The sequence below is a fragment of the Kitasatospora sp. NPDC059646 genome, from assembly GCF_042734615.1.
Taxonomy (GTDB): Bacteria; Actinomycetota; Actinomycetes; order Streptomycetales; family Streptomycetaceae; genus Kitasatospora.
Window position 1 is genome coordinate 101,825 of sequence record NZ_JBHWDS010000002.1, and the last position, 56,760, is coordinate 158,584.

At 73.4% G+C, this 56,760-nt stretch carries 49 protein-coding genes (2 of these 49 only partly in view); 10 read left to right on the top strand and 39 right to left on the bottom strand.

All coding sequences use genetic code 11. From position 1 onward, the window contains the following. The 5 genes from ACFV1L_RS01740 to ACFV1L_RS01760 all read right to left on the bottom strand — a co-directional run. Positions 1 to 627, bottom strand: the beginning of a protein-coding gene (locus ACFV1L_RS01740; RefSeq protein ID WP_380361973.1) for an acyltransferase family protein. It extends 633 nt beyond the left edge of the window; only the first 627 of its 1,260 coding nucleotides appear in the window; it begins with the start codon at positions 625 to 627; its stop codon lies off the left edge, out of view. Further along, positions 624 to 2,276 carry a hypothetical protein gene (locus tag ACFV1L_RS01745; RefSeq protein WP_380361975.1) on the bottom strand — a complete coding sequence of 551 codons (1,653 nt, stop codon included), beginning with the start codon at positions 2,274 to 2,276 and terminating at the stop codon, positions 624 to 626. The genes ACFV1L_RS01740 and ACFV1L_RS01745 overlap by 4 nt, the downstream gene beginning before the upstream one ends. Before the next feature lie 95 nt (positions 2,277 to 2,371). Further along, positions 2,372 to 3,700, bottom strand: coding sequence for a glycosyltransferase 87 family protein (locus tag ACFV1L_RS01750; protein WP_380361977.1), 1,329 nt, complete (start codon positions 3,698 to 3,700; stop codon positions 2,372 to 2,374). A 141-nt stretch (positions 3,701 to 3,841) separates the two neighbouring features. Further along, the gene (locus ACFV1L_RS01755; RefSeq protein ID WP_035863428.1) at positions 3,842 to 4,510 is read right to left on the bottom strand and encodes a response regulator transcription factor; all 669 of its coding nucleotides are present in this window, start codon (positions 4,508 to 4,510) and stop codon (positions 3,842 to 3,844) included. After that, on the bottom strand, positions 4,503 to 5,900 hold the full coding sequence (locus tag ACFV1L_RS01760; protein ID WP_380361979.1) for a PspC domain-containing protein: 1,398 nt from the start codon (positions 5,898 to 5,900) through the stop codon (positions 4,503 to 4,505). The genes ACFV1L_RS01755 and ACFV1L_RS01760 overlap by 8 nt, the downstream gene beginning before the upstream one ends. A 134-nt stretch (positions 5,901 to 6,034) precedes the next feature. Here ACFV1L_RS01760 and ACFV1L_RS01765 point away from each other — a divergent pair, with 134 nt between their 5' ends. Together ACFV1L_RS01765 and ACFV1L_RS01770 are read left to right on the top strand one after the other, a co-directional pair. Next, positions 6,035 to 7,579: a PspC domain-containing protein gene (locus tag ACFV1L_RS01765; protein ID WP_380361981.1), complete on the top strand. Its 1,545-nt coding sequence runs from the start codon at positions 6,035 to 6,037 to the stop codon at positions 7,577 to 7,579. After that, positions 7,579 to 7,806 carry a hypothetical protein gene (locus ACFV1L_RS01770; RefSeq protein WP_380361983.1) on the top strand — a complete coding sequence of 76 codons (228 nt, stop codon included), beginning with the start codon at positions 7,579 to 7,581 and terminating at the stop codon, positions 7,804 to 7,806. Before ACFV1L_RS01765 ends, ACFV1L_RS01770 begins: the two co-directional genes overlap by 1 nt. A 5-nt stretch (positions 7,807 to 7,811) precedes the next feature. Here the strand turns inward: ACFV1L_RS01770 and ACFV1L_RS01775 are convergent, their stop codons facing one another. The 8 genes from ACFV1L_RS01775 to ACFV1L_RS01810 form a co-directional block, all read right to left on the bottom strand. Continuing rightward, complete coding sequence (locus ACFV1L_RS01775; RefSeq protein WP_380361985.1) at positions 7,812 to 8,843, bottom strand: ubiquinol-cytochrome c reductase iron-sulfur subunit; 1,032 nt, start codon at positions 8,841 to 8,843, stop codon at positions 7,812 to 7,814. Between the two features lie 142 nt (positions 8,844 to 8,985). Further along, the gene (gene guaA / locus ACFV1L_RS01780; RefSeq protein ID WP_380361987.1) at positions 8,986 to 10,572 is read right to left on the bottom strand and encodes a glutamine-hydrolyzing GMP synthase; all 1,587 of its coding nucleotides are present in this window, start codon (positions 10,570 to 10,572) and stop codon (positions 8,986 to 8,988) included. 738 nt (positions 10,573 to 11,310) lie between these two features. Beyond that, the gene (locus ACFV1L_RS01785; RefSeq protein ID WP_380361989.1) at positions 11,311 to 12,783 is read right to left on the bottom strand and encodes a hypothetical protein; all 1,473 of its coding nucleotides are present in this window, start codon (positions 12,781 to 12,783) and stop codon (positions 11,311 to 11,313) included. A 74-nt stretch (positions 12,784 to 12,857) separates the two neighbouring features. Then, positions 12,858 to 14,609 carry a GMC oxidoreductase gene (locus tag ACFV1L_RS01790; RefSeq protein WP_380361990.1) on the bottom strand — a complete coding sequence of 584 codons (1,752 nt, stop codon included), beginning with the start codon at positions 14,607 to 14,609 and terminating at the stop codon, positions 12,858 to 12,860. 25 nt (positions 14,610 to 14,634) lie between these two features. Next, positions 14,635 to 16,242 carry a succinic semialdehyde dehydrogenase gene (locus tag ACFV1L_RS01795; RefSeq protein ID WP_380361992.1) on the bottom strand — a complete coding sequence of 536 codons (1,608 nt, stop codon included), beginning with the start codon at positions 16,240 to 16,242 and terminating at the stop codon, positions 14,635 to 14,637. A 118-nt stretch (positions 16,243 to 16,360) separates the two neighbouring features. After that, positions 16,361 to 17,989, bottom strand: a complete 1,629-nt coding sequence (locus ACFV1L_RS01800) for a protein kinase (RefSeq protein WP_380361994.1) — start codon at positions 17,987 to 17,989, stop codon at positions 16,361 to 16,363. Positions 17,990 to 18,147: 158 nt separating this feature from the next. Then, a complete protein-coding gene (locus tag ACFV1L_RS01805; RefSeq protein WP_380361996.1) occupies positions 18,148 to 19,233 on the bottom strand; it encodes a protein kinase in 1,086 nt (361 codons plus the stop codon). A gap of 122 nt (positions 19,234 to 19,355) precedes the next feature. Further along, the gene (locus tag ACFV1L_RS01810; RefSeq protein ID WP_380361998.1) at positions 19,356 to 21,026 is read right to left on the bottom strand and encodes a serine/threonine-protein kinase; all 1,671 of its coding nucleotides are present in this window, start codon (positions 21,024 to 21,026) and stop codon (positions 19,356 to 19,358) included. A 309-nt stretch (positions 21,027 to 21,335) separates the two neighbouring features. On the opposite strand from ACFV1L_RS01810, the gene ACFV1L_RS01815 reads away from it, so the two are divergent. Beyond that, positions 21,336 to 21,848 (top strand): hypothetical protein, encoded by a 513-nt coding sequence (locus ACFV1L_RS01815; RefSeq protein ID WP_380362000.1) that lies wholly within the window; start codon positions 21,336 to 21,338, stop codon positions 21,846 to 21,848. Between the two features lie 60 nt (positions 21,849 to 21,908). On the opposite strand, the gene ACFV1L_RS01820 is transcribed toward ACFV1L_RS01815, so the two are convergent. From ACFV1L_RS01820 to ACFV1L_RS01835, 4 genes are all read right to left on the bottom strand, one after another. Continuing rightward, positions 21,909 to 23,027: a GuaB3 family IMP dehydrogenase-related protein gene (locus ACFV1L_RS01820; protein WP_380362002.1), complete on the bottom strand. Its 1,119-nt coding sequence runs from the start codon at positions 23,025 to 23,027 to the stop codon at positions 21,909 to 21,911. Positions 23,028 to 23,186: 159 nt separating this feature from the next. Further along, positions 23,187 to 24,689: an IMP dehydrogenase gene (gene guaB, locus ACFV1L_RS01825; protein WP_380362004.1), complete on the bottom strand. Its 1,503-nt coding sequence runs from the start codon at positions 24,687 to 24,689 to the stop codon at positions 23,187 to 23,189. A 230-nt stretch (positions 24,690 to 24,919) separates the two neighbouring features. Next, complete coding sequence (shbA, locus tag ACFV1L_RS01830; protein WP_380362006.1) at positions 24,920 to 25,639, bottom strand: RNA polymerase sigma factor ShbA; 720 nt, start codon at positions 25,637 to 25,639, stop codon at positions 24,920 to 24,922. A 195-nt stretch (positions 25,640 to 25,834) separates the two neighbouring features. Next, positions 25,835 to 26,446 (bottom strand): response regulator transcription factor, encoded by a 612-nt coding sequence (locus ACFV1L_RS01835; RefSeq protein ID WP_014136228.1) that lies wholly within the window; start codon positions 26,444 to 26,446, stop codon positions 25,835 to 25,837. A gap of 540 nt (positions 26,447 to 26,986) precedes the next feature. Here ACFV1L_RS01835 and ACFV1L_RS01840 point away from each other — a divergent pair. Further along, on the top strand, positions 26,987 to 27,313 hold the full coding sequence (locus tag ACFV1L_RS01840; protein WP_035863455.1) for a WhiB family transcriptional regulator: 327 nt from the start codon (positions 26,987 to 26,989) through the stop codon (positions 27,311 to 27,313). Positions 27,314 to 27,497: 184 nt separating this feature from the next. On the opposite strand, the gene ACFV1L_RS01845 is transcribed toward ACFV1L_RS01840, so the two are convergent. The 3 genes from ACFV1L_RS01845 to groES all read right to left on the bottom strand — a co-directional run bounded on the left by ACFV1L_RS01845 (position 27,498) and on the right by groES (position 30,741). Then, positions 27,498 to 28,499 carry a LysR family transcriptional regulator gene (locus ACFV1L_RS01845; RefSeq protein WP_380362008.1) on the bottom strand — a complete coding sequence of 334 codons (1,002 nt, stop codon included), beginning with the start codon at positions 28,497 to 28,499 and terminating at the stop codon, positions 27,498 to 27,500. Positions 28,500 to 28,700: 201 nt separating this feature from the next. After that, positions 28,701 to 30,335 (bottom strand): chaperonin GroEL, encoded by a 1,635-nt coding sequence (groL, locus tag ACFV1L_RS01850; RefSeq protein ID WP_380362010.1) that lies wholly within the window; start codon positions 30,333 to 30,335, stop codon positions 28,701 to 28,703. 100 nt (positions 30,336 to 30,435) lie between these two features. Continuing rightward, a complete protein-coding gene (gene groES / locus ACFV1L_RS01855) occupies positions 30,436 to 30,741 on the bottom strand; it encodes a co-chaperone GroES (RefSeq protein WP_014136232.1) in 306 nt (101 codons plus the stop codon). A 305-nt stretch (positions 30,742 to 31,046) separates the two neighbouring features. Between groES and ACFV1L_RS01860 the strand changes: the two genes are divergently transcribed. Continuing rightward, positions 31,047 to 32,225 (top strand): methyltransferase domain-containing protein, encoded by a 1,179-nt coding sequence (locus ACFV1L_RS01860; protein ID WP_380362012.1) that lies wholly within the window; start codon positions 31,047 to 31,049, stop codon positions 32,223 to 32,225. Here ACFV1L_RS01860 and ACFV1L_RS01865 read toward each other — a convergent pair. The 5 genes from ACFV1L_RS01865 to tsaB all read right to left on the bottom strand — a co-directional run bounded on the left by ACFV1L_RS01865 (position 32,201) and on the right by tsaB (position 35,665). After that, a complete protein-coding gene (locus ACFV1L_RS01865; protein WP_380362014.1) occupies positions 32,201 to 33,088 on the bottom strand; it encodes a polysaccharide deacetylase family protein in 888 nt (295 codons plus the stop codon). The genes ACFV1L_RS01860 and ACFV1L_RS01865 overlap by 25 nt on opposite strands. Before the next feature lie 69 nt (positions 33,089 to 33,157). Next, the gene (locus tag ACFV1L_RS01870) at positions 33,158 to 33,418 is read right to left on the bottom strand and encodes a hypothetical protein (protein WP_380362016.1); all 261 of its coding nucleotides are present in this window, start codon (positions 33,416 to 33,418) and stop codon (positions 33,158 to 33,160) included. Next, positions 33,415 to 34,500, bottom strand: coding sequence for a tRNA (adenosine(37)-N6)-threonylcarbamoyltransferase complex transferase subunit TsaD (gene tsaD, locus ACFV1L_RS01875; protein ID WP_380362018.1), 1,086 nt, complete (start codon positions 34,498 to 34,500; stop codon positions 33,415 to 33,417). Before tsaD ends, ACFV1L_RS01870 begins: the two co-directional genes overlap by 4 nt. After that, positions 34,493 to 34,996, bottom strand: coding sequence for a ribosomal protein S18-alanine N-acetyltransferase (gene rimI / locus ACFV1L_RS01880; RefSeq protein WP_380362020.1), 504 nt, complete (start codon positions 34,994 to 34,996; stop codon positions 34,493 to 34,495). The genes tsaD and rimI overlap by 8 nt, the downstream gene beginning before the upstream one ends. Positions 34,997 to 35,017: 21 nt before the next feature. Next, complete coding sequence (gene tsaB / locus ACFV1L_RS01885) at positions 35,018 to 35,665, bottom strand: tRNA (adenosine(37)-N6)-threonylcarbamoyltransferase complex dimerization subunit type 1 TsaB (protein WP_380362022.1); 648 nt, start codon at positions 35,663 to 35,665, stop codon at positions 35,018 to 35,020. 134 nt (positions 35,666 to 35,799) lie between these two features. On the opposite strand from tsaB, the gene ACFV1L_RS01890 reads away from it, so the two are divergent. Continuing rightward, complete coding sequence (locus tag ACFV1L_RS01890) at positions 35,800 to 36,369, top strand: L,D-transpeptidase (RefSeq protein WP_380362024.1); 570 nt, start codon at positions 35,800 to 35,802, stop codon at positions 36,367 to 36,369. A 9-nt stretch (positions 36,370 to 36,378) separates the two neighbouring features. Here the strand turns inward: ACFV1L_RS01890 and ACFV1L_RS01895 are convergent, their stop codons facing one another. The 7 genes from ACFV1L_RS01895 to glmS form a co-directional block, all read right to left on the bottom strand. Next, entirely contained in the window at positions 36,379 to 36,588 is a 210-nt protein-coding gene (locus ACFV1L_RS01895; RefSeq protein WP_380362026.1) for a hypothetical protein, read from the bottom strand. A gap of 101 nt (positions 36,589 to 36,689) precedes the next feature. Beyond that, positions 36,690 to 37,199: a tRNA (adenosine(37)-N6)-threonylcarbamoyltransferase complex ATPase subunit type 1 TsaE gene (tsaE, locus tag ACFV1L_RS01900; RefSeq protein WP_380362028.1), complete on the bottom strand. Its 510-nt coding sequence runs from the start codon at positions 37,197 to 37,199 to the stop codon at positions 36,690 to 36,692. Positions 37,200 to 37,261: 62 nt separating this feature from the next. After that, on the bottom strand, positions 37,262 to 38,404 hold the full coding sequence (locus ACFV1L_RS01905) for an alpha/beta fold hydrolase (RefSeq protein WP_380362030.1): 1,143 nt from the start codon (positions 38,402 to 38,404) through the stop codon (positions 37,262 to 37,264). Between the two features lie 39 nt (positions 38,405 to 38,443). Continuing rightward, complete coding sequence (alr, locus tag ACFV1L_RS01910; protein ID WP_380362031.1) at positions 38,444 to 39,628, bottom strand: alanine racemase; 1,185 nt, start codon at positions 39,626 to 39,628, stop codon at positions 38,444 to 38,446. A 160-nt stretch (positions 39,629 to 39,788) separates the two neighbouring features. After that, positions 39,789 to 41,228, bottom strand: a complete 1,440-nt coding sequence (locus ACFV1L_RS01915; protein ID WP_380362033.1) for an NAD(P)H-hydrate dehydratase — start codon at positions 41,226 to 41,228, stop codon at positions 39,789 to 39,791. Positions 41,229 to 41,524: 296 nt separating this feature from the next. Next, positions 41,525 to 41,893, bottom strand: a complete 369-nt coding sequence (locus ACFV1L_RS01920; RefSeq protein WP_380362034.1) for a holo-ACP synthase — start codon at positions 41,891 to 41,893, stop codon at positions 41,525 to 41,527. A gap of 57 nt (positions 41,894 to 41,950) precedes the next feature. Next, the gene (gene glmS / locus ACFV1L_RS01925) at positions 41,951 to 43,807 is read right to left on the bottom strand and encodes a glutamine--fructose-6-phosphate transaminase (isomerizing) (protein WP_380362036.1); all 1,857 of its coding nucleotides are present in this window, start codon (positions 43,805 to 43,807) and stop codon (positions 41,951 to 41,953) included. Positions 43,808 to 43,906: 99 nt separating this feature from the next. On the opposite strand from glmS, the gene coaA reads away from it, so the two are divergent. Next, positions 43,907 to 44,899, top strand: coding sequence for a type I pantothenate kinase (coaA, locus tag ACFV1L_RS01930; RefSeq protein WP_380362037.1), 993 nt, complete (start codon positions 43,907 to 43,909; stop codon positions 44,897 to 44,899). Between the two features lie 43 nt (positions 44,900 to 44,942). Here coaA and ACFV1L_RS01935 read toward each other — a convergent pair whose 3' ends face one another. Together ACFV1L_RS01935 and ACFV1L_RS01940 are read right to left on the bottom strand one after the other, a co-directional pair. Next, positions 44,943 to 45,998 carry a glycoside hydrolase family 26 protein gene (locus ACFV1L_RS01935; protein WP_380362039.1) on the bottom strand — a complete coding sequence of 352 codons (1,056 nt, stop codon included), beginning with the start codon at positions 45,996 to 45,998 and terminating at the stop codon, positions 44,943 to 44,945. A 24-nt stretch (positions 45,999 to 46,022) separates the two neighbouring features. Further along, a complete protein-coding gene (locus ACFV1L_RS01940) occupies positions 46,023 to 46,853 on the bottom strand; it encodes a hypothetical protein (protein ID WP_380362041.1) in 831 nt (276 codons plus the stop codon). 459 nt (positions 46,854 to 47,312) lie between these two features. On the opposite strand from ACFV1L_RS01940, the gene ACFV1L_RS01945 reads away from it, so the two are divergent. From ACFV1L_RS01945 to ACFV1L_RS01955, 3 genes are read left to right on the top strand one after another with little or no spacing between them, the layout of a single operon-like run. Further along, a complete protein-coding gene (locus ACFV1L_RS01945) occupies positions 47,313 to 48,773 on the top strand; it encodes a glycosyltransferase family 2 protein (RefSeq protein WP_380362185.1) in 1,461 nt (486 codons plus the stop codon). Continuing rightward, entirely contained in the window at positions 48,770 to 49,780 is a 1,011-nt protein-coding gene (locus ACFV1L_RS01950; protein WP_380362043.1) for a glycoside hydrolase family 26 protein, read from the top strand. Before ACFV1L_RS01945 ends, ACFV1L_RS01950 begins: the two co-directional genes overlap by 4 nt. Beyond that, a complete protein-coding gene (locus tag ACFV1L_RS01955) occupies positions 49,780 to 51,504 on the top strand; it encodes an ArnT family glycosyltransferase (RefSeq protein WP_380362044.1) in 1,725 nt (574 codons plus the stop codon). Before ACFV1L_RS01950 ends, ACFV1L_RS01955 begins: the two co-directional genes overlap by 1 nt. Positions 51,505 to 51,575: 71 nt before the next feature. Here the strand turns inward: ACFV1L_RS01955 and glmM are convergent, their stop codons facing one another. From glmM to truA, 5 genes are all read right to left on the bottom strand, one after another. Next, positions 51,576 to 52,940: a phosphoglucosamine mutase gene (glmM, locus tag ACFV1L_RS01960; protein WP_380362046.1), complete on the bottom strand. Its 1,365-nt coding sequence runs from the start codon at positions 52,938 to 52,940 to the stop codon at positions 51,576 to 51,578. Between the two features lie 134 nt (positions 52,941 to 53,074). Next, a complete protein-coding gene (rpsI, locus tag ACFV1L_RS01965; RefSeq protein WP_380362187.1) occupies positions 53,075 to 53,566 on the bottom strand; it encodes a 30S ribosomal protein S9 in 492 nt (163 codons plus the stop codon). A 62-nt stretch (positions 53,567 to 53,628) separates the two neighbouring features. Then, positions 53,629 to 54,072, bottom strand: a complete 444-nt coding sequence (gene rplM, locus ACFV1L_RS01970; protein ID WP_035863497.1) for a 50S ribosomal protein L13 — start codon at positions 54,070 to 54,072, stop codon at positions 53,629 to 53,631. A 234-nt stretch (positions 54,073 to 54,306) separates the two neighbouring features. Continuing rightward, positions 54,307 to 55,965, bottom strand: a complete 1,659-nt coding sequence (locus tag ACFV1L_RS01975) for an ABC-F family ATP-binding cassette domain-containing protein (RefSeq protein WP_380362048.1) — start codon at positions 55,963 to 55,965, stop codon at positions 54,307 to 54,309. Between the two features lie 60 nt (positions 55,966 to 56,025). Continuing rightward, on the bottom strand, positions 56,026 to 56,760 hold the 3' portion of the coding sequence (gene truA / locus ACFV1L_RS01980; RefSeq protein WP_380362049.1) for a tRNA pseudouridine(38-40) synthase TruA. Its footprint extends 189 nt past the window's final position; the window shows 735 of its 924 coding nt (coding positions 190–924); the start codon falls outside the window, past its right edge; it ends in the stop codon at positions 56,026 to 56,028.

Below are 56,760 nucleotides of genomic sequence, written 5' to 3' on the forward strand. Positions count from 1 at the left end.
GACCACCCGGCGGTAGGTCAGGCCCATCGCGACGACGCCCGCGAAGAGCACGTAGAAGAGCATCTCGACCCACAGGGTCCAGTAGCTCGGGTCGACCGACGGCGCACCGAGCGGCGTCTGGATCATGGTCAGGTTGGCGATCACCGTGCGCGGGGTGAGGTCCTTCGCCGTGGTGAAGGTGTAGCCGGCGGTGGTGACCACCGCGGTGGTGAGCAGTACGGCCACCCAGTACGCCGGGTAGAGCCGGACCACGCGGGAGACGAAGAAGTCCTGCGGGCGCTTGCCCCAGCACGACATGCAGATGACGAAGCCGCTGATCAGGAAGAACAGCTCGACGCCGATCCAGCCGTAGATGGCCACCCCGTGCAGGGCGGGCATCAGCACGTCCGGCGCGCCGTGCCAGACCTGTTCCCACCCGGCGGGCTTGCCGACGTAGTGGAAGAGCATCACGGTCAGCGCGGCGACCAGGCGCATGCCGTCGAGCACGTACAGGCGGGGACGCTTCGCGGGGGCGGCGGACCGCCGCCCCGTCCCGGAGCGGGACGGGGCGGCGTCCGGGCCCGGAAGCACGGAGACCTGGAGCAGGGGGCTCTCGGGGGACGGGTGTCCCGGGCCTGCGTTCGTCACGGCTTCGACACCTTGATCAGGTACTCGCCCTGGGGGCTGACGGTCACGAGCTGGAACTCAGGGCCGGTGGGCACCTCGCCGTCCTGCGGGCGCAGGATGACCCAGCCGGCGTGGTAGGCCCGCAGGAGCTCCGTCTTGCGGGCGTTGGTGGTGGTCTTGGCGAAGAACTCGTCGGTGTCCTTCTTCCGCTGGTCGAGCACCTTCTGGTCGACCGCCGGGTCCGGGTAGCCGGCTTCCACGGTGTAGTAGCCGTAGGCCGGCAGCTGCACCAGCGGGCGCTCGCCGGTGGCCATCACCACGTCGCCGTACTTGAGGTACTTGCCGGCCCAGGTGTAGCCCGGCCACGGGTTCCAGGCCTGGACGTTCTCCACCACGCCCTTGGGGAAGTGGTTCTTGGGGACCAGGTAGAACATCACGCCGGACTGCACCCACATGCCGAAGACCAGGCAGAGCGCCATGATCCCGGTGAAGTAGGTGCGCAGCCACTGCCGCCACGGCACCCGGGCGGCCTCCAGGGCGGCGGCCAGCTGGAGCATGGCGATCACGCCGGGGTAGGCGCGGCCCCAGCTGTAGTGGCCGCTGAACCAGCCGTAGGCGACGGTCAGGCCGACCAGCGCGAAGGTCAGCACCACCGGGTCCAGCCGGTTGCGGCGGAACCGCGCCACCATGGCGGGCAGGCCGAGCAGCAGCGCGAAGCCGAACCAGTTCAGCGGGTGGTTGTACAGGCCCCGGTGCATGTCGTCGAGGGCGGCCGACTGCTTGAGCTCCAGCACGCTCCAGTACGGCCACGCCAGCACGCCGACCGTGACCACCGCGGCGGACAGCGCCCACAGCAGCCAGTCGCGCAGCACGATGGCCCGCAGCGAGCCGATCATGATGCCCGCCATGCCCATGCACAGCACGATGCCGGTGAACGGGTGCGAGAGCAGCACCGAGAACAGCGCGGCGCCGAGCACCAGGTGCAGCGGTATCCGCACCAGCAGCGAGTTCGACAGCGGCGCCCGGTCCGGGACCCGGCCGAGCAGCCGCAGGGTGAGCGCCCAGATCCAGAACATCACGCCGGCGCCGAAGGCACTCGGGTAGGACAGGCCCAGCGAGAACGACAGGAACGACTCGTAGCCGCTCCACACGGAGACGTCGACGCCCCACAGGAAGAAGTAGGAGAACAGCGCGACGACCGGCGCCCAGCGGTTCGGCGTCAGCGCGCGGACGAACGCCCCGAGCCCGGTGATCACCAGGACGATGTTCATCACCGCGAGCAGGTGCAGCGTCTTCAGCGGCACGAGGCCGGTGGCCAGCGAGACCAGCGCGCCGAACAGCTGGTACGGGGAGAAGTACGGGCTGCCGTCACCGGGCAGGTCGATCATCGGGCTGGTCGGGTGCGCGAGGTTCTCGCGCAGGCGCCAGATGGTGGACGCGTGCTGGCCGATGTCGCCGGACCACGGGAGCCGGGCGGCCATCGGCACCAGGAACAGCAGGAACAGCAGTCCGGTGACCCGGTACGGGGTGATCCTGAACAACCCGCGCAGGCCCCGGGCCGACTGCGGGGAGCCGTCCTCCGACCCCAGGGGGGAACTGCCCGAACCCTGCCGGACCGGATCCGGGGAGGTCTCGGGCGTCGGAAGACTCGAAGCGGCGGTCTCGGTCACGGTGCTCCACGATAGGCGAGGCGGGGCCCGGTTCAGCGGGCCCGGGTCGGCTCCGGAACGTCCGTCCGGAGATGGGCGGGATGCGGCGCGGACGCTCAGCCGTCCGTCCCGGGCGCGGTGCCGGCCGGGACGCGGGACGCGCCGCGAGCGGCCTCCCCGCGCGGCACGGTGGAGCGCCACAGCTGGACACAGGACATTACCGTCGCCACCACCAGCACCAGGTTGCGCAGCAGCAGCACGGCGGTGAACCCGGCGTGCCCTTGGAGGATTTTCTCGTAGAAGAAGGGGAACTCGACGGTGGTCAGCGCGGTGGCGACCACCAGCAGGCCCACCACCACCCGCTGCGAGGACCGACGGAAGGTCACGCAGACCGCGCCGAGGCCGGCCAGCCAGATGAAGTACTGCGGGCTGATGACCCGGCTGGTCGTGACGAACACCAGCACCGCGGCCAGCGCGGCGTCGGCCGGGGTGGCGGTCGAGAACACCCGGGCCCGGACCCGCCACAGCAGCAGCCAGCAGAAGCCCGCCACGCTCAGCCCGACCAGGACCTTCCCGATCACGCCGACGTACGGGCCGACGACCTCGTTCGAGCCGTACTGGTAGACGACGGTCCCGTCCCAGCCGAAGTGCCTGGCCGCCAGCAGCGCGCTGCCGCCGAGCGACTCGAACTCGACGCCGCGCCCGCTCTGCTCCTCCAGGAAGCCGAAGCCGTTGCTGAACAGCAGCGACATGATGCCGATCAGCCCGACCGCGGAGGCCACGAAGCCGATCACCGCGTTCCGCAGGCCGCGCCCCCACGGCATGCCGAAGATCGCGAACGCCGGCCACACCTTGACCGCCGCGCCGATCGCGGCCAGCGCCCCGCCGATCGCCCGGTGGCGCGGCAGCAGCACCAGGGCCAGCACCGCGAACAGCGTCACGATGATGTCGTAGCGCGCGTACGGGATGTACTGCATCAGCGGCAGCATCAGCACCCACACCCAGGCGCCGGCCAGGCTGCGGCCGGGCCGGGAGCCGGCCCGCAGCAGCGCGCCCAGGATCACCGCGTCGGCCACGAAGGTCACCAGGATGAACGCCTGGACGTAGTTCACTCCCGGCACCAGGGTGGGCGCGAGGATCACCGCGCCCGCGCCGGGCGGGTACTGCCAGGTCGAGTCACCGACCGGGAAGGAGCCGTCCTGCAGCTGGTGGGCCCACTTGCGGTAGAGCAGGTGCACCTCGCCGTGGGCGTTCTCCCCGGTGGTGAACACCATCATCATGATCAGCAGCCGGGTGCAGGCCCAGTAGCCGACGGGCGCCAGCAGGCGCTGGTTCCAGGTGGTGACGCGCCACGGGGAGAACGTCCGGGTGCCCTCCACCGCCAGGTCACCGCCGTGCTGCCGGGAGCCGGTGCTCGACTCTTGGCCGGTCTGGGTGGTGGGCATGCTGCTCCATCGGGCGGGGCGGGCGCGGACAACGGGCGGCGGCCGGATGGACGGGCCAGCGAACGACCCGGCTCTGCCAACGCAATTGCGTGCATCCTAGCCGCACGCCGCCCCCCGGCCCGCCCCGGCCCGTTCCTTGGTTCAGACCAGGCGGCGGGCGGTGGCCCAGCGGGTCAGCTCGTGCCGGTTGGACAGCTGGAGCTTGCGCAGCACCGCGGAGACGTGGCTCTCCACCGTCTTCACCGAGATGAACAGCTGCTTCGCGATCTCCTTGTAGGCGTAGCCGCGGGCGATCAGCCGCAGCACCTCGCGCTCGCGCTGGGTGAGGCGGTCGAGGTCCTCGTCGACCGGCGGGGTGTCGGTGGCGGCGAACGCGTCCAGCACGAAGCCGGCCAGCCGCGGCGAGAACACCGCGTCGCCGTCGGAGATCCGGAAGATCGCGTTGACCAGGTCGGCGCCGGTGATGGTCTTGGTGACGTAGCCGCGGGCGCCGCCGCGGATCACGCCGATGACGTCCTCGGCGGCGTCGGAGACCGACAGCGCGAGGAACCGCACCCCCTCCACGCCCGCCGACCGGCGCAGCACCTCGACGCCGCCGCCGCCGGGCAGGTGGACGTCCAGCAGCACCACGTCGGGCCGGGTCTCGGCGACCACCCGGACCGCGGACTCGACGTCGTCGGCCTCGCCGACCACGTCGATGCCGGTCTCGTCGGTGCGCCCGATCTCGGCGCGCACGCCGGTGCGGAACATCCGGTGGTCGTCCACCAGGACCACCCGGGCACGCCTCTCGGGTGCCGCTGCGTCAGTCATCTGCCGCCCTCTCCATCTCCAGCTCGACCTCGGTCCCGCCGTCCGGCGCGGGCCGCACCCGTGCGGTGCCCCCGTTGCGCCGCATCCGGCCGATGATCGATTCGCGTACGCCCATGCGGTCCTCGGGGAGGTCGTCGGGGTCGAAGCCGGGGCCGTGGTCGCGGACGAACACCGACACCGTCCTCCCCTCCACCTCCGCGTAGACCTGGACCGGTCCCCCGCCACCGTACTTGGCGGCGTTCACCATGGCTTCCCTGGCCGCCTGCATCTGCGAGGCGATCTTCTCGTCCATCGGGCAGTCGCCGACGCAGACCAGTTCCAGGTGGACGCCGTGCCGGTCCTCGACCTCGGCGACGATCGCCCGCAGGTGCTCGGCGAGGGTGTCCGGGGCGGCCTCGGCGGCGGCCTCCGGGCGGTACAGCCACAGGCGCAGTTCGCGTTCCTGGGCGCGGGCCAGGCGCAGCACCTCCTTGGGGTCCTCCGCGCGCCGCTGGATCAGGGTCAGGGTGTGCAGCACCGAGTCGTGGACGTGCGCGGCGATCTCGGCGCGCTCCTGGGCGCGGATGCGGGCGGTGCGCTCGGCGCCGAGGTCCTGCCACATCCGCACCATGGACGGGCCGCCGAGCACCAGCACGCCCGCCACGACGGCCAGCGAGGACTCGACGACCAGCGCGATCGGCGAGGCGACGCCCTGCATCAGGAAGTAGCCGATGATGCCGGCCACCACCAGCAGCACGCCGGCGGCGACCCGCAGGTAGGCGCCCTTGCGGCTGCCCGGCTGCAGGCCGAACCAGTTCTGCCAGCGCGAGTCGTCGGCCTGCCGCCACACCAGGGCGACGCCGACGCCGACCGCGAGCAGCGGCCACACGTACGGCTTGGCGGTCTGGATGCCGAGCGCGGACAGCAGCGCCATCACGCCGATGACCAGGCCGATCAGCGCGAACAGCTGGCCGAGGCTGCCGCCGCGCTGGCCGGCCGCGGACCCGGCGGCGGGGCGGGCGTCGGCACCGGCATCGGCGGGCAGGGCGCCGGGGGCGCCGTCCTCGCCGTGGAAGGTGCGCTCCAGCAGGTCGCGCCGCCGGCCGCGCCGGCCGGGTGCGGCGGCGGGCGGGGCGGGGCGGGCGGCGCCGGGGGCGGCCTCGCCGATGCCGAGCGGCACCACGACCCAGAACGCGGCGTACAGCAGGGTGCCGATGCCCTCGGAGAAGAACAGCACGATGAACGCCAGCCGCACCCACGTGACGGGCACGCCGAGGTGCACCGACAGGCCCTGGCAGACGCCGCCGAGGATCCGGCCGTGCGGGCTGCGGTAGAGCTTCCGGTAGGGCGGCGCCCCGGCCGGCGGGTCGGTCGGGGCGGTCTCGGTGCTTCGGGTCTCGGGAACGGCCACGGCACCGATGGTCGCAGGTGGCCGGTCGGCGGCGCATCAGGGTGGGGCCCGGAGCCCGCCTCAGGGACAGTTCAGGGTCGCTCCGGGGCTCCGGGCGGTTGGGCGGGGCCCCGCCGCCCGGAAGGATGGGGGACATGACGGACGACCAGATCCCCGGGGACGCACCGGACGCCCCCGCCGAGCCCCGCCCGGCGCTCACCCGCTCCTCCCGGCACCGGGTGGTGGCGGGGGTGTGCGGCGGGCTCGGCCGCTACCTGGACATCGACCCGGTGGTGTTCCGGGTGGTCATCGCGGTGCTCGGCCTGACCGGCGGGCTCGGGTTGTTCCTCTACGGCCTGGCCTGGCTGGTCGTCCCGCGCGAGGCCGCGGACGGCGAGGGCGGCCGCACCGAGCTGCAGCGGGTGCTGACCGGCCGGGTCGACGGCCAGTCCGTCGGCGCGGTGCTGCTGACCGTGATCGGCACCGGGGTGTTCTTCTCCTCGATGGGCGACGGCGACCAGCTGTTCCCGCTGCTGCTGCTCGCCGCGCTGGTGTTCCTGGCGCTGCGCTACGACCCGGAGCGCCGGCGCCGGTTCGGCGACGACGGCGGGGCCGGGGCGAAGCGGACCGGCGGCCCGTACGACCGGCTGGACCCGACCGGCGCGTTCGCGGACTGGAAGACCTGGGGCGAGGCGATGAGCCGCGACCTGCGCGGCGAGTGGAAGGCCCGCACCGCCGACCTGCACGAGCGGATCGCGTCCCTGCACGAGGACCGCGCGACCGGCGCCGCCGGCGGCGACACGCCCCCGCCCGGGCCGTCCGGCTACCTGTGGGACCCTCGGCACCCGGAGCGCAACCCTTACGGCGCGACGCCGCCGCCCGGCGCGCCCGCCCAGCCGTGGTGGCAGCGCACCGACCTGCCGGAGGGCGACCCGCTGCGCAAGGATCCCGCGCCGGAGGGCCACCAGGCCCGGATGGAACGGAGCATGGCGCAGTACCGGGAGCGCGCCGAGCAGCGCCACCGGGCGCAGCGCGAGGCGATGGAGCGGCACCGCGAGAGCATGCAGCGCCACCGCGAGTGGAAGGCCCGGCGCAAGGAGCTGCGGGGCCGGTCCGGGCTGGGCGCCTGGGCGGTGCTGGTGGCGATCGGCGCGTCCTGGGCGGTGGCGGCCGCCGACCACGGCGGCCACCGCTGGTCGACGGTGCTGGCGGTGGCGCTGCTGCCGCTGGGCCTGGCGATGGCGGTCAGCGCCCGCTGGGGCCGCACCCGCGGGCTGACCTTCCTGTCGCTGCTGGTGACGGCGGGTCTGGTGGTGACCGGCGGCACGTCGGTGACGGTCGCGGACACGGCCGGCGACCGGCAGTGGACGGCCGCCCAGGACAGCCTGCACGCGCGGTACACGGCGGGCGTCGGCGACGCCCGGCTCGACCTGTCGGCGCTGGACCCGCACGGCGGCACCCTCGCCACCGAGCTCCGGGTCGGCATCGGCAACGCGGTGGTGCGGGTGCCGGACGGGGTGGAGCTGCGGCTGAAGCTGCGCGACGGGGTGGGCTCGGTGAGCCTGCCGGACGGTCAGGAGTACAGCGGTCCGGTCACCGACGACGACGTGGTGATCGAGGTTCCGGAGGGCCGGCCGTCGAAGGGCGTGCTGGAGCTGAAGGTGACGACGGGCATCGGGGACATCAGGGTGGAGCGGTGATGAGGAAGCATCAGTTCGATCTGTACGCGCTGGTCGCGGGCGGCCTGTTCACGGCGCTGGCGGTGCTGTACCTGGTGGCGTCGCTGAACGACCGGGAGGTGAACAGCCGCTTCGTGCTGCCGCTGGCGTTCATCGTGCTCGGCGCGGGCGGCCTCGGCGGCGCGCTGGTGGCGGTCTCCAGGCGCGGCCGGGGCGGGGCCCGCGACGACGACAACACGCTCGGCTAGCGGCCTCAGGCCTGCTGCGGGCCGAGCTCCAGCTGCTCGCCGTTCTTGGTGACGGCGTACCGGGGCAGCGGCTTCACGGCGGGGCCGTTGATCACGGCGCCGGTCGCGGCGTCGAACCTGGAGCCGTGGCAGGGGCAGTACAGCTGCCCGTCCTTGGGCGGGTTGACGGCGCAGCCGGAGTGGGTGCAGACCGAGGACAGGCCGGTGTACTTCCCGGCGGACGGCTGGACGATGTACACGGCGTCGCCGCTGGCCGGGTCCTTGACGGTGGCGGAGCCGCCGACCGGGACCTGCGCGGCGGGGACGGCCGCCGCGGCGGCGGGCTGCGGGACGGGGCTGGTGGCGCCGGGGGCGGTGGCGCCGGGGGTGCCGGCCGCGGCGGCGGTCGCGTCGTCGTCGCGGCCGAAGCTGGCGGTGAGCGAGCCGGACAGCAGGCCGGCGCCGCCGAGCGCGACCGCCGCGATGCCGCCGTCGAGCAGCGCGCGGCGGCGCACCGCGTCCTCGGCGAGGCCGCGGGCCCGGTCGCGGGCGGCCCGGGAGGCGAGGTAGCCGTCCACCGACAGGTGGGGAGTGCCGGCCAGCAGCAGCGGCGTCCAGGCCATCAGGTAGGCCAGGTCGTTGCCCAGGTAGTACGGGGCGGTGTGGAAGCTGACGGTGAGCCAGAGGGTGGCGCTGAGCGCCGCGCCGCCGAGGGCGGCGATCCGGCCCCAGAGCCCGAACAGGGTGCCGAGGCCGACGGCGAGCTCGCCGAAGGCGATCAGCAGGCCGAAGAAGGTGGGCGCGTCGAGGGCCGGGCCGAGGGCCCAGCCGATCGGGCTGCCGGCCCTGGCGGCGGCGGTCTGCGCGGAGAACGACGCGGCGTCGCCGGCGCCGGCCAGGTAGTGCGCGTCGGAGAGCTTGTCGAAGGCGGCGTAGACGAAGGTCGCGCCGAGGAACAGCCGCAGCGGGAGCAGGGCGAGCCGGGAGGCCGCCGCCTTCCACTGGCCGATCCGTGCCGTCGTGCCGTGGCCGTCGTGCAGGCCCGTCCCCGTCGCCATCGCTGCCGCCTCTCCTTCGCACCGCCCCGCCGACCGCCGACGGGACCGGGTCCGATTGTGCCGGGTGCCGGGCGCACATGGACGCGCCGCCACTCCCCTACTGGCGGGGAGCGGCGGCGCGGTCACACGGTTGCCGGTGGGATCACTCCCACTCGATGGTGCCCGGCGGCTTGGAGGTGCAGTCCAGGACGACCCGGTTCACGTCCTTGACCTCGTTGGTGATCCGGGTGGAGATCTTGGCCAGCACCTCGTAGGGCAGGCGCGACCAGTCGGCGGTCATGGCGTCCTCGGAGGAGACCGGGCGCAGCACGATCGGGTGGCCGTAGGTGCGGCCGTCGCCCTGCACGCCGACCGAGCGGACGTCGGCCAGCAGCACCACGGGGCACTGCCAGATCTCGGCGTCCAGGCCGGCCAGGGTCAGCTCCTCGCGGGCGATGGCGTCGGCCTCGCGGAGCAGGTCCAGGCGCTCCTTGGTGACCTCGCCGACGATCCGGATGCCCAGGCCGGGGCCGGGGAAGGGCTGGCGCTGGACGATCTCGGCGGGCAGGCCGAGCTCCTGGCCGACCATCCGGACCTCGTCCTTGAACAGCTTGCGCAGCGGCTCGACGAGCTGGAACTCGAGGTCCTCGGGCAGGCCGCCGACGTTGTGGTGGGACTTGATGTTGGCAGTGCCGGTGCCGCCGCCGGACTCCACCACGTCCGGGTACAGGGTGCCCTGGACCAGGAACTCCACGGCCGGGCCCTCGTCGGCGATGATGTCGGCCTGGGCCTGCTCGAAGACCCGGATGAACTCGCGGCCGATGATCTTGCGCTTCTGCTCGGGGTCGGAGACGCCCTTCAGCGCGGTCAGGAAGCGCTCCTCGGCGTCGACCACGACCAGCTTGACGCCGGTGGCCGCGACGAAGTCCTTCTCGACCTGCTCGGTCTCGCCCTTGCGCATCAGGCCGTGGTCGACGTACACGCAGGTCAGCCGGTCGCCGATGGCGCGCTGCACCAGGGCGGCGGCGACCGCGGAGTCCACGCCGCCGGACAGGCCGCAGATGGCGCGCTTGTCGCCGACCTGCTCGCGGATCAGCGCGACCTGCTCGTCGACCACGTTGGTGGTGGTCCAGGTCGGGGCGATGCCGGCGCCGCGGTACAGGAAGTGCTCCAGCACCTGCTGGCCGTGCTCGGAGTGCATCACCTCGGGGTGGTACTGCACGCCGTACAGCTTGCGCTCGTCGTTCTCGAAGGCGGCGACCGGCACCACGTCGGTGGAGGCGGTGACGGTGAAGCCCTCGGGGGCGGCCGAGCAGGCGTCGCCGTGCGACATCCACACCGAGTGCTTGTCCGGGACGCCCTCGAACAGGGTGGAGCCGGAGCGGGTGACGGTCAGCGGGGTGCGGCCGTACTCGCGGGCGCCGCTGTTGTCGACGGTGCCGCCGAGGGCGGTGGCCATCAGCTGGAAGCCGTAGCACATGCCGAACACCGGCACCCCGGCCTCGAAGATCGCGCGGTCGAGCTGCGGGGCGCCTTCCTCGTACACCGACGACGGACCGCCGGAGAGGATGATCGCCCTGGGGTTCTTGGCGAGCATCTCGGCGACCGGCATGGAGCTCGGCACGATCTCGCTGTAGACCCGCGCCTCACGCACCCGACGGGCGATGAGCTGGGCGTACTGGGCGCCGAAGTCGACGACCAGGACGGTGTCGTTCTCGGGCGGGGACTGGACGGGGGGTACAGAGGACACGGACGGCCTTCCGGCGGCGGTACAAAAGGGGTGTCGCCCCCGAGTCTACCGGGAGCGTTTCACCCGACTGCCCGCCGTACTGCCCGTGACCGCGCCGGGCGGCGGCTCGTTGCACCGGGAGACCGTACGAGACGCCGGCGCCCTCCAGGTGCGGGCGGTCCCGTGCGGTGGACCACGCGTGGATCTTCTCCGGTCCACCGGGTGCGCGTGGCGGGCACGGGCCCGCCGTGGGACCGCGCCCCGGTGCTGCGGTCGGGTCAGCAGGGGACAGCGACCCCGTCCGCGACCGGGCGGACCCGGGGTGTGGCGGCCGGTACCGGTGCCGGCCGCCACACATCGGCCGGCCGCCCGCTCCGGCGTACGCCCCGGTACGCCCCGCAAGCCACTACTACGGACAGTGACAACATCCGGCGGTCGGATCCGGCGCTCCCCGGCGCCGTGTCCTCTTCCGGCCCCGCCGAATTTGCGTCGAATCGGTTGCACGGCAAGGCCCTCGTCCAGGACGATGACTGCACGACGGGGGCTGGTCGCACCCTCCCGGCCCGCACCCGGGCCGTCGATGCGAACGGTTCCCTCTCACGCTCCGTGAGGCCCACCGGCCTCGGCGTGCCCCTGGACCATCTCCCGCGACGGCGCTCCTCCCCCGGCGCCGTCACCCCAGCACCGGCGCGGCCCTGACGCCGAGTGCTGCCGACAAAGGGCCCCGTTCCCCCGCGGGGCCCTTTGCCCTGTCCGGGCTCAGCCGGCGTCCGGTCGGCGGTAGGGGGCGTGCGAGTCCAGCACGTCGGCGTGCCCGGCCGCCGGCCGCGCCTCCTCGACGACGAGTTCGACCGTCCCGAACGCTCCCTCCGGCCCGGCCGCCGCCTGCGCGGGCAGCGGCACGGACAGCGCCACCGGGGTGCGGCGCACCGCGTCGAGCAGGGCCGGCACCAGCAGCGCGCCGAACACCGCCCAGGCCGCGGCGGCGACCAGCACCGAGGCCACCGACCAGCCGACCAGGTCGATCCGGCTCTCGTGCACCTCGCCCTTGATCGTGCTGCGCTCGCTGAACCAGATCGAGCTGCCCAGCACCAGCGCCGCGGTGGCCGCCGCGTACAGCGCGGCCAGCCGGCACCGGTCCAGGTGGGTCAGCCGCCCGCGGTGCGCGGACCAGCCGAGCGCCAGCGCCGCCAGCAGCACCGGCACCACCGCCGGCCACCACTGGGCGCCGTGCCCGCCGAGGTCGTACAGCGCGAACGAGTCCGCACCCGTCCCCGCCCGGGCGCCGCTGCCGATGCCGAACAGGTACACGCCGCCGTTGAGCGTCAGCGCCCGGAACGTGGACTGCGGGAACGGCCGGTCGACCAGCACCTGCATGGCCACCGCGACCACCGCGAGCAGCGCCAGCAGCCCCCCGACCACCCGGGACGCGTGCTGCCAGGCCAGCAGCCAGCCGCCCAGCCACCGCCGCCGGACGGCCTCGATGCGCAGCGCGCCCTGCCCGTCCACGGCCAGCACCACGACGGCCGCGGCGAGGAACGCGGACACCCCGAGCGGCACCATGGCCGGCCCGGTGGAGACCTGCATGCTGAGCTTCATCGACGCCTCGTCGACGTGCGAGCTGCCGGTGGAGAGCCGGCCGAGCGCGAGCGCCGCGGCCGCCGAGAGCGCGCCGGTGCGCAGCGCCTGCGCTCCGGCGGCGCGCGCGGTCGGCTCGGCGGCGCCGGCCGCGGCGCGGGCCCGGGCGGCGAGGCGCTGGCCGAGCCAGAGCAGCGCCAGCCAGGACAGCGTGACGGCGTACGGCACGACGTGGATGCCGGCGGCGGAGGTGCCGAAGCTGCTGGTGTTGGTGTTCTTCCAGTAGGTGCCGAACGCGGTGAGGGTCAGCTGCAGCCACATCTGGAAGGTGTGGGCGGTCCCGCGCACCGCCGGGTCGTCGTCCACGCCGATGCCGCGGCCGCCGACGGCGCTGCCGAGCGCGGCGAGCACCACCAGCAGCGCGGTCGGGGCGAGCAGCACCCGGCCGGCGGTCAGCCAGCCCCGGGACGGCGTCGGCCAGGCCCGGTCGGGGTGGACCCGCCCGCTGCCCCACGGGGAGGAGCCGGGCGCGGCGGTGTCGTCCGCCACCACCTCGCCGATCGCGGGCGGCGGCGGCCCGGGCGGCTGTCCGCAGTTCGCGCAGCTCGCCGGGGCGCCGGCGACGGCCGCTCCGCAGGTCGGGCAGATGGGCATGGCGGTCCCCCCGGGGATGGCGCGTGGTCGGGTGCCCGTTTATCCCATCGGCCGTCCGGCCATGTCAATCGGCTTCAGTCGGCCTTCCGGGGCACCTTGGGTACGGCCAGCAGCGGCAGCCGGAGCTCTCCGAACGCCCCTTCGGGGACGGCGGGCTGACGCGGCGTCACCGGCTGGACGGGCCGGTAGGCGGAGCCCTGCTCGGGGCGCGGGTCGGCCTCGCCGCGGTTGGGCCACATCGACATGGCGCGCTCGGCCTGCGCGGTGATCGTCAGCGACGGGTTGACGCCGAGGTTGGCGGAGATCGCGGAGCCGTCGACGACGCTGATCCCCGGGTAGCCGTACAGCCGGTGGTACGGGTCGACCACGCCGGTCTCGGCGCTGTCGCCGATCGGGCAGCCGCCGAGGAAGTGCGCGGTCAGCGGAATGTCGAAGATCTCGCCGACGGTGGAGCCGGGGAACCCGTTGATGGACGCGGCCAGGGCCCGCGCGCCCTCCTCCGCCGCCGGGATCCAGGTCGGGTTGGGCGCGCCGTGGCCCTGGCGGGAGGTCAGCTTCCCGTTCTTCAGCGACACCGTCAGCGAGTTGTCCAGCGACTGCATGACCAGGCCGATGATGGTCTTCTCCGACCAGCGGTGCTGGTTCATCGACTGCGCGAAGATCCACGGGTGCCGGGCCGCCGCGCCGAGGTAGCGCAGCCAGCGCGGTCCGCGCCCGGCGCCGCTGACCTGCTGGATGGAGAGCGCGCCCATCGCGTTCGAGCCCCGGCCGTAGCGGACCGGCTCGATGTGGGTGTTCTCGTCGGGGTGCACCGAGGACGTGATGGCGACGCCGCGGGTGAAGTCGGGCCGCTCGCCGTAGCGCCGCTCGGAGGTCTGCGCGCCCACCAGCGCCTCGGAGTTGGTGCGGGTGAGGTGGCCCAGGCGGGCGGAGATCCGGGGCAGCAGGCCGCCCTCGCGCATCCGGTGCAGCAGCGTCTGGGTGCCGTAGGTGCCGGCCGCGACCACCACCCGCTCGGCGGTGATGGTGCGCGCCCCGGCCCGCTTGGCCCGGCCGGTGCGGGCGCCGGTGGGCAGCACGTCGACCGCGTAGCCGTCGCCGTGCGGGCGCAGCCGCTTCACGGTGGTCAGCGGCAGGATCTCGGCGCCGGCCCGCTCCGCCAGGTACAGGTAGTTCTCGGTGAGCATGTTCTTCGCGCCGTGCCGGCAGCCGGTCATGCACTCGCCGCACTCGGTGCAGGCCCTGCGCTTCGGGCCGGCCCCGCCGAAGTACGGGTCGTCGACCTCGGTGCCGGGCGCGGCCTTGGCCTCGCCGGTGCCGTCCTGCCCGTCGCCGAAGAACACCCCGACGGGGGCGAGGTGGAAGGTGTCGCCGCAGCCCATCGCCTCGGCGGCGGCCTTCAGGTGCACGTCGGACGGCGTCATCGTCGGGTTGAGGCGGACCCCGAGCATCCGCTGCGCCTGGTCGTAGAACGGGGCGAGTTCGGCCTGCCAGTCGGTGATGTGCCGCCACTGCCGGTCCTCGAAGAACGGCTTCGGCGGCACGTACAGCGTGTTGGCGTAGTTCAACGAGCCGCCGCCGACGCCCGCCCCGGCCAGGATCAGCACGTTGCGCAGCAGGTGGATGCGCTGGATGCCGTACAGGCCGAGGGCGGGCGCCCACAGGTAGTCGCGGGTGTCCCAGGACGTGGTGGGCAGTTCGTCGCGGCGGAACCGGCGCCCGGCCTCCAGGACGGCGACCCGGTAGCCCTTCTCGGTCAGCCGCAGCGCGGCGACCGAGCCGCCGAAGCCCGAACCGACCACCACGACGTCGTAGTCGTACGACACTGCTCCTCCTCGATCAGCGGCCCTGCTACTTCAGGCGGAACGCCTTCATGACCTTCAGGCCGGTGGTGAACAGCTCGGCGAACCGGCGGTCGTCCAGGCCCATCGACGGGCCGATCGGCAGCAGCCGCTGGACGGCGATGGTCTGCGCCTCGGTGTAGCGCAGGATGCCCTCCGCGCCGTGCCGCCGGCCGAGCCCGGAGTCGCCCATGCCGCCCATCGGCGACGCCACCGACCCGTAGGCGGCGGCGTACGCCTCGTTCACGTTGACGGTGCCGGTGCGCAGCCGGGCGGCGACCTTGCGGCCGCGGCCGGTGTCCCTGGTCCACACGCTGGAGTTCAGGCCGTACGGGGTGGCGTTGGCGGCGGCGACCGCCTCGTCCTCGGTGTCGAAGCGGTAGACCGACACCACCGGGCCGAAGGTCTCCTCCGTGCACACCGCCATGTCGGGGGTGACGCCGTCGAGGATGGTCGGCTCGAAGAACAGCGGCCCGAGGTCCGGCCGGGCCTGCCCGCCGGCGACCACCGTCGCGCCGGCCTTCACCGCCTCCTCGACGTGCCGGGTGACGGTCTCCAGCTGACGGCCCGACACCAGCGAGCCCATGTCCGCGCCGTAGGCCAGGCCGCCGCCCAGGCGCAGTGCGGAGGTCCGCTCGGCGAACTTCGCCAGGAACGCGTCCGCCACCGACCGGTGCACGTACAGCCGCTCGATCGAGATGCACAGCTGGCCGGCGGAGGAGAAGCACGCCCGCACCGCGCCCGCCGCCGCCCTGTCCAGGTCGGCGTCGGACAGCACCAGCATGGCGTTCTTGCCGCCGAGTTCCAGCGACGCCCCGACCAGGCGCTCGGCGGCCCGCCGGGCCACGTCCCGCCCGGTGCGGGTGGAGCCGGTGAACGCCACGTAGTCGGCGCGCTCCACCACCTGCGGGCCGACCACCGGGCCGTCGCCCAGCACGATCTGCCACACCTGCGGCGGCAGCCCCGCCTCGACGAACAGCTCGCGCGCCCACAGCGCGGTCAGCGCCGTCTGGGTGTCCGGCTTGTTCACCACGGCGTTGCCCGCGACCAGCGCCGGCAGCGCGTCGCCGACCGACAGCTCCAGCGGGTAGTTCCACGGGGAGATCTGCCCGACCACGCCCTTGGGGCGGCGCGCCTCCACGGCGCTGGTCAGCCCCGGCACGGCGCCGCCGCGCCGGCGGTCCTTCAGGTAGGAGGAGGCCGTGCGGCCGTAGTGGCGGGCGGCCGAGGCGACCGCCATGACCTCCTCGAAGGCGTGCAGCCGGGCCTTGCCGGTCTCCGCCTGGATGAGGTCCAGCACCTCGTCCTGCCGCTTCAGCAGCAGGTCGTGGAAGCGCAGCAGCACGCCCGCCCGGTGCCGGACCGACAGCGCCGCCCACGCGGGCTGCGCCCGGCGCGCCTCGGTGAACGCCCGCTCCACGTCGCCGGTCCCGGAGACCGGCAGCGCCGCCAGCACCTCCCCGGTCAACGGGGCGACGGTCTCCGCGACGTCCTCCCCGGACGCCGTGACGCCCTTCGCCAACCGCGCGACCAGCGCCGCCGGCACCGCCGACGCGACCGTGCGCGCCGCACCCTTCGCCGCAGGATTGCGCCGAACCTGGCTCGTGCTCTCCGTCATGCGGGCAGCCTAGGGCCTCGACGCCCGCTTGTGTACCCGCCGGTAACACATTCGCCCGGGGAGGGTTCCGGGCCCTCCGGCGGGCGCGGGGATCCTTCCCCCGCCCGCCGGGCGAGCGCTACTTCGTCGGCACGAAGTTGTTCAGCACCGTGGTGAACCGCCGCAGCATCTGCGTCCAGTCCTTCTCCGGCCCGGACACGTACACCATGAACGAGGTGCCGTCACTGCGCCGGAACTCGACCTCCTTCGCGTGCCGCCGCCCGCCCGCCCCGGTGTAGCTGAACTCCCACACCGCGCCTTCCTGGTCGTTGATCTTCGCGGCGGCCAGGCTGGTGGTCTGGAAGTCCTTGAGGCTCTTGCTGAGCGAGGCCTCCATCTGCAGCAGGTGCTCCTGCGGCGCGAGCGGCTGACCGACCGTCACCGCGAACTGCAGGTAGTGGTCGCGCTCGTCGGGCGAGTAGTAGATCTGCGTGCCGCTCTCGCTGCGCACCCACTTGCCGTCGGTGGGCAGCAGGAAGCGGAACCCGGCCGGGTCCTCCTGCCAGGTGTAGCCCGCGGGCGCGGGCGCCAGCCCGGGGTCGGTGACGCCGCTCGGCTGCGGGCCGACCGGCGGGTCGACGGCCCGCTGGTGGCCGGGCCGGTGCGTGAGGTAGTACGCGGTGCCGCCGCCGGCCGCGGCCAGCACGGCGAGGGCGACCAGGACGCCGAGCACCCGCCGGCCGCGCCCGGCCCGCGCCGGGGCGGCGGACGCCGGCGCCTGCGTCGGCGCGTCCTCGGGCCGCCCCTGCGCCGGAACCTGAGGGACCGTCACCGGACCGGCGGGCGCCCCGTCCGCGTCGACCCGGTCGACGACCGGCACCACCTGGGTGGGCAGCCGGGCCCCGGCGGCCTGCTCGGGCACGCGCATGCTGACGGTGTGTCCGGCGGCGACCTCGCGGAGCATCCGCTCGGCCTCGTCCGCGCTCGGCCGGTCCGCCGGGTCCTTGGCCATCAGCGCGGCCAGCACCGGCCCGAGGCCGGCGGCCCGGCGGGACTCCGGCAGCGGCTCGTCGACGACGGCGGCGAGGGTGCCGAGCGGGCTGTCGCGGCGGAACGGCGACTGGCCCTCGACGGCGTGGAACAGCGTCGCGCCGAGCGCCCACAGGTCGGAGGCCGGTCCGGGCCGCTGGCCCTGGGCCCGCTCGGGGGCCAGGTAGTCGGGCGAGCCGACCAGGTCGCCGGGGCGGGTGATGTCCATCGCGCCCTCGAACTTGGCGATGCCGAAGTCGAGCAGCACGACCCGCCCGCTGCCGTGTTCGAGCAGCACGTTGGCGGGCTTGACGTCCCGGTGCAGCACGCCGAGCTGGTGGCCGCGGTGCAGGGCGGCCAGCACCTGTAGGCCGACGTCGGCGGCCTCACGGGGCGTCAGGGTGCCGTCCTGGCTGATCACGTCGGACAGCGCGCGGCCGTCGACGAGCTCCATCACGATCCACGGCCGGCCGTCCTGTTCGAGCACGTCGTGGATGGTGATGACACCCGGGTGCTTGATCCGGGCGGCGGCCCGGGCCTCGCGCTTCATCCGGGACTGGAGGATCTCCAGGTCCTCCTCCGAGAGGTGGCTGACCGTCAATTCCTTGACGGCGACCTCCCGGTCCAGCATCTCGTCCCTGGCCCGCCAGACGGTCCCCATCCCGCCGCGTCCCAGGCGCTCGCCGAGCGCGTACCGCCCGGCCAGCAGACGGCCTGTCGACTGGTCCTGTGCGCCCATGACCGTCCCCCCCTTCAATGACCCCCCACCGCCGGTCGGACGAGGTCGTGGCACCTCGTGTGCCTGCTCGCACCGACGGTTCGAAGGCAAGCCTAGGCTGCGCGGGCCCGTGCGGGAATCGCACCCCGGGTGGCGAATCGGACGGTGACCGGCTGCTTTCAGCCTGCGACCAGAACCACCCCGGCGACCGCCGCCGCCATCAGCGCCAGCACGGCCAGCAGCACCAGCGGACCGAGCAGCCGCGGCGGGATCCGGGGCGGCCGCGCGGCGGGCCGGGCGTCCTGACGGTCCGTCGGCGGGCGGCGCCGCTGCCGCTCGCCGCGGGGCCGCCGGGCGGGCGGTCCGGCGACCGGGCGGGGCACCGGCAGCAGCGGGGCGGGCGGCCCGTCCGGGTAGGGCTCGGGGGCGAACACCAGCAGGTCGCGCAACTCCCGCTGGACGGCGGCCGCGTCGGGCCGGCGGGCGGCGTCCGGGTCCAGCAGCCGCTCCACCAGCGGGCGCAGCGGGCCGCAGCCCTCGGCGGGGTGGTGGCGGCCGTCGCGGACGGCGGCCAGCAGGGTCGGCAGGTCGTGCTCGGGGTACGGGCCGTGGCCGGTGAGCAGGCGGTACAGCAGGACGCCGAGGGCCCAGGTGTCGGCGGGCGCGCCCGCGTCGATCGCCCACCGCTCGGCGAGCGGCCCGAGCATGAGCGCGCGCGTCTCGTACACCCGGCGCGGCACCTCGCCGCCGAGCGCCGCGCACAGCTCCTCCTCGGCGGCGCCCAGCAGCAGGCCGCCGAGCATCGCCGCGCCGTCCTCGCAGACCAGCACGGTGCGGGTGGTGACGTTGCCGTGGGTGAGCCCGGCCTCGTGCACGGCCCGCAGCGCGCCGGCCAGGTCGGCGCCGATCTCGGCGACCCGGTACGGCGACAGCGGCCCGTTGCCGACCAGCCGCTCCAGCGGCACCGCGGACACCGACTCCTCGGCGACCCACAGCAGTTCGCCCTCGGGGCCGGCGGCGAGTCCGCGCAGCAGCCGCGGGTGGGTCGGCGCGGCCGCCGCCACCTGGGCGACCCGGGCGGTCAGCCGGGCCCCGTACCCGGGCGCGGCGCCGCCGGCGGGGTCGAGCAGTTCGGGCAGTTCCAGGCCGAACAGCCGTACCCGGGCGCCGCTCTGCGCGTCGACCGCGGGCACGCCGACGTCGTCGTCCGGACGGTCCGTCACCCGGTACCGCCCGGCCACCACCTGTCCCGGGGCCGTTCGCATGCCTGTTCCTCACGCCGTAGTGCCGCCAGCCTACGGCCCCGGACCGCACCCGCCACCTTCCGGTGCGGCCTTTCAACTGCCTTTCCGCCGACCGCCGGAGGCGCCCGGCGCGCGGGGCGCGGCTACGGCGCGGGTTGGAAGCTCTCGAAGGAGATCCGGCGCGCCAGCGAGCCGTCCGGCGCGGACCACACGGACTCCGGCATGGTCCAGTAGATCGCGTAGCCGTACTTGCCGTTGCCGGTGACGAAGCCGCGGTTCAGCGAGTGCAGCACGGTGCCGGACTTGCCGGTGTACGTCCACTCCCAGTCGGCGGCGTTGGTCCAGCCCCGGTAGGCGACCGACTCGACCCGGATCCGGCGGTAGTCGGTCATCGACGCGGACCGGTCGGCGGCCTGCCAGTCCTTCAGCGCGCTGTCGCCGGCGGGCGACTGCCAGTCGACGACCAGCCGCAGCCCGTTGCCCTCGAAGAGGCGGCTGGTGGAGCGGTAGTCCGCGCCCCGGTCGGCCATCCAGTTCGGCAGCGTGATGCTGAAACCCGACGGGTCGCGGAACACCCGATAGCCCTCCGGGACCTGACCGGGCGTCAGGGCGGGCGCGGGCGGCTCGCCGGTCTCCGCCGGCGCGCTGGGACTGGGGCTCGGGCTCGCACCGCTGCTCGCGGACGGCGGGGCGCTCGGGACCGCCGACGGCTGCACGGGCGCGGCGGTGCCGCCGCCGTCCGCGGCGCTCGCCCCGGAGCCCTTGTCGCCGGGCCACCACACCACCAGGGCGGCGACCAGCGCCAGCACCGCGACGACCGCGGCGACGATCAGCGGCGTCCGCCGCCGGGGGGCGCCGCCGCGCGGCACCGCCGCGGTCTCCGCCGCGGCGGCGGGCTCGGCGGGCAGCGCCCGGGTGGCGGTCTCGGTGGCGACCGGCTCGGCCGGGGCGGCCGCGGCGGCGCGCTTCGGCTCGGGCAGCGCCCGGCCGGCGACGATCCGCTGCAGCAGGTCGCGGGCCGCGTCGGCGTCCATCCGCTTCGCGGGGTCCTTCTCCAGCAGCCCTTCGATGACCGGCCGCAGCGGCCCGGCGTTGGCGGGCGGCGGGAGCTCCTCGGTCATCACGGCGGTCAGCGTGGCCAGCGCGGAGCCCCGGTCGTACGGCGGGACGCCCTCGACCATCGCGTACAGCGTGCCGCCCAGCGACCACAGGTCGGACGGCGGGCCGGGCCGCTGGCCGCGGGCCCGCTCGGGCGCGATGTACGAGGGGGCGCCGACCAGCATGCCGGTGGAGGTGATCGAGGTGTCGCCCTCGACGCTGGCGATGCCGAAGTCGGTGAGCACGGTCCGGCCGTCCTCGCCGATCAGCACGTTGGACGGCTTCACGTCGCGGTGCAGCACGCCCTGGCTGTGCGCGGCGCCGAGCACGCCGAGCAGGTCCAGGCCGATCGCGGCGGCCCGCTCGGGCGTGAGCACGCCGTCCTCGCGGACCACGTCGGCCAGCGAGCGGCCGTCGACGAGCTCCATCACGATCCACGGCCGCCCGTCCTCCTCGACCACGTCGAAGACGGTGACGGCGGCGGTGTGCCGGATCCGGGCGGTGGCCTTGGCCTCGCGCAGGGTGCGGACGATCAGCCGGTGCTTCTCGGCCTCGTCGACGGCCCCGGTCATCCGGAGCTCCTTCACCGCGACGATCCGGCCGAGCATCTCGTCCTCGGCCCGCCACACGGTGCCCATGCCGCCACGGCCGAGCACCTCGCCCAGCCGGTAGCGGTCCGCCAGCAGTCGGCCGGTCGGTTCCTGCGGCTGCGTCATCGGTGCGCTCTCCCCATGGTGTTGCGGCCCTCGCCGGGCAGCCCGGCCGGGACCTGACGGCGTGTCGGGCCGCCGCGGGCGGCGGTCGCACGCCGGGGCACCATCATCCCCTGTCGCCACCCCGCCGGGCCACCCGCCCCCACCCGGCCCGCGCCCCGTGCGCCCCTCGCGTCCCTTCCGCACCGCACCGGCGACCGAAAACGACCGCTCCCGACCGTCCGGCCTCGCCGCGGAAACCGCCTGTCCAACCGTCCTCGCGCGCTGCTGGCCTCTGCCCGCTCTTCACATCGCCGTCACGGGGGACCCTTCATGACCACGCCCGATCCCGCCGATCCGTTCGCCCCGCCGCCCGGGCCGCCGGCCGCGCCCGCCTCGCCGCCGGCCGCCGGCGTCCCACTGGCCGGCGCCCACGCCGGGCCCAAGAACCTGCCGGTCGCGGTGCTCGCCGGCCTCGGTGTCGCGCTGGCCGCCGGCTTGCTGGACGGCTTCATCGTGAAGGCCGTCGACCGTGAGTTCTCCTGGCTGGCGATCGGCATCGCCGCCGCCGTCGGCGCCACCGTCGGCAAGCTCGGCGGCAAGCACCCGGCCCTGCCGCCGCTCGGCGCCCTGCTCGCCGTGGCCGGCCAGGTCTTCGGCAAGCTGTTCGGCCTCTCCCTGATCGCCCACGAGCTGACCGGCGAGTCGGTGCCGGCCCTCTTCACCGACGGCTTCTCGTTCCTCCTCGACATGTGGCGGGGGACGTTCGACGTCTTCTCCGCGGTCTTCCTCCTGATCGGCGCGGCCGTGGGCTTCAGCCTGACCCGGACGTTCGGCGACTCCTGACGGGGCGCCACGGAAAGGGCCCCTGCCGCGGCTGCGGCAGGGGCCCTTCCTGATGCGGTGTCAGCGAGCGGGGTTGACCGTGACCTCGACCCGCTGGAACTCCTTGAGCTCGGTGTAGCCGGTGGTGGCCATCGCCCGGCGCAGCGCGCCGAACAGGTTCATGGTGCCGTCGGGGGTGTGCGACGGGCCGGTCAGGATCTGCTCGGTGGAGCCGACGGTGCCGAGGTGCACGCGCTTGCCGCGCGGCAGCTCCTCGTGGACGGCCTCCATGCCCCAGTGGTAGCCCTGGCCGGGCGCGTCGGTGGCGCGGGCCAGCGCGGCGCCGATCATCACCGCGTCCGCGCCGCAGGCGACGGCCTTCGGGATGTCGCCGCTGTAGCCGACGCCGCCGTCCGCGATCACGTGCACGTAGCGGCCGCCGGACTCGTCCATGTAGTCCCGGCGGGCCGCCGCGACGTCCGCCACCGCGGTCGCCATCGGCACCTGGATGCCCAGCACGTTGCGGGTGGTGTGCGCGGCGCCGCCGCCGAAGCCGACCAGCACGCCGGCCGCGCCGGTGCGCATCAGGTGCAGCGCGGCGGTGTACGTGGCGCAGCCGCCGACGATCACCGGGACGTCCAGCTCGTAGATGAACTGCTTCAGGTTGAGCGGCTCGGCCGCGCCCGACACGTGCTCGGCGGACACCGTGGTGCCGCGGATCACGAACACGTCGACGCCGGCGTCCACGACGGCCTTGGAGAACTCGGCGGTGCGCTGCGGCGAGAGCGCCGCGGCGGTGACCACACCCGAGTCACGGACCTCCTTGATCCGCTCCTTGATCAGCTCGGCCTTGATCGGCGCGGAGTACACCTCCTGCAGGCGGCGGGTCGCCTCCGCCTCGTCGCCGATCGACGCGATCTCCTCCAGCAGCGGCTGCGGGTCCTCGTACCGCGTCCACAGGCCTTCCAGGTTCAGCACGCCCAGGCCGCCGAGCTGGCCGATCGCGATCGCCTGCTGCGGGGACACCACGCTGTCCATCGGCGCCGCCAGGAACGGCAGTTCGAACCGGTAGGCGTCGATCTGCCAAGCGATCGAGACCTCCTTCGGGTCACGCGTACGGCGGCTGGGGACGACGGCGATGTCGTCGAAGGAGTACGCCCGGCGGCCGCGCTTGCCTCGCCCGATCTCGATCTCAGTCACTTCGAGCCCTTCTGCTGCTTTCCATCTCCCGACCGGGTCACCCCGGCCGCACCCAAGTATCCCGTACGACCCCTTTGCGCCCCGACAGGGGCGCACCGAACGGCGGGAGCCGCCCGGGCCGCAGCTGGACTGCGGCCCGGACGGCTCCGGTGGTTCGGGTCAGCGCGCGTTGTAGTTCGGCGCCTCGACCGTCATCTGGATGTCGTGCGGGTGGCTCTCCTTGAGGCCCGCCGAGGTGATCCGGACGAACCGGCCCTTGGTCTGCATCTCCTCGACCGAGCCCGCGCCCACGTAGCCCATGGTCTGCCGCAGGCCGCCGACCAGCTGGAACAGCACCGCGGACAGCGGGCCGCGGTACGGCACCTGACCCTCGATGCCCTCGGCGATCAGCTTCTCGTCCGAGGAGACCTCAGCCTGGAAGTAGCGGTCCTTGGAGAAGGACTTCGCCTGGCCGCGGGTCTGCATCGCGCCCAGCGAACCCATGCCGCGGTACGACTTGAACTGCTTGCCGTTGATGAACAGCAGCTCGCCCGGCGACTCCTCGCAGCCGGCCAGCAGCGAGCCCAGCATCACGGTGTCGGCACCGGCGCACAGCGCCTTGCCGATGTCGCCGGAGTACTGCAGGCCGCCGTCGCCGATGATCGGGACGCCCGCGTCCTGACAGGCCTGCGCGGCCTCCCAGATCGCCGTCACCTGCGGCACGCCGACGCCGGCGACCACGCGGGTGGTGCAGATCGAGCCGGGGCCGACGCCGACCTTCACGCCGTCCACGCCGGCGTCGATCAGCGCCTGGGCGCCGTCACGGGTGGCGATGTTGCCGCCGACCACGTCGACCGGCACGGCGGACTTGATCTTCGAGATCCAGGCCAGCGCGTTGTGCGAGTGCCCGTGCGAGGTGTCCACGACCAGGAAGTCCACGCCCGCGCCGACCAGCGCCTGGGCCCGGTCGAACGCCTCGGCCGAGGCGCCGACGGCGGCGCCGACCAGCAGACGGCCCTCGGCGTCCTTGGCGGCGTTCGGGTACTTCTCCGCCTTGACGAAGTCCTTGACGGTGATCAGGCCCTTGATCCGGCCCTCGTCGTCGACCAGCGGCAGCTTCTCGATCTTGTGGCGGCGGAGCAGCGCGATGGCGTCCTCGCCGGAGATGCCGACCTTGCCGGTGATCAGCGGCATCGGCGTCATGATCTCGGCGACCTTGCGGCTGCGGTCGGTCTCGAAGGCCATGTCGCGGTTGGTGACGATGCCCAGCAGCTTGCCGTCCGGGTTGGCGACCGGCACGCCGGAGATCCGGAACCGGGCGCACAGCGCGTCGGCCTCGGCCAGCGTGGCCTCCGGACCGACCGTGATCGGGTCGGTCACCATGCCGGACTCGGAGCGCTTCACCAGGTCGACCTGGTTGACCTGGTCCTCGATCGACAGGTTGCGGTGCAGGACGCCGACGCCGCCCTGCCGGGCCATCGCGATCGCCATCCGCGACTCGGTGACCTTGTCCATCGCCGCCGACAGCAGGGGGATGTTGACCCGCACGTTCCGCGAGATCCGCGAGGAGGTGTCGACCTGGTTGGGCAGCACCTCGGACGCCCCGGGCAGCAGCAGGACGTCGTCGTACGTGAGTCCGAGCATCGCGAACTTCTCGGGTACGCCGGCGGCGTTGTAAGACATGGGGAACCTTCCGTGGCGGGCCGTCGTTCTGCGCACGGGCGCCCGGGGTCTCTCGGCCGCCAAGAACGCCCGGCGTTCGGACGATCCTCCAACCGAGGACCGCGCACACCGGAGAAGCTTTGGCGACCCGACCAGGCGCCGATACCCCATGGTACTGGTGACGCGGGGCATCTCGTCGCGCCCTCTTGACAACGCGCGCGCCGCCGCGCTTCTTCCGCCCTGACGGGCGGTCAGCCGGACTCCTCCGCCAGCGCCCGCAGCCGCGACAGCGCCCGGTGCTGGGCCACCCGCACCGCGCCCGGCGACATGCCGAGCACCTCGCCGGTCTCCTCCGCCGACAGCCCGTCCGCCACCCGCAGCAGCACCAGCTCGCGCTGCCGGGCCGGCAGGTTGGACAGCAGCTCCTTGATCCACGCCGCGTCGCTGGACAGCAGCGCCCGCTCCTCCGGGCCGAGCGAGTCGTCCGGCGTCTCCGGCAGGTCGTCCGGCGGGATCACCGTCGAGCCGGGCCCGCGCATCGCGGCCCGCTGCAGATCGGCGATCTTGTGCGCGGCGATCCCGTACACGAAGGCCTCGAACGGGCGGCCGGTGTCCCGGTAGCGGGGCAGCGCGCACAGCACCGCGACGCACACCTCCTGCGCCACGTCGTCCACGTGGTGCCGGGCTCCGCCGGGCAGCCGGACCAGCCGGCCGCGGCAGTACCGCAGCGCCAGCGGGAGCACGTAGCCGAGCAGCGCCTCGATCGCCGGGCCGTCGCCGCGCACCGCGGCCGCGACCAGCTCCGCCACCTGGGGCGACGCCGCGCCCGGAACCTGCGGGCGGCCGCCCGCACCCGACGCACCGTCGGATTCCGCCGGCCCGCCCTCCGGAGCCGACGACGGATCGGCAGCCGCACCCCCGGGGGTGGGCTGCGCCGGACCGGCCCCGGCGGCCTCCTCGTCGTCATGCATCGGTCCATGGTGCCTGGTCGGACCGGAAAACGCGGCACCGCGTCCGGACTTGTGCATCGGAACGTTATGCGTCGCCGGGTGCACCGTGCCGCCTCCCCTGCCTGTCCGCTGGTCCCCGAGGTGCTCCACTACTCCATGGTGCAGCCTCGGGACCACAACGTCACACGTCCGAGCGAGCGCAGTTGCCGCACCCGCTCAGCGGACCAGGCCCCAACGGAAGCCCAGCGCCACCGCGTGCGCGCGGTCCGAGGCGCCCAACTTCTTGAACAGCCGCCGGGCGTGCGTCTTCACGGTGTCCTCGGACAGGAAGAGCTCACGGCCGATCTCCGCGTTGCTGCGGCCGTGGCTCATGCCCTCCAGCACCTGGATCTCACGGGCCGTCAGGGTCGGCGCGGCGCCCATGTCCGGGCTGCGCAGCCGGCGCGGCGCCAGGCGCCAGGTCGGGTCGGCCAGCGCCTGGGTGACGGTGGCCCGCAGCTCGGCGCGCGAGGCGTCCTTGTGCAGGTAGCCGCGGGCCCCGGCGGCGACCGCGAGGGCCACGCCGTCCAGGTCCTCGGCCACGGTGAGCATGATGATCCGGGCGCCCGGATCGGCCGAGAGCAGCCGGCGGACCGTCTCCACCCCGCCGAGCCCGGGCATCCGGACGTCCATCAGAACGAGATCGGAACGGTCGGCCACCCAGCGGCGGAGGACCTCCTCACCGTTCGTCGCAGTGGTCACCCGGTCGACGCCGGGCACGGTCGCCACCGCACGGCGCAGCGCCTCCCGGGCGAGCGGGGAATCGTCGCAGACGAGTACGGATGTCATGACCGTCGTCCTCCGCAGCTGATCCGCGTCACGTTGAGCCTCCTGGCTGGTACGAACCTCTCCGACACGGCCGCCGGGACGGACCCCGATCCGGTCGCCTCGTTCCGCGACCGATCCCGATGCCCTGCGCCTGCTGACCGCCTCCGTACATCCAACGACCGTCACTCGAATGAGTTACGGCTTCCGGTCCATCTCCACCACTGTACGTGGCCAACCCATCACAGAAGAGCCACCTCGCGGTGCACACGCCGCACTTTTGTGCAGCTCGCGCGCGGTGCCCGCGCCGCGCACGCCTTCCGGCCGCGGTCCGCGCCCCGCCGAACACCCGAGCGGGACGCGATTCGCCTTAAACCCTATTGCACCGTTTGTCCGTTTTTATAGCTTCCGTCAGGTCATTGACTGTTGTGTCGGACTGTGGGTGACTTGTCCATGTAGTTGGGTGTAAGTCATATTTCCAGGTGTCCGTACCGGTCCCGTGCAGCCTCGCCGCAGCAGCCGCAGCCGAGCCGCCAGGTCCCGCGTCATTGAAGGGAATGAGCCATGGCAGATTTCTCCCGCCTCCCCGGCCCCAACGCAGACCTCTGGGACTGGCAGCTCTCCGCCGCCTGCCGCGGCGTCGACAGCTCGCTGTTCTTCCACCCCGAGGGCGAGCGCGGCGCCGCCCGGACCTCGCGCGAGGCGAGCGCCAAGGAGGTCTGCATGCGCTGCCCGGTACGCGCCCAGTGCGCGGCCCACGCCCTGGCCGTCCGCGAGCCCTACGGGGTGTGGGGCGGCATGACGGAGGACGAGCGCGAGGAGCTGCTCGGCCGCTCCCGCAACCGCCTGGTCGAGGTCCCGCTGGCGATGCCGCAGACCGTCCGCCACTGAGCATCCGGTGAGCAGCCGCACCCGCGTCCCGCCGCGGTGCCGGCCCCCGGCCACATGAAGAAACGTTTCGCCACTCGCGCAGCGCCGCCCCGTCCCGGGCCGGCGCCGCGCCCGTCTACGGGGCCGGGCCGTCTCGGGGCCGTGGCTGTTCGGACGGCGCGCCCCGCTCGGGGGCCGGTGGGCGTCAGCGGGCGGCGGCCGCCGCCGCGAGCTGCTCCAGCATCAGCTCCACCGCCGGAACGCCCGCCAGGTCCGGGAGGGTCAGCGCCACCACCTCGCGCCGGGCCGGCTCCCCCGACGCCACCCGCACCGGCACCGTCGCCACCCCCGGGTGCCGCACCGACTCCAGCGCCAGCCCCGGCAGCACCGCCACCCCCAGACCCGCGCCCACCAGGCCCACCACCGCCGGGTAGTCGTCCGTCGCGAACTCGATCGCCGGCGCGAAGCCCGCGTCCGCGCACAGCTCCACCAGGTGCCCCCGGCACTGCGGGCAGCCCGCGATCCACTGCTCCTGCGCCAGCTCCGCGAGGTCCACCGGCTCGCCCTCGCCCCGGCCCGCCAGCGGGTGCCCCGCCGGCACCAGGCCCACCAGCGGGTCGTCCAGCAGCGGCCGCACCACCAGCTCCGACCAGTCGTTCGCCGCGGCGGTCGCCGCCGCCTCCAGCGTCGCCTCGGCCCGCGCCTCGCGCAGCGTCGCGTGCGGCGACGGCAGGCTCAGGCCGCCCTGCGAGTCCGGGTACCGGAACGCGAGCGCCACCTCGCACTCCCCGCCGCGCAGCATCGCCAGCGCCTGCGGGGGCTCCGCCTCCACCAGCGAGACCCGCACCCCCGGGTGCGCCGCCCGCACCTGCGCCACCGACCGCGGCACCAGCGTGGAACTGGCGGTCGGGAACGAGACCAGCCGCACCCGGCCCGCCCGCAGCCCCGCGATCGCCGCGACCTCCTCCTCGGCGGCGGACAGCCCGGCGAGGATCCCGTTCGCGTGCTTCAGCAGCACCCGCCCGGCCTCGCTCAACTGCATCTCCCGCCCCGAACGCACCACCAGGGGGGTGTCCACCGCCTTCTCCAGCGCCTTCATCTGCTGGCTCACCGCGGGCTGCGTGCACCCCAGCTCCCGCGCCGCGGCGGAGAAGGACCCGGTCCGGGCGACGGCGTGCAGAACGCGGAGATGACGGGCTTCGATCACGCCCTCAACGATAGGGGGTGCGAAAACGCGGGCGCGGAGAACTGCGCGACCGGCCGGGCCACCACCGTCACGCCCCCGCCCACGCGCCCCCGCCCGCGCGAAAGGGCGCGAGGCCCTGTCCGCCCGCCGCGCACCGCGAAAGTGCAGGGGACCGGACGTACAGGGCCTCGCGCCCTCAGTGCCTGGCTGTCAGGCGGCCGCTCAGTGGCTGTGGCCGTGGCCGCCGTGCGAGTGGCCGTGGCCCGCGGCCTCCTCCTCTTCCTTCTTCTCGACCACGAGGGTCTCGGTGGTGAGGAGCAGGGAGGCGATGGACGCGGCGTTCTCCAGGGCGGAGCGGGTGACCTTGACCGGGTCGATGACGCCGGCCTTGACCAGGTCGCCGTACTCGCCGGTGGCGGCGTTGTAGCCCTGGCCGGCCTCCAGCTCGGAGACCTTGGAGGTGATGACGTAGCCCTCGAGGCCGGCGTTCTGGGCGATCCAGCGCAGCGGCTCGACCAGCGCGCGGCGGACCACGGCGACACCGGTGGCCTCGTCGCCGGACAGGCCGAGGCCGCCGTCGAGGACCTTCGCGGCGTGCACCAGGGAGGCGCCGCCACCGGCGACGATGCCCTCCTCGACCGCGGCGCGGGTCGCCGAGATGGCGTCCTCCAGGCGGTGCTTGCGCTCCTTCAGCTCGACCTCGGTGGCCGCGCCGACCTTGATCACGCAGACGCCGCCGGCCAGCTTGGCGAGGCGCTCCTGGAGCTTCTCGCGGTCCCAGTCGGAGTCGGTGTTGGCGATCTCGGCCTTGATCTGGGCGACCCGGCCGGCGACCGCGTCGGACGCGCCGGCGCCGTCGACGACGATGGTCTCGTCCTTGGTGACGGTGATGCGGCGGGCGCTGCCCAGCACGTCCAGGCCGACCTGGTCGAGCTTGAGGCCGACCTCCTCGGAGATGACCTGGCCGCCGGTGAGGGTGGCGATGTCGCCGAGGATGGCCTTGCGGCGGTCGCCGAAGCCGGGGGCCTTGACCGCGACCGCGTTGAAGGTACCGCGGATCTTGTTGACCACCAGGGTGGACAGGGCCTCGCCGTCGACGTCCTCGGCGATGATCAGCAGCGGGCGGGAGCCGCCGGCCTGCAGGACCTTCTCCAGCAGCGGCAGGAGCTCCTGGATGCTGGAGATCTTGCCCTGGTTGATCAGGATGTACGGGTCCTCCAGGACGGCTTCCTGGCGCTCCGCGTCGGTGACGAAGTACGGCGACAGGTAGCCCTTGTCGAACTGCATGCCCTCGGTGAACTCGAGCTCGACGCCGAAGGTGTTGGACTCCTCGACGGTGATCACACCGTCCTTGCCGACCTTGTCGATCGCCTCGGCGATCAGCTCGCCGACCTGGGCGTCCTGGGCGGACAGCGAGGCGACGGCGGCGATGTCGTCCTTGCCCTCGATCTCGCGGGCGACCGACAGCAGGTGCTCGGAGACGGCGGCGACGGCCTTGTCGATGCCCTTCTTCAGGGCGGCCGGGCCGGCGCCGGCGGCGACGTTGCGCAGACCCTCGTTGACCAGGGCCTGGGCCAGCACGGTGGCGGTGGTGGTGCCGTCGCCCGCGACGTCGTTGGTCTTGGTGGCGACCTCCTTGACCAGCTGCGCGCCGAGGTTCTCGTACGGGTCGTCGAGCTCGACCTCGCGGGCGATGGTCACACCGTCGTTGGTGATGGTGGGGGCGCCGAACTTCTTGTCGATGACGACGTTGCGGCCCTTGGGGCCGATGGTCACCTTGACGGTGTCGGCCAGCTTGTTGACACCGCGCTCCAGCGAGCGGCGGGCGTCCTCGTCGAACTGCAGGGTCTTCGCCATGATCCCGTTTCCTCAGGGTGTGGACTGCGTACGTGGAGCAACAACCGCGCCCCGGGCCCCTGTCAGTGCTGACACGGATCCGGGGCGGGCTGGGGACGTCTTACTTCTCGATGATGGCGAGAACGTCGCGAGCCGAGAGGACGAGGTACTCCTCGCCCTGGTACTTCACCTCGGTGCCGCCGTACTTCGAGTACAGGACGATGTCACCGACGGCGACGTCGAGCGGCAGACGCTGGCCGTCCTCGAAGCGGCCCGGGCCGACGGCCAGGACGACGCCCTCCTGGGGCTTCTCCTTGGCGGTGTCCGGGATCACCAGGCCGGAGGCGGTGGTGGTCTCGGCGTCGAGCGGCTGGACCACGATGCGGTCCTCGAGCGGCTTGATGGCAACCTTGCTGCTGGTGGTCACGTCCGAGCTCCCCTTCGGAGATTACGGGGTTGTCTAACAGGTAGGTGGGCGAGGGTGCGCGGCTGCCGTCGCGGGGGTCAGGCACGCATCTCCGCGTTAGCACTCCCCCTGGGGGGAGTGCCAGGAACGACCTTAGGACGCCGTTAGCACTCAGTCAACCAGAGTGCCAACGTCGTCGTGTCGGAGTTCGGCCCGGGCGGTCTCCGGCCCCCCGCTCGAACGCCCGTTCCCGTCGCGGGCCGGCGCCCGGGCGGCGGTCGCCTTCCCGGTGACCGGCCGGTGGGCGGGGCGGGGACAATGGGCCGGTGGAGATCGAGTCGTTCCGGGCGCTGCTGACCGAGCAGGGGCAGGCGCTGCTGGCCGAGTTGCGGGGTTTCACCGCGGACCAGGAGCTCGCGCTGGCGACCCGGCTGCGGCGGGACTACCCGGCCGAGCTGGTGCGCGCGGCGTTCGAGCAGGCGCGGCTGCGGCAGCGCGCCGAGGCGAAGTTCGGGGCGGACGCCGCCTCGATGTACTTCACCCAGCACGGCGTGGAGCAGGCGACCCGGCGCAGCGTGGCCGAGTGGCGGGCGGGGCGGTTCGCGGCGCTCGGGGTGGAGCGGCTGGCGGACCTGTGCTGCGGGATCGGCGGCGACGCGGTCGCGCTGGCCCGGGCCGGGATCTCGGTGCTGGCGGTGGACCGGGACGAGCTGACCTGCGAGGTCGCGCGGGCGAACGCGGCGGCGCTGGGCGTGTCGGAGCTGGTGGAGGTGCGCTGCGCCGACGTCGCGGACGTCGACACGGACGGTTTCGACGCGGTGTTCACCGATCCGGCGCGGCGCACCTCGCGGGGCCGGGTGTTCGATCCGGAGGCGTACTCGCCGCCGCTGTCCTGGGCGGTGGAGGCGGCCCGGCGGACGCCGTTCGGGGCGTTGAAGGTGGCGCCGGGGATCCCGCACGAGCTGGTGCCGGAGGGCGCCGAGGCGGAGTGGGTGTCCGACCGGGGCGAGGTGAAGGAGGCGGTGCTGTGGTTCGGCACCGCGGCCGCCGAGCCGTACCGGGCGACCCTGCTGCCGGGCCCGCACTCGCTGGCCGGCGGGGCGCTGCCGGACCCGCCGGTGGGTCCGGTGGGCCGGTACCTGTACGAGCCGGACGGCGCGGTGATCCGGGGCCGGATGGTCGCCGAGGTGGTGGCGTCGGTGAACGGCCGGCTGATCGACCCGATGATCGCGTACGTCACCTCGGACGACCTGCGCCCGACGCCGTACGCGCAGGCGTACGAGCTGTCGGACGTGCTGCCGTTCCACGTCAAGAAGCTGAAGGCGCTGGTGAAGGAGCGCCGGATCGGCACCGTGGTGATCAAGAAGCGCGGGGCGTCGGTGGTCCCGGAGGAGCTGCGCCGGCAGCTGAAGCCGTCCGGGCCGAACGCGGTGACGGTGATCGTGGCCCGTACGGCGGCCGGCCCGGTGATGATGCTGGGTCAGCCGGTGGGCTTGGCGATGTAGTCGTCGAGGCGGGCGACCGCGAAGCCCTGCTCCTGGATGCGGGCGAGCAGCTCGCCGAACATCTGGGTCATGGTCTCGCCCTTGAGGTCGGACGGGCCGCGGAAGTGGGCGAGGATGATGTCGCCGTTCTTCAGCTTCTTGTCGGCGGCCTGGTACTGCATGTCGTGGATCTGCATGGATTCGCGCCACAGCACGATGGCCCGGGGCCCGCACTCCTGCACGGAGGTGTTCAGGGTCGGGGTGTTCGCGCCGTCGCCGTAGGGCGGGCGGAACAGGTAGGGGGCGGTGCCGTACTGCTCGGTGAGGGCGGCCTGGTCGTCGCAGATCTGGGTCTTCTGCTGGGCGGCCGAGAGCTTGCTCATCACCGGGTGGTTGACGGTGTGGTTCTGGACGGTGTTGCCGAGCGCCTGCAGTTCCTTGAAGTAGCCGTAGTTGTTCTTGACGATGTCCTTGGTCAGGAACATCGTGATCGGCACCTTCAGGTCGGTGAGCATCTGGACGAACTTGGGGTCCTTCTCGGCCCCGTCGTCGATGGTGATGAACACGACCTTGTCCTGGGTGGGGACTTCGCTGAACACCGGCACGGCACCGGACCTGGTCAGCTTGATCGGCTTGTCGGCGGGCGGCGCGGGCGCCTTGGCCATCGGCTGGAGTCCCCACTTCGCCCAGGCGGCGGTGCCGACCGTGTCCTGCGCGGGGGCGGACGCGGCGGCGGAGCCGGACGACCCGGCGCCGGAGGACGCGGCGGCGGGCTGCGCGGGGGCGGGCGACTTCGCGGCGGGCGCGGAGCTGCCGCACCCGCTCACGGCCAGCAGCACGGCGAGCGCTCCCGCGCCGTACCCGATCCGGGCCCTGTTCGTCACCGGTCTCCCCCGCTCTTCCTCTACACGCGTGTCGATGTACTGGACGAACGCTACCGGCTCCGCGGTTGCCTACCCGACATCCGTTCGGGTGAAGGTCCACCGGTGCACCGGCCGGGCCAGCAGTCCGGCCGGGGGCTCCGGCACCGGCTGCGGCTCGCCGTTCCACAGCGCGATCAGCAGCACCCGGTCGCCGGGCGCGGTGAACAGCTCGACCCGCTCCAGGCCGGCCGCGCCGCGTACCGCGGGCAGCGCGAACTCCCGCGCCCAGGCGTGCAGTTCGCTGCCCCGCCGGTCGGCCGCCCGGGCCTCCCACATGGCCGCCAGGGTCACTTCAGCGCCTCGTGCGCGTGCGCGTGGACGTCTCCGTGCTCGCCCGGCACGTGGGTCTCGGTGACCGGCAGCGAGGAGTCCGCGGACAGGTCGAACGAGGAGGGGGTGCGGTTGCGCCACACCATCTCGGCACCGAGCGCGGCCACCATCGCGCCGTTGTCGGTGCACAGGCCCGGGCGCGGCACCCGCAGCACGATGCCGGCCTTGTCGCAGCGCTGCTGCGCCATCTCGCGCAGCCGGGAGTTCGCGGCGACGCCGCCGCCGATCATCAGGTGGTCGACGCCGTTGTCCTTGCACGCCCGGACGGCCTTGCGGGTGAGCACGTCGGTGACCGCCTCCTGGAAGGACGCGGCGACGTCCGCCACCGGCACGGTCTCGCCGGCCCGGCGCTTGGCCTCGACCCAGCGGGCCACGGCGGTCTTCAGGCCGGAGAACGAGAAGTCGTACGCCGGGTCGCTCGCGCTGCTCAGGCCGCGCGGGAAGGCGATCGCCCTCCCGTCGCCCTCGCGGGCCATCCGGTCGACCACCGGTCCGCCGGGGAAGCCCAGGCCGAGGACGCGGGCGACCTTGTCGAAGGCCTCGCCGGCCGCGTCGTCGATGGTCGCGCCGAGCGGCCGCACGTCGGTGGTGATGTCACCGCTGAGCAGCAGCGAGGAGTGGCCGCCGGAGACCAGCAGCGCCATGGTCGGCTCGGGCAGCCGGCCGTGCTCCAGCTGGTCGACGCAGATGTGCGAGGCGAGGTGGTTCACGCCGTACAGCGGCTTGTCCAGCGCCCAGGCGTACGCCTTGGCGGCGCTGACGCCGACCAGCAGCGCGCCGGCCAGGCCGGGGCCGGCGGTGACGGCGATGCCGTCGAGGTCGCCGGCCTTGACGCCGGCGGTGTCCAGCGCGCGCCGGATGGTGGGGACCATCGCCTCCAGGTGCGCGCGGCTGGCGATCTCGGGGACGACGCCGCCGAACCGGGCGTGGTCGTTGACCGAGGACGCGACCGCGTCGGCGAGCAGCGTGGTGCCGCGGACGATGCCGACGCCGGTCTCGTCGCAGGAGGTCTCGATACCGAGGACGAGCGGTTCGTCAGCCATTGTGATGATCCTTCAGATCGCTTGCATCGCTTGCCAGGTGGTCCAGACGCATCACCAGTGCGTCCACGTTGGCGGGCTGGTAGTAGCCCCGCCGGATGCCGACCGGCTCGAACCCGAACCGCTCGTACAGCCGCTGCGCGCGCAGGTTGTCCACCCGCACCTCCAGCAGCAGCTCGGCGCAGCCGCGCCGGACCGACTCCTCGATCAGCTCGGTCAGCAGCATCGCCCCGAGGCCCGCGCCCTGGTGCCCGGACTCCACGGCGATGGTCTGCACGTCGCCGTCCGGCCCGACCGCCATCAGCCCGGCGTACCCGACCACCGCGCCGTCCTCGTCCACCGCCACCACGTAGTGCCGGCTGCCGCCGGGGTGGGCCTCCGCCAGCTCCGACCAGTACATGCCGCGCGACCAGGCGTCGTCGGGGAACAGCCGGTGCTCCAGCACCATGACGGGCTCGATGTCCCACCACCGCATGGGACGCAGCGAGAACCTAGCCACGGCCGGACAGTCCCGCGCCCGTCACGCCGGAAGCACCGCCTTGTAGCCGGCGGGCACCTGCGCGTCCGGCCGCCGCAGGTACAGCGGGGCGTTCGGCAGCAGTGCGCGGCCGGCGGCCAGCTCGCGGACGGCGAAGTCGGCCAGCGCGCCCGCCGAGACGTGCTCGGGGCCGCTCGCCGCCGGCAGGCCGTACAGCAGCGCGCCCGCGCCGACCGTCCGCCCGCCGGGCTCGATCTCCGCCGGGCGGTCCACCGAGGGGCCGGAGACCCGGGCGCCGGACGCGTCGTAGGAGGCCCAGTAGACCTCCTTGCGGCGCGCGTCGGTGGCCACCGCGAACGGGCCGTCCAGGCCCTCGGTGCGGGCCTGGTGGGCGATCGCGTCGAGGGTGCAGACGCCGTGCACGGGCAGGCCGAGCGCGTCGCCGAGCGCGGCGGCCGTCACCAGGCCGACCCGCAGGCCGGTGTACGGGCCGGGGCCGACGCCGACCGCCAGGTCGGTGAGCTGCCGCTTGTCCACGCCCGCGCTGCGCAGCACGGCGGCGACGGTCGGCAGCAGCAGTTCGCCGTGCCGGCGGGCGTCGACCTCGTAGGACTCGGCGAGCACGCGCTCGCCGTCGTGGACGGCGGCCGTGACGGCGGGGGTGGCGGTGTCGAAGGCGAGGAGGAGCACGGGTTCAAGGTTAGAGGGTCCGGCGCGGGTGCCCGCACCGGCCGGGAACACACGATCGGAAGAGGCCGATGCGGCGCGGCGGACCTGGCACGATGGGCCTTCGGACGTGAGACGCGGAGCGTTGAGGAGCAGACGTGGCGAAGCTGGGTCCTGGTGCGGTGGTCGGCGGGCTGACCCTGGGGGCCATGGCGGTGATCGGGCTGTTGGCGTTCCAGGCCAACGGCGCCGCGTCCCGGGCGGTGGCGGCCGCCCCGGCGGCCCCGGCGAGCGCCCCGGCGGCTGCCGCCCCGGCGAGCGAGAAGCCGACCGCTCCCCCGCTGCCCGCCGACTCGGGGACGGGCCTGCGGGTGGTGTTCTCGCTGAAGGACCGCCAGGTGTGGCTGGTCGACCCGAAGAAGCCGGAGCCGGTGCTCGCCTCGTTCAAGGTGACGCCGGGCAGCGCGCTGCCGAACCCCGGCGCGTACACGGTCTACAGCCGCACCGCCGCGGGCACCGGCACCGACGGCCGGAAGATCGAGCACGTGGTGCGGTTCGCCCAGCAGCAGGGCACGGTGTTCGGCTTCAGCGCGCTGGTGGACGAGGGCGCGGCCGCGCCCTCGGTCGACCCGAAGACCAGGACCGGCGGCATCCGGGCGTCCCGGCCGGACGGCCAGGCGCTGTGGGACTTCGCGCCGAACGGCACCCGGGTCGTCGTGGTCGCCTGAGCCCGGCCGCTACGCGGCGTGCCGCTCCGGCGGGGTGGAGACCGCCTCGGCGGCCCGGCAGGACGCCAGGAGGACGCGCATCGGGACCGGCGGCGCGGCGGCGTCGGCACTCGGCTCGCGGGCGTCCGGACGCGCGGCCCCGTCGGGGGCGTCGGCCGGTTCGGGACGGTTCTCGGCCGGTTCGGGACGGGTGTCGGTCCGGGGGGTGGTGCTCGCCATGGGGCGCCTCCCTAGTTAGGCACACCTAACCTGCTGCCGCCATCCCATCACGCCCACCGGCCGGGCCGCAACAGTTTCCCGACGCGCTGTCGGAAACCGGCTCAGTTGTCACCCAATACGGTGAGGTCCACGTCGTCCCAGCGACCGCCCAGGCCGGTGACGGTGACCCGGCGCCCGTCCGCCTCGTCCACCACGTCCGCCTCCGCGCCGCCCAGGGTCCGCTCGATCCGGACCTCCAGCCGGTCCTCGGAGAGCTGCTCGACCTTGCCCTCGCCCCACTCGACGACGATCACCGACTCGGGCAGCGAGACGTCCAGGTCGAGGTCCTCCATCTCGTCCAGGCCGCCGCCCAGCCGGTACGCGTCCACGTGCACCAGCGCGGGGCCGCCGGTCAGCGACGGGTGCACCCGGGCGATCACGAACGTCGGCGAGGTGACCGCGCCGCGCACGCCCAGGCCCTCGCCGAGCCCGCGGGTCAGCGTGGTCTTGCCCGCGCCGAGCTCCCCCGACAGCAGCACCAGGTCGCCGGGGCGCAGCAGGGCGGCGAGCCGCCGGCCGAGGCCGGTCATCCGCTCCGCGGTGGCGACGGTCAGAGTGGTCTGCGAACCCATGGCGTCCTTCTTCGATACGTTGCGGCCACCCCTACGGTGCCACACCGCGGCCGGACGCCCGTTCAGCCCTCCGGCCGCCCGTCCTCGACCGCGCGCAGCTCCTCCGGCAGCGGGCCGGTGCCGGCCCGGCCGGCGGCCCGTTCCAGCAGGCCCACCAGCTCCGCGTCGACGATCGCGGGGCGCTCCAGCATCAGCAGGTGGCCGGCGTTCTCCACCAGCACCAGCCGGGCGCCGGGCAGGGCGGCGGCGATCGCCTCGGAGTACTCGGGCGGGGTGAGCAGGTCCTTGCTGCCGGCCATCACCAGCGTGGGGACGCCGTCCAGCGCGGCCAGCGCGGCCTGCTTGTCGTGCAGCGAGAACGCCGGGTAGAACTCGGCGACCACGTCGATCGGGGTGGCGTCGAGGAGCTGCTCGGCGAACCGCACCACGCCCGGGTCGACGTCCTTGGTGCCGAACGAGAACCGTCGGTAGAACACCGAGGCCAGCTCGGAGCCCCAGCGGCGGGTCGCCTCCACCAGCTCGACCTGCCGGCCCAGCATCCGCACCACGCCGGGCGCGACCCGCTTCAGCACCTTCGCCCCGGCCGCGGGCAGGCCCAGCGTCACCGAGTCCCAGCCGCCTGCCAGCGTGCCGATCAGCGCCACTCCGGCGACCCGGCCGTCCGGGCCGAACAGGTCGGGGTGCTGGGCGGCCAGCGCCAGCACCGTCATCCCGCCCATCGAGTGCCCGACCAGCACGACCGGCCCGTCCGGCACGACGGCGTCCAGCACCGCGCGCAGGTCGCCGCCGAGCTGGTCGATCGAGGCGGGCTCGCCCTTCAGGTAGGACCGGGAACGCTCGGAGCGGCCGTGGCTGCGGTGGTCCCAGAAGACCGTGCGCAGGGCGCCGCGCAGGGCGGCGCGCTGGAAGTGCCAGCTGTCCTGGTTCAGGCAGTAGCCGTGGCAGAACACCACGGTCGGCCCGGGGCCCTCGCCGGCGTCCACCTCCACGTACAGCTCGGTGCCGTCGTCGGCCCGCACCCGCCGGGGCGCGCCGCGCAGCGAGCCGAACGGCGCCGCCGCGTCCAGTTCCTCCCGGGCCCGTCGGCGCATCGCCCGCCCGACGGTCAGCCGCTCCACCGCCACCCCGGCCGCGGCCCCGGCGGCGAGCACGCCGAGCGATATCCCGATCAGCCCGGCCTTCGACACCCCGGACGACTCAGCCATGGGCGGCCCGGGGACGCGGGCGTGCTCCGGCGGAGACGGTCACTGCGACAGCCCCCCGACGTACCGCCGGGGCACCCGGCCGCCGATCCGGGTGATGATCTCGTACGAGATGGTGCCGCAGGCCCGCGCCCAGTCCTCCGCCGTCGGTTCGCCCCGGTCGCCCGGGCCGAACAGCAGGGCCTCTTCGCCGACCTCGAACGTCTCCCCGCCGAGGTCGACGACGAACTGGTCCATCGCGACCCGCCCGGCCACCCGGTAGCGTCCGGAGCCGATCTGCACCGGCCCGGTGTTGCTCGCGTGGCGGGGGATCCCGTCCGCGTAGCCCAGCGGGATCAGGCCGAGGGTGGTGGGCCCGGGGGTGACGTAGTGGTGGCCGTAGGAGACGCCGTGCCCGCCGGGGACGTGCTTGACCAGCGCGAGCCGGGCGGTCAGCGACATGACCGGCCGCAGGCCGTAGTCGGCGGGCGTGCCGACCTCGGGCACCGGCGAGAGGCCGTACATCGCGAGGCCCGGCCGGACCAGGTCGTAGTGGGACTGCGGGAGCAGCAGGGTGGCCGGGGAGTTGGCCAGGTGCCGCACCTCGGGGTCGACGCCGGACCGCTCGGCGAACGCGAGGGCCTGCGCGAACGAGTCCAGCTGCACCTGGATGGACGGGTGGCCGGGCTCGTCGGCGGCCGCGAAGTGCGACCAGACGCCGACCACCCGCAGCAGGCCGTCGGCCTGCGCCTTCAGCGCGTTGTCGACCAGGTCGGGCCAGTCGCGCGGCTGGCAGCCGTTGCGGCCGAGGCCGGTGTCGGCCTTGAGGTGGACCCTGGCGGGGACGCCGGTGGCGCGGACGGCGTCGAGAAGTTCGTCCAGCGCCCACTGGCCGCTGATCGAGATGTCGACGGATTCGCGCAGCGCCTGCGCCCAGGGGCCGCCCGGGGTCCACAGCCAGCACAGGATGCGGGCCCGGTCGGGGCGGATGCCGCCGGCGCGCAGCGCGAGCGCCTCCTGCGGGGTGGCGGTGCCGAGCCAGCCGGCGCCGGCGGCGACCGCCTCCCGGGCGCACTGCAGCGCGCCGTGGCCGTAGGCGTCGGCCTTGACCACGGCCATCAGCTCGGGGCCGTCGGTGCGGGCGCGCAGGGCTGCCAGGTTGTCGCGCAGGGCGGCCAGGTCGACGGTCGCCTCGGCGCGGACCCCCTCGGTCAGTGCGGGTGTGCCGGTGGTGTTCGCAGTCGTCATCGCGTATCAGTCTCCCAGACCCCCGCCGATCCCCCCGTCAGGGGCGCGGCCGACCGGGACCCTGTCACCCGTCCACCCGTACGCCCTACCCTTCCGGTCCTTCCACGCGGTGGGGCGCGTTCCGGTTCCGTCCGGGCCCCGGACCGGGCCCCCGGCGGCGTCACTCGGTCAGCGACCGCCAGACCGGGTGCAGCGCCTCGGCGACGTCCAGGGCGGTGACCGGCGCCCCCGTCCCGGCGGCGCGGCGGCCGGCCAGTCCGTGCAGGTAGGCCGCGACGGAGGCGGCGTCCAGCGGGGCGAGGCCGGTGGCGAGGAGCGAGCCCGCCAGGCCGGACAGCACGTCGCCGCTGCCGGCGGTGCCGAGCCAGCCGGTGCCGGTCGGGTTGGTGCGGGCCCGGCCGTCGGGGTCGGCGACGACCGTGGTGGAGCCCTTGAGCAGCACGGTCGCGCCGTAGCGGGCGGCGAGCAGCCGGGCGGACCGGAGGCGGCGGGCGGCGACGGTGTCGGCGTCGGTGTGCTCGCCGAGGCCGGCGAGCAGCCGGGCGGCCTCGCCGGCGTGCGGGGTGAGCAGGGTGGGCGCGGTCCGGCCGGCGAGCAGGCCGGGGCCGAGGCGGCCGAGTTCGGTGAGCGCGTCGGCGTCGGCGAGGACCGGCGCATCGGTGTCGAGGGCTTCGCGCAGCGCCTGTTCGGCGCCGTCGCCGCCGCCGGGCCCGACCACCCAGGCCTGGACGCGTCCGGCGCGGGCCGGGCCGGCCTCGGTGACCAGCGTCTCGGGGTGTCGGCGGACCACCTCCTCGGCGGCGTGCCCGGTGTAGCGCACCGCCCCGGCGCCGCCGCGCAGCGCCCCCGCGACGGCGAGCAGCGCCGCGCCCGGGTAGCGGGCGGAGCCGGCGGCGACGCCGACCACGCCGCGCCGGTACTTGTCGCTCTCCGCGCCGGGGGCGGGCAGCAGCGCGGCCACGTCGGCGTGCTGCAGGGCCTCGACGGGGGCGGGCGGCAGGTCGAGCCCGATCTCCACCAGGTGGACCACGCCCGCGTACCGGGCGCCGGGGTCGATCAGCAGGCCGGGCTTGTGGGTGCCGAAGCAGACCGTGACGTCGGCGCGCAGCGCGGGACCGGTCACCTCGCCGGTGTCCGGATCGACGCCGGACGGCACGTCGACGGCGACCACCGGGCCGCGGCGGTCCATCGTGGCGAACGGCGCGGCGGCGGGACGCAGCGGGCCGCGGCCGCCGATGCCGACGATGCCGTCCAGCACCAGGTCGGCCCGGCCGAACGCGCCGGCGTCGTCGGTGACCCGGCCGCCGGCGGCGCGCAGCGCGGCCAGGCCTTCGGCGTGCGCCTTCGCCGGATCCAGCAGCAGCGCCTCCGCGCGGGCCCCGCGGCGGGCCAGCCGGGCGGCCGCGAACAGGGCGTCGCCGCCGTTGTCGCCGGAGCCGGCCAGCACCAGGACGCGACTGCCGTAGACGCGGGGCAGCAGCCCGGCGCAGGTTGCGGCGAGACCGGCGGCGGCGCGCTGCATCAGGGTGCCTTCGGGCAGATCCGCCATCAGGGCGGCTTCGGCGGCGCGGACCTGGGCGACGGTGTGGGCGTGGCGCAACGGGATCTCCTTCGGGAGGCGCGGGCACGTTACGGGCCATTCTCCGCGCCGCGATTCGCTGACGCGTGTCTTCCGGGCCGGCCCGGCGGGGGGCGCGAGCACGTGCGGGTCACTGTCTGCGGCGCGATCTCGCTGACGCGCGTCTCGCGGGCCCGCCCGGCGGAGGGCGCGAGCACGTGCGGGTCACTGTCCGCGGCGCGATCTCTCCGACGGGCGCCTTCCGCTTCGCGCAGTTCCTCGCGCCCCTGGGTTCGCACCCATCCGCGCCCGAGGGTTCGCCCCCGTCCGCTGCCCTGCTAGCCCTCGGCGATCACGACTGCTGAGGCGACGCCCGCGTCGTGACTGAGCGACACGTGCCAGGAGGTCACTCCGAGGGCGGCGGCGCGGGCCTGGACGGTGCCGGTGACGTGGAGGACGGGGCGGCCGGAGTCCTCGACGCGGACTTCGGCGTCCTCCCAGCGGAGGCCGGCGGGTGCGCCGAGGGCCTTGGCGAGGGCCTCCTTGGCGGCGAACCGGGCGGCCAGTGAGGCGGTGCCGCGGCGCTGGCCGGACGGGAGGGTCAACTCGGCTGCGGTGAAGAGGCGTTCGGCGAGGCCGGGGGTGCGTTCGAGGGATTCCCCGAACCGTCCGATGTCCGCCACGTCGATGCCGACCCCGATGATCACGCCTGGCCCTCCGTCCATGCCTGCGCGACGCTCGCGCAGGCATGGACGATACGCGCGCTACTCGACGGTGACGGACTTGGCGAGGTTGCGCGGCTGGTCGACCTCGTGGCCCTTGGCGGTGGCCAGCTCGCAGGCGAAGACCTGGAGCGGGACGGTGGACACCAGCGGCTGGAGCAGGGTCGGGGTGGCCGGGATGCGGATCAGGTGGTCGGCGTAGGGGACGACGGCCTCGTCGCCCTCCTCCGCGATCACGATGGTCTTCGCGCCGCGGGCCCGGATCTCCTGGATGTTGGAGACGATCTTGTCGTGGAGGATGGAGCGGCCGCGCGGCGAGGGCACCACCACGACCACCGGCAGGCCCTCCTCGATGAGGGCGATCGGGCCGTGCTTGAGCTCGCCGGCGGCGAAGCCCTCGGCGTGCATGTAGGCGAGTTCCTTGAGCTTGAGCGCGCCTTCCAGGGCCACCGGGTGGCCGACGTGCCGGCCGAGGAAGAGCACCGCGGGGGCGTCGGCCAGCGAGCGGGCGAGCGCGCGGACCGGCTCCATGGTGCCGAGGACCTGCTCGACCTGCCGGGGGGCGTCGCCGAGTTCGCGGATCACCGAGGTGATCTCGTCGCCCCACTTGGTGCCGCGGACCTGCCCGAGGTAGAGGGCGACCAGGTAGCAGGCCACCAGCTGGGTCAGGAACGCCTTGGTGGAGGCGACCGCGACCTCGGGGCCGGCGTGGGTGTAGAGCACCGCGTCGGACTCGCGCGGGATGGTCGAGCCGTTGGTGTTGCAGATCGCCAGCACCTTGGCGCCCTGCTCGCGGGCGTGCCGCAGCGCCATCAGGGTGTCCATGGTCTCGCCGGACTGCGAGATGGCGATGACGAGGGTGCGGTCGTCCATGATCGGGTCGCGGTAGCGGAACTCGCTGGCGACCTCGACCTCGCACGGGATCCGGGTCCAGTGCTCGATCGCGTACTTGGCGATCATGCCGGCGTGGAAGGCGGTGCCGCAGGCGACCACGACGACCTTGTCGACCTCGCGCAGCACCTGGTCGGGGATGCGCAGTTCGTCGAGGGTGAGCCGGCCGTCGGTGCCGATCCGGCCGAGGAGGGTGTCGGCGACGGCCTTGGGCTGCTCGGCGATCTCCTTGAGCATGAAGTAGTCGTAGCCGCCCTTCTCGGCGGCGGAGGCGTCCCAGTCGACGTGGTACTCGCGGACCTCGGCGGGGGTGCCGTCGAAGTTCGTCACGGTGACGCCGTCGCGGCGCAGTTCGACGACCTGGTCCTGGCCGAGTTCGACGGCCCGGCGGGTGTGGGCGATGAACGCCGCGACGTCCGAGGCGAGGAAGTTCTCGCCGTCGCCGACGCCGACCACCAGCGGCGAGTTGCGGCGGGCGCCGACCACCACGTCCGGGGCGTCGGCGTGCACCGCGACCAGGGTGAACGCGCCGTCGAGCTGGCGGCAGACGGTGCGCATGGCGTCCGCCAGGTCGCCGTCGAAGGCCTCGGACAGCAGGTGGGCGACCACCTCGGTGTCGGTCTCCGAGCGCAGCGTGTGGCCGCGGTCGGCGAGGTCGGCGCGCAGCCGGGCGAAGTTCTCGATGATGCCGTTGTGGACGACCGCGACCTTGCGGTGGTCGTCGAGGTGGGGGTGGGCGTTGGCGTCGTTGGGGGCGCCGTGGGTGGCCCACCGGGTGTGTCCGATGCCCGTGGTGCCGGCCGGAAGCGGGGTTTCGGCCAGCGACTTCTCCAGGTTGACGAGCTTTCCGGCCCGCTTGTCGGTCGCCAGGAGCCGCTGCCCGTCGGCTCCTTCGGTCTGCACGGCGACGCCGGCGGAGTCGTATCCGCGGTATTCCAGCCGTCGCAGACCTGCGATCACTACGTCGAGGGCCTGCTGTGGGCCCGTATATCCAACAATTCCGCACATATGCGCCAGCATAGGTGCCGGTGTTCGAGGCCCGTTGAGTCGGATGACCACACCGGGTGACCGACACCACAGCACCCCGCGGCCCGGAGACGGCCCACAATGGATGCTGTGCTGACCGAACTCTGTACGAGGGGCGCGCCCGCCGCGCCCACCCCCTCCCCGTACGTGGATCTGGACCGCGCGGAGTGGAGCGCGCTGCGCGAACGCACCCCTCTGCCGCTCACCGCCGACGAGGTCGAGCGGCTGCGCGGTCTCGGCACCGCGCTGGACCTGGACGAGGTCCGCGACGTCTACCTGCCGCTGTCGCGCCTGCTGAACCTGTACGTCCACGCCACGCACGAGCTGCGCGGCGCGGTGGGATCGTTCCTGGACACGCCGGACACCGAGCGGGTGCGCACCCCGTTCATCATCGGCGTGGCGGGGTCGGTCGCGGTCGGAAAGTCCACCACCGCCCGGCTGCTGCAGGCCCTGCTGGCCCGCTGGCCCGAGCACCCGCGGGTCGAGCTGGTCACCACGGACGGCTTCCTGCTGCCCAACGCGGAGCTGCGCCGGCGCGGCCTGATGGCCCGCAAGGGCTTCCCCGAGTCGTACGACCGGCGGGCGCTGATGCGGTTCGTCGCGGACGTGAAGGCCGGCAAGGAGCGGGTCACCGCCCCCGTGTACTCGCACCTTGTGTACGACATCGTGCCGGACGAGCGGCTGGTGGTGGAGCGCCCGGACATCCTGATCGTCGAGGGCCTGAACGTGCTCCAGCCGGCCCTGCCCGGCACCGACGGGCGGACCAGGATGGCGGTCGCGGACTACTTCGACTTCTCGATCTACGTCGACGCCCGCACCGACGACATCGAGGCCTGGTACCTGGACCGGTTCCGCAAGCTCCGCGAGACCGCCTTCCAGGACCCGAACTCCTACTTCCGGCGCTTCACCGAGGTGCCCGAGGAGGAGGCGATGGACTACGGCCGGCAGGTCTGGCGGACCATCAACAAGCCGAACCTGCTGGAGAACGTCCTGCCCACCCGCGGCCGGGCCACCCTGATCCTGCAGAAGGGCGCGGACCACAAGGTCCGCCGCGCGCTGCTGCGCAAGCTCTGACGGCCCGCCAGGGCTCCGTCCGCGCCGGTCGGCGGACGGGGCGTCAGGACGTCGGCGCCACCGGCCAGGAGCGCAGCGAGAGGGTCCCCAGGCCGTCCGCGAACGCCTTCCGGGTGGCCGGGTCGGTGGCGAACCGGTAGTCGTAGCGGCCGCCCTCCTCGACGCTGTGCTCGAACCAGACGAAGCCGGGCACCTTCGGGTGCTCGGATATCCACTCGAACATGTCGGTGATCCAGGCGGCCTTCCTCGGATCCGGCATCGCGCCGGTCTCCGAGATGAACACCGGCTTGTCGGCGACCTCGCGCAGCCGGATGTAGGTCGGGTCGAGGATCTCGGAGGCGGTGCCCTCGCCGAAGCCGTAGGCGTCCATGCCCAGCCAGTCGACGTACGCGTCGCCCGGGTAGAGCTTCTGCAGGTCGCCGGAGGCCCCGCGGATCACGTTCGGGCTCCACAGCCAGACGACGTTGTCGGCGTGCTCGGCCGAGAAGATGTCGTGCACGTGGCGCCAGGCCGCCGCGTAGTCGCCCGGCTTGTTGCCGTTGGCGTTCGCCGACCACGGGTACCAGTCGCCGTTCATCTCGTGCGCGAACCGCAGCACCACCGGCCAGCGCTGGTCGCGCACCGCGCGGGCGAAGCGGGTGATGTACGGGTCGAACGCGCCGTCGGCGATCCTGCGGGTCGCGTACGACGGCTGGTCGGCGGCGTACGGGGCGTCGCCGGGCTCCCAGGTGAGCATCGGCACCGCGCCCTGCCGGTAGATCTCCCGGACCGTCGCCGGGTCGAACTCCTTGCGCCAGTCCAGGAAGTACTGCAGCATCGTCGGCCGCTTGCCGGCCGCCGCGGCGACCGCGTCGGTCTCGGCCGCGGACGGGGTCTGATAGGTGCTCACCCCGAAGAACACGCCGGGGGCCGCCATCAGTTCGGCTTTGGTCGGCGGCCCGGCCGGGGCCGACGCCGCGGGGGAGGGCGAACCGCCGTCCGGCTGCGCGCCGAACAGCGCACCGGCCGGACCGGTGCCCTCGGACGCGCCCGAACACGACACGCCGGCCGCCATCAGTACCAACGCGGCGGCGCCGCGGCACCACGACCGGCGGTTCATCCGTTCATCCCCCTCGATCGGGCGTCAGGCCCCCTTGGTGAGCAACTGGTCGAAGTAGCCGTCGAGTTCCTTGCCGGAACTCTGCGCCAGCGGGTCCTGGTCGCCGGCGCCGCCACTGATCGGGCCCGCCACCGTGAACACCACGTACCGGCCCTCGACCCGGCTGGTCAGCGCACAGGCCACGTTGCGGCAGAACTCTCCCACATTGTCCTTGCCGAACAGCGGCTGGATCTGCCCCTTCATGCCGCTGCCGACCTTCTTGGCGTCCGTCTCGCTCTTGAACACCGCGACGCCGACCGTCACGGCCGTGTTGCCGCTGAAGTAGGTGCCGCGCATCAGCTGGCTGCAGTTCGCGTTGGTGAGGACGTCGCCGAGGCCGGCCCCGGTTGCCTTCCAGCACGGATTGTCCGTGGTGGTGGACTTGCGGACGTAGTTGTGGCCGCCGATGTTGAGCGACTGGTCGGCGAACAGGGCCTCGGCGGTGATGGCCGGCGGCAGCTGCTTGGTCGGCGAACCGCTCCCGGACGGCTTGGCGCCGCCGGTGGGCGAGGCCGGGGCGGACGCCGACGGGGAGGCCACCGGCTTGTTGTCGGGGGTGTCCTTCTGGCTCAGCACGGCGACCGCGGCCGCGCCCGCGCCGAGCACCACCACGCCCACGCCGATGCCCAGACCCGTCATCAGGCGCTTTCGGCGCACCTGCGCCTCGCGCTGGTCGGCCAGCTGCTGCCAGTCCGGCTCGAACGACTGCTGGACCGGCGGAGGCCCCGGATAGGGGTACTGTGTCTGCTGCTGCTGCCACGGCTGAGGCTGTTGCGGGAACTGCGGAGCACCCTGGGCCGGCGGCTGACCAGGCATCTGCTGGGGCCCGCCGAAAGGCTGTTGCGGCTGCCCACCCGGAGTGTTCGGACTCTGCGGTACACCCATCCCATCGCTCATGTGCGTGAATGCTAGGGCATCTGCGGCCATTCGGTGATGCCGCCTCCACAGCCAACCGATATGTCCCGCTTTCCCCGGGTGCCGACGCCGCACCGTGATGGAACCGTCATGCTTCGCCCCCAAGACGGCAAGACCCGTCCGATAAACTCCTTCGGCCGCCGGTCGCGCCTTACACCGCACAGGTAGGCCGAGTACGAATCCTGAAACACGGCCACGGGACCCCACTTGTCCAGCAATACCGAGTCGACTCGTCGCACCCAGCGGCGCAGCCCAGTCCCTGCGCAGCGCCGCCGGAAGCCCGCAGCGGCGCCGCCGGAGCTCGGGCTGCTTCCCAAGCCCCCGAACGACAGCGAGAAGTTCGCCTACGCCAAGCGCCACCTGTGGGTGCTGACGGTCAGTTCGCTGATCAGTTTCGGCTGCCTGGCGTTCAGTCAGATCACCCTGGTGACCAAGGCTCCGTGGCTGTGGGTCTACTCGCCGTTCCTGGCGTTCACGGTGATCTACTACCTGATCTCGCTGCGGGTCACCGGACTCAACGGCGACTTCGACGTCAAGGGCCACCGCCAGCTGGTGCGCTCCTGGCGGCCGGCGGAGTACCCGACCGTCGACGTCTTCCTGCCGGTGTGCGGCGAGCCGATCGAGATCCTGCACAACACCTGGAAGCACGTCCGGGAGATGGCCGACAACTACCCCGGCCTGTGCATGCCGTACGTGCTCGACGACTCGGCCAGCCCCGAACTCGAGGCGATGGCCCACGACTTCGGCTTCCGCTACGGCACCCGGCCGAACCGCGGCTGGTACAAGAAGGCCGGCAACCTGCACTTCGGCTTCGGCAACTCCGACGGCGAGTTCATCCTCATCCTGGACGCCGACTTCACGCCGCGCGCCGACCTGCTGTCCGAGCTGCTGCCGCACATGGACGCCGACCCGAAGCTCGGCATCGTCCAGTCCCCGCAGTACTTCCGGGTGCTGGACTCGCAGAGCTGGGTGGAGCGCGGCGCCGGTGCCGTGCAGGAGCTGTTCTACCGCTCGGTGCAGGTCTCCCGGCAGGCCCGCGACGGCGCGATCTGCGTCGGCAGCTGCGCCGTCTACCGGCGCGCCGCGCTGGAGGAGAACGGCGGCACCACGCTGATCGAGCACTCCGAGGACGTGCACACCGGCTTCGACCTGCGACGCCTCGGCTGGGGCCTGAAGTACGTGCCGCTGGCGCTGGCCACCGGCGTCTGCCCGGACACCGCGGGCGCGTTCTACAACCAGCAGTACCGCTGGTGCTCCGGCTCGATGAGCCTGCTCGGCAGCCGCAAGTTCTGGGACACCAAGCTCCGTTGGAGCAGCCGGCTCTGCTACATGTCCGGCTTCTTCTACTACATCCACACCGCGATCTTCATCTTCCTGTCGCCGGTGATCCCGCTGGCGCTGCTGATCTGGCACCCGGAGATGTTCCTGGTCGAGCGGCTCTGGCTGGTGCTGCCCAGCCTGGTCTACACCACCGTGATATTCCCGCTGTGGCACCGCGTCCCGTACCGCCTGGAAGCCTGGTCCTGCCGCATGATGTACGGCTGGGCGCACTTCTTCGCGATCTGGGACATCCTGCGCCGCAAGCGGATGGCCTGGCAGCCGACCGGTTCCAGCACCGCCAAGAAGAACCGCACCCGCCGACTGTGGATCGGCCTGTCCGTGTGGGGCGGCGGCACCGCGCTCGCCTGGGTCGGCATCGCCGTGTGGCGCATCCTCACCGGCTACCCGCCGGACTACGCCCTGGTGCTCGCCTCCGGGCTGTTCTACGCCCTGGTCGTCGGCCGCACCCTCCTCCAGCCCCGAAGCGAGAAGGCCGCGTGAAACCGACCTACCGTGCCAGAGCCGCCGCCTGCCTGCTGATGGCGGGCCTGCTCACCCTGCTGCCCGGCTGCACCCGCTCCGGGCCGTCCGCCGGCCACGACGCGTTCGGCCCCGGCGACACCCAGGTGGCCGCCGCCGACCCCACCCAGGCGCCGGCCGACACCACCCCGCTGCTGCAGCCCGCGAAGAAGTACATCGGCGTCGCGCTGGACGGCGCCCCGGCGTCCATGGAGCCGGTGCAGAAGTACACCGAACTGGTCGGCAAGCAGCCCAACATCATCGAGAACTACGCCGGCTGGGGCGACCAGTTCGACTCCACCGGCGTCCGGCTGACCTGGCAGAACGGCGCCCTGCCGTACATCGCCTGGGAGCCGCACAAGACCCCGCTGGCCGACATCGCCAAGGGCGACTCGGACGCCTACATCAAGGCCTTCGCCTCCGCCGTCCAGAAGACCAACGTCCCGGTGGCGATCAGCTTCGCCCACGAGATGAACGGCCACTGGTACGACTGGGGCACCAAGACCAACAGCCCCGAGGACTTCGTCGCGGCCTGGCGCCGGATCCACGACATCTTCCAGGACCGCGGCGCGTCCAACGTCATCTGGGTGTGGAGCCCGAACATCATCAACCCGGTCAAGAGCGTCGCCCTCCAGCCGTACTTCCCCGGCGACGGCTACATCGACTGGGTCGGCATGGTCGGCTACTGGACCGAGTGCTGCGACAAGAACTTCGACCAGGTCTACGGCGGGACCATGGACCAGGTCCGCGCCTTCACCGGCAAGCCGTTCATCATCAGCGAGACCGCCGCCGAACCCGGCAAGAAGGCGTCCTCCTTCGTCGAAGAGCTCTTCAACGGCGTGGAGAAGCACCCCGACGTCCTGGGCTTCATCTGGTTCAACATCAGCAAGCGCGCCGACTGGCGGCTGGAGAAGACCCCCAGCTCGCTGGCCGCCTTCAAGCAGCACGCTGCCGACCCGCAGTACGGCTTCGATCCGAGAAAACCCTGATGACGCAGCAGCGCGACGACGCATTCACCCCCCACGCCTCCGACGACCACGAAGAGCACTACCGCGAGGACCGCTACCGCCAGGAGCGGAACTTCGGCTGGTTCGTCGAAGAACCCCCGGCCGAACCGCAGGAGCAGCCGGCCCGCGAACCCGGCTACACCCTGCCCGACGTCCCCGACGTCGGCTGGGACCCGCTGCCCAGCAGCCGCCGCACCTGGGTCAGCCGCCTGGTCCTGTTCGGCATCCTGCTCGCCCAGGCCCTGCTGACGCTCCGTCTGAGCAACAGCGCCTTCGAGGACGAGGCGCTGTACCTGTACGCCGGCCACCTCCAGCTGGACCACCTGAACGGCGGCCCCGCGCTGCCGGACTCCTTCGCCTCGTACTTCTCCGGCTCCCCGCTGCTGTACCCGCCGCTGGCCGCCGCGTTCGACGCCTGGTTCGGCCTGGCCGGCGCCCGCGGCCTGTCGCTGGGCTTCATGCTGGGCACCACCGCCCTGCTGTACATGATGACCCGCCGGCTGTTCAACGAGCGGGTCGGCCTGGTCGCGGCGGCCTGCTTCGCCGTCACCCAGTCCACCCTGTTCATGGGCGCGCTGGCCACCTACGACGCGGCCGCGCTGTTCCTGATCGCGGTCGGCGCCTGGCTCGCGGTGCGCACCGCCCGCCGCGGCTGGTGGCTGAGCACCCTGACCGTCCCCCCGGTCCTGGTGCTGGCCGTCGCCGTCAAGTACGCCTCGCTGATGTACGCCCCGATCGTGGTGGCGCTGGCCTGCCTGGCCGCCGTGCCGTACCACGCCTGGCGGTCCCTGCTGCGGGCGGTCCTGATCCCGGCCGTCGCGGTCGGCGGCGCGTACGCCGCGCTGCGCCTCACCGGCTCGGACATGCTCAAGGGCCTGCAGTCCACCACCACCGCCCGCGCCGCCGGCCACGGCGTCCGGCTGGACATGCTCCGCGACTGCGTCGAGTGGGGCGGCCTGCTGTTCGCCCTGGCGCTGCTCGGCACCGTGCTGTACGCCCTCAAGGGCCGCATGAACGAGGCCCCGACCATGCACGCCGTCCGGGTGCCGCGACGCCTGTGGCGCATCCTGATGGGCCTGCTGCTGACCGGCACCGCGGTCCTCGCGCCGGCGTACCAGATCTGGATCCACGAGAGCGTCTCGCTGCACAAGCACATCGGCTACGGCCTGTTCTTCGCCGCACCGATGGCCGCCCTCGGCATCACCCGCGTGGTCGGCTCGCACTTCCGCCACCCGCAGCTGGGCATCCTCGCCTGGGTCACCCTGCTGGTCCTCGGCATGGTGCAGTCCGACAGCCTCTACCACGCCTGGCCGAACTCCAAGCAGCTGATCGCCACCCTCGACCGGCAGCTGGTGCCGAACGGGCACTACCTGGTCGAGGCGAACTCCGTCCCGCGCTACTACCTGCGCGAGAAGGTCGAGTTCGGGCAGTGGACGTCGACGTACACCATCACGTACCAGACCAAGGACAAGAAGCTGCTCTCCGGTGAGCAGGGCTTCAAGGCCGCCCTCACCGACGGGTACTTCGACGTCGTGGTGTTCGACCGGACGGTCACCGGCGCGCTCGACGAGAAGCTCACCAAGCAGCTGCGCACCGAGGGCAAGTACCGACTGCTCGTCAGCATCCCGTACCAGAACACCTACGGTAAGGGCTTCTACCAGGTGTGGGTCCCGGTGAAGAAGAACCAGCCCGCCGCGCAGCAGTAGCCGCGGGAGGGAACGCGTCGGGGGCCGGTCCGGTGGACCGGCCCCCGACGCCGCGTCGGCCCGACGCGGCGTCAGCCCAGGTGCAGCCGAACCGATTCGGCAAGGCGCTCGCAGACCGACAGGGCCTGCTCGTGGCCGACCGCCTCCACCATCACGCGCACCAGCGGCTCGGTGCCGGACTTGCGCAGCAGGACCCGTCCGGTGGAGCCCAGCTCGGTCTCCGCCGCGGTCACGGCCGCCTGCAGTTCGAGGCAGGACTCGACCCGGTCCTTGTCGACGTCCTTGACGTTGATCAGCACCTGCGGCAGCCGCGTCATCACGGTGGCCAGGTCGGCCAGCGGCTGCTTGGTGGCGGCCAGCCGGGCGGCCAGCATCAGGCCGGTCAGGGTGCCGTCGCCGGTGGTGGCGTGGTCGAGCAGGATCACGTGGCCGGACTGCTCGCCGCCGAGCGCGAAGCCGTGCTGCTTCATCTCCTCCAGCACGTACCGGTCGCCGACCGCGGTCTGCACCAGCTCGATGCCCTCCCGCTCCATCGCCAGCTTGAAGCCCAGGTTGGACATCACGGTGGCGACCGCGGTGTTGCGGCGCAGCGTGCCCGCCTCCTTCATGGCCACCGCGAGGATCGCCAGGATCTGGTCGCCGTCGACCTCGTTGCCCTCCGCGTCGGCGGCCAGGCAGCGGTCCGCGTCGCCGTCCAGGGCGATGCCCAGGTCGGCCTTGTGCTCCTTCATCGCGGCGCGCAGCTTGTCCAGGTGGGTGGAGCCGACGCCGTCGTTGATGTTCAGGCCGGTCGGCTCGGTGCCCAGGGTGTACACCACCTCGGCGCCGGCCCGGGCGAACGCCTCCGGGGCGACCCTGGCGGCCGCGCCGTGCGCGCCGTCGATGACGACCTTCACGCCGTCCAGCCGGTTCGGCAGCACCGCGACCAGGTGCGCCACGTACCGGTCGAAGCCCTCGTTGTACTGCCGGACCCGGCCGACCGCGGCGCCGGTCGGGCGCTCCCAGGTCTCGTCGCCGACGCCGTAGCGGCGGTAGTGCGACTCGATCGCGTCCTCGATCGCGTCGTCCAGCTTGTGGCCGCCGCGGGCGAGGAACTTGATGCCGTTGTCGGGCATCGCGTTGTGGCTGGCGGAGAGCATCACGCCGAAGTCCGCGCCGAGCGCGCCGGTCAGGTAGGCGACCGCCGGGGTGGGCAGCACGCCGACCCGCAGCACGTCCACGCCGGCGCTGGCCAGGCCGGCGATCACCGCGGCCTCCAGGAATTCTCCGGACGCCCGGGGGTCACGGCCGACCACTGCGACCGGCCGGTGCCCCTCGAACGCGTTCGCGTCGCCGAGCACATGGGCGGCGGCCACTGACAGGCCGAGCGCCAGCTCCGCGGTCAGGCCGACATTGGCCACCCCGCGCACCCCGTCCGTACCGAAGAGTCGTGCCATGTTGCGTTCGTCCCGTCCTGTCGGCGCCTGTCGGCTCGGTTGGTACCAGCCCCCGCGGACCCCGCACGAGTCCGGGAGGCACAACGCCCCGGAGCACGAAGTGCTCCGGGGCGAGGATCGCATGCAGGGTGCGATTAGCGCTTGCTGTACTGCGGCGCCTTGCGGGCCTTCTTCAGACCGGCCTTCTTGCGCTCGACGGCGCGGGCGTCACGGGTCAGGAAGCCGGCCTTCTTCAGCGGGCCGCGGTTGTTGTCCACGTCCGCCTCGTTCAGCGCACGGGCCACGCCGAGGCGCAGCGCGTAGGCCTGACCGGAGACGCCGCCGCCCGAGATGCGGGCGATGACGTCGTAACGGCCGTCCAGCTCCAGGAGCTTGAAGGGCTCGTTCACGGTCTGCTGGTGCACCTTGTTGGGGAAGTAGTTCTCCAGGGTGCGACCGTTGATCTTCCACACGCCGGTGCCGGGGACGATGCGCACGCGGGCGATCGCCTCCTTGCGGCGGCCGAGGCCGGCGCCGGGGACGGCCTCGCCGAAGCGGCCGGCCAGCGACTCGGTGGTGTACTCGGACTCGGTGGTGTACTCGTCGACGTTCTCGTCGTCGAAGTCGACCTCGAGGGTGCTCTCGATGGCAGTCTCGGCCACGGTGTTCCTCAGCTCTTCTACGTCAGTTGGGGTGTGGGTGGCCGGAATTACTGCGCGACCTGGGAGATCTCGAACGGCACCGGCTGCTGCGCAGCGTGCGGGTGCTGGTCGCCCGAGTAGACCTTCAGCTTCGAGAGCATCTGACGGCCGAGGCTGTTCTTCGGAACCATGCCCTTGATGGCCTTCTCGACGGCCTTCTCCGGGTTGTTCGCCAGCAGGTCGTCGTAGCGGACCGAGCGGAGACCGCCCGGGAAGCCGCTGTGGCGGTAGGCGAGCTTCTGGGTCTTCTTGTTGCCCGAGAGGTGCACCTTGTCGGCGTTGATGATGATGACGAAGTCACCAGTGTCAACGTGCGGCGCGTAGATCGCCTTGTGCTTGCCCCGCAGGAGGTTGGCGGCCTGGGAGGCCAGGCGGCCGAGCACGACGTCGGTCGCGTCGATGACGTGCCACTGACGCTGGACGTCGCCGGGCTTGGGGCTGTACGTACGCACGGTCGTAGCCTTCGCTTTTCAGTGAGTGGGTCCTGACAGGAGCGCACAGACCCGGGGCCTCCAGCCGACCGTCCCGGACGCAATTCGGGCGTTGGCCGCTGGAGTTCGGCCTGTGGTGTCTCCGGCGTACCGACCTCTCACGTGAGATAGAGCGAGCCAATACGCACAACAGCAGCCAACGATACCGGGCCGGGGCCGCCGAATCCAAACCGGGCCGGCGCCCCCGCCGCGGGATCAGCGGTCCCGGACCACCCGGGACTCGTCCCAGACCGGCTCCGGGGACTCGTACACCCGGCCGTCCGAGCCGAACACCAGGAAGCGGTCGAAGGTCCGCGCGAACCAGCGGTCGTGGGTGACGCACAGCACCGTGCCGTCGAACGCCTCCAGGCCCTGCTGCAGCGCCTCCGCGCTCTCCAGGTCCAGGTTGTCGGTCGGCTCGTCCAGCAGCAGCGCCGTCACGCCGGACAGCTCCAGCTTGAGGATCATCAGCCGGGCCTGCTGACCGCCGGACAGCGACTCGAACTTCTGCTCCTCCTGCCGGTCCAGCTCGTACCGGCGCAGCGCCGACATCGCCGCCCCGCGGGACAGCGCGTGCTCCTCCTCGACGATCGCCCGCACGGTGCGGCCCAGCAGCTCCGGATGGGCGTGGGTCTGCCGGAAGTGCCCCGGCACCACCCGGGCGCCGAGCTTCCACGTGCCGCCGTGCTTCACCGACTCGTCGCCGGCCAGCAGCCGCAGGAAGTGCGACTTGCCGGAGCCGTTGGAGCCCAGCACGGCCACCCGCTCGCCGTAGAAGACCTCCAGGTCGAACGGCTTCATCAGCCCGGTCAGCTCCAGGCCCTGCATGGTGAACGCCCGGACGCCGGTGCGGCCGCCCTTCAGCCGCATGCTGATGCTCTGCTCGCGCGGCGGCGCCTCGGGCGGGCCGGCGTCCTCGAACTTCTTCAGCCTGGTCTGCGCGGCCGCGTACCGGGACGCCATCTCGTGGCTGACCGCGGCCGCCTGGCGCAGCGTCACCACCAGCTTCTTCAGCTTGGCGTGCTCCTCGTCCCACCGGCGGCGCAGCTCCTCGAACCGCTCGAAGCGGGCCTTGCGCGCCTCGTGGAAGGTGTCGAAGCCGCCGCCGTGCACCCACACGCTGGAGCCGGCCGCACCGGACTCCACCGCGACGATCTTGTCGGCGGTGCGGGAGAGCAGCTCCCGGTCGTGCGAGATGAACAGCACCGTCTTGCCGGTGGCCCGGATGGCCTCCTCCAGCCAGCGCTTGCCCGGCACGTCCAGGTAGTTGTCCGGCTCGTCGAGCAGCAGCACCTCGTCCGGACCGCGCAGCAGCGCCTCCAGCACCAGCCGCTTCTGCTCGCCGCCGGACAGCGTGTTCAGGCCCCGCCACTGGGCGCGCTCGAACGGCATGCCGAGCGCGGCCGTGGTGCAGACGTCCCAGTCGGCCTCGTACTCGTAGCCGCCGGCGTCCGCCCAGTCGGAGAGCGCCTGCGCGTAGGCCATCTGCGACTTCTCGTCGTCCTGCGCGATCATCGCCAGCTCCGCGGCGTCCACCGTGCGGGCGGCGTCCGCGATCCGCTTCGGCGCGACCGAGACCAGCAGGTCCCGCACCGAGGCGTCGGCGGCCAGCGCGCCCGGGGTGTCCTTCGCGTCCTCCCGGCCGGTGGTGCCGACGAACTGGCGCATCACGCCCAGCCCGCCGCTCACCGTCACGGAGCCGCCGTGCGGCTGCACGTCCCCCGCGATCATGCGCAGCAGCGTGGTCTTGCCCGCGCCGTTCGCGCCGACCAGCGCGACGGCCGCGCCCTCACCGACGCGGAAGGACGCGTCGTCGAACAGCACCCGCCCGTCCGGCAGGTAGTACTCCAGGTGCGAGATCTCGACGTGTCCCATGCCACGGAATTGTGCCAAGCGCACGCCGGGCGACAAAACGGATTACCCGCCCCCGCCGGATCAGCCCGACGCGGCGGCCGTGCCGCCCCCGGCGGGCTCCCCCAGCGTCCGCAGCCGCCGCGAGACCCGGTTCCGCTCCGCCAGCAGCTCGTCCGCCGGGTAGCCGACCTCCTCCAGCGTCAGCCCGTGCGGCCGGATGACGTTCACCGCGGAGTTGCGGACGCCGCCCGCCAGCACCTCGCCGGGGAACTCCACCGGCCGGTGGCCGTCGCCGACCAGCAGCATCGCGCCGACCAGCGAGCGCACCATGTTGTGGCAGAACGCGTCGGCCCGCACGGTGGCCACCGCCAGCGAGCCCTCCTGGGCCGCGTACGGGTCGATCGGGACGCGGTCCCAGTGCACCTCCAGCAGGGTGCGGATGGTCGTCGCGCCCTCGCGCTTCTTGCAGTACGCGGCGAAGTCGTGCTCACCCACCAGCAGCGCGGCCGCGGCGTTCATCTTCTCCAGGTCGAGCGGCCGGTCGTGCCAGAGCACGTGCCCGCGCAGCATCGGGTCGACGCCCCCGGGGTGGTCGGCGACCCGGTACGCGTAGCGCCGCCAGATCGCCGCGAACCGCGCGTCGAAGCCGTGCGGGGCCTCCCCCAGCCGGTACACCCGGACGTCGGCCGGCAGCCGGCCGGCCAGCCGGCGCAGCAGCTTCTCGCCGTGCTGCGCCCACAGCCCGTCCGGCAGGTCGACGTGCGCGACCTGGCCGCGGGCGTGGACGCCGGCGTCGGTGCGGCCGGCCACGGTCAG

What these genes read in the sequence shown, in the direction of transcription:
- glmM (WP_380362046.1), bottom strand. Translation starts at nt 52,940, where the DNA reads ATGGCACGACTCTTCGGTACGGACGGGGTGCGCGGGGTGGCCAATGTC.
- coaA (WP_380362037.1), top strand. Translation starts at nt 43,907, where the DNA reads ATGGATGCTGTGCTGACCGAACTCTGTACGAGGGGCGCGCCCGCCGCG.
- ACFV1L_RS01765 (WP_380361981.1), top strand. Translation starts at nt 6,035, where the DNA reads ATGACGGACGACCAGATCCCCGGGGACGCACCGGACGCCCCCGCCGAG.
- ACFV1L_RS01770 (WP_380361983.1), top strand. Translation starts at nt 7,579, where the DNA reads ATGAGGAAGCATCAGTTCGATCTGTACGCGCTGGTCGCGGGCGGCCTG.
- ACFV1L_RS01905 (WP_380362030.1), bottom strand. Translation starts at nt 38,404, where the DNA reads ATGGCTGAGTCGTCCGGGGTGTCGAAGGCCGGGCTGATCGGGATATCG.
- ACFV1L_RS01935 (WP_380362039.1), bottom strand. Translation starts at nt 45,998, where the DNA reads ATGAACCGCCGGTCGTGGTGCCGCGGCGCCGCCGCGTTGGTACTGATG.
- ACFV1L_RS01895 (WP_380362026.1), bottom strand. Translation starts at nt 36,588, where the DNA reads ATGGCGAGCACCACCCCCCGGACCGACACCCGTCCCGAACCGGCCGAG.
- ACFV1L_RS01755 (WP_035863428.1), bottom strand. Translation starts at nt 4,510, where the DNA reads ATGACTGACGCAGCGGCACCCGAGAGGCGTGCCCGGGTGGTCCTGGTG.
- ACFV1L_RS01815 (WP_380362000.1), top strand. Translation starts at nt 21,336, where the DNA reads ATGACCACGCCCGATCCCGCCGATCCGTTCGCCCCGCCGCCCGGGCCG.
- guaB (WP_380362004.1), bottom strand. Translation starts at nt 24,689, where the DNA reads ATGTCTTACAACGCCGCCGGCGTACCCGAGAAGTTCGCGATGCTCGGA.
- shbA (WP_380362006.1), bottom strand. Translation starts at nt 25,639, where the DNA reads ATGCATGACGACGAGGAGGCCGCCGGGGCCGGTCCGGCGCAGCCCACC.
- ACFV1L_RS01835 (WP_014136228.1), bottom strand. Translation starts at nt 26,446, where the DNA reads ATGACATCCGTACTCGTCTGCGACGATTCCCCGCTCGCCCGGGAGGCG.
- ACFV1L_RS01975 (WP_380362048.1), bottom strand. Translation starts at nt 55,965, where the DNA reads ATGGGACACGTCGAGATCTCGCACCTGGAGTACTACCTGCCGGACGGG.
- ACFV1L_RS01840 (WP_035863455.1), top strand. Translation starts at nt 26,987, where the DNA reads ATGGCAGATTTCTCCCGCCTCCCCGGCCCCAACGCAGACCTCTGGGAC.
- groL (WP_380362010.1), bottom strand. Translation starts at nt 30,335, where the DNA reads ATGGCGAAGACCCTGCAGTTCGACGAGGACGCCCGCCGCTCGCTGGAG.
- alr (WP_380362031.1), bottom strand. Translation starts at nt 39,628, where the DNA reads ATGACGACTGCGAACACCACCGGCACACCCGCACTGACCGAGGGGGTC.
- glmS (WP_380362036.1), bottom strand. Translation starts at nt 43,807, where the DNA reads ATGTGCGGAATTGTTGGATATACGGGCCCACAGCAGGCCCTCGACGTA.
- tsaE (WP_380362028.1), bottom strand. Translation starts at nt 37,199, where the DNA reads ATGGGTTCGCAGACCACTCTGACCGTCGCCACCGCGGAGCGGATGACC.
- ACFV1L_RS01805 (WP_380361996.1), bottom strand. Translation starts at nt 19,233, where the DNA reads ATGCGAACGGCCCCGGGACAGGTGGTGGCCGGGCGGTACCGGGTGACG.
- ACFV1L_RS01955 (WP_380362044.1), top strand. Translation starts at nt 49,780, where the DNA reads ATGACGCAGCAGCGCGACGACGCATTCACCCCCCACGCCTCCGACGAC.
- ACFV1L_RS01800 (WP_380361994.1), bottom strand. Translation starts at nt 17,989, where the DNA reads ATGGGCGCACAGGACCAGTCGACAGGCCGTCTGCTGGCCGGGCGGTAC.
- ACFV1L_RS01940 (WP_380362041.1), bottom strand. Translation starts at nt 46,853, where the DNA reads ATGCCTGGTCAGCCGCCGGCCCAGGGTGCTCCGCAGTTCCCGCAACAG.
- ACFV1L_RS01785 (WP_380361989.1), bottom strand. Translation starts at nt 12,783, where the DNA reads ATGCCCATCTGCCCGACCTGCGGAGCGGCCGTCGCCGGCGCCCCGGCG.
- ACFV1L_RS01775 (WP_380361985.1), bottom strand. Translation starts at nt 8,843, where the DNA reads ATGGCGACGGGGACGGGCCTGCACGACGGCCACGGCACGACGGCACGG.
- ACFV1L_RS01750 (WP_380361977.1), bottom strand. Translation starts at nt 3,700, where the DNA reads ATGCCCACCACCCAGACCGGCCAAGAGTCGAGCACCGGCTCCCGGCAG.
- tsaD (WP_380362018.1), bottom strand. Translation starts at nt 34,500, where the DNA reads ATGGCTGACGAACCGCTCGTCCTCGGTATCGAGACCTCCTGCGACGAG.
- ACFV1L_RS01810 (WP_380361998.1), bottom strand. Translation starts at nt 21,026, where the DNA reads ATGACGCAGCCGCAGGAACCGACCGGCCGACTGCTGGCGGACCGCTAC.
- ACFV1L_RS01795 (WP_380361992.1), bottom strand. Translation starts at nt 16,242, where the DNA reads ATGACGGAGAGCACGAGCCAGGTTCGGCGCAATCCTGCGGCGAAGGGT.